The 57,671-nt window shown below is 67.7% G+C and carries 48 protein-coding genes (1 of these 48 running past the window's edge); 10 read left to right on the top strand and 38 right to left on the bottom strand.

The genetic code is table 11. From position 1 onward, the window contains the following. The 6 genes from HMPREF3113_RS05115 to HMPREF3113_RS05090 form a co-directional block, all read right to left on the bottom strand. Positions 1-275 carry the 5' portion of an alanine/glycine:cation symporter family protein gene (locus HMPREF3113_RS05115; RefSeq protein ID WP_070471204.1) on the bottom strand. Its footprint begins 1,243 nt before the window's first position, so the window shows 275 of its 1,518 coding nt (coding positions 1-275); its start codon is at positions 273-275; its stop codon lies beyond the left edge, outside the window. Between the two features lie 129 nt (positions 276-404). Next, positions 405-3,530 carry an efflux RND transporter permease subunit gene (locus tag HMPREF3113_RS05110; RefSeq protein WP_019183917.1) on the bottom strand — a complete coding sequence of 1,042 codons (3,126 nt, stop codon included), beginning with the start codon at positions 3,528-3,530 and terminating at the stop codon, positions 405-407. Beyond that, positions 3,527-4,615 (bottom strand): efflux RND transporter periplasmic adaptor subunit, encoded by a 1,089-nt coding sequence (locus HMPREF3113_RS05105; protein WP_070471401.1) that lies wholly within the window; start codon positions 4,613-4,615, stop codon positions 3,527-3,529. Before HMPREF3113_RS05105 ends, HMPREF3113_RS05110 begins: the two co-directional genes overlap by 4 nt. Before the next feature lie 248 nt (positions 4,616-4,863). Continuing rightward, positions 4,864-6,921, bottom strand: coding sequence for a TonB-dependent copper receptor (locus HMPREF3113_RS05100; RefSeq protein ID WP_070471399.1), 2,058 nt, complete (start codon positions 6,919-6,921; stop codon positions 4,864-4,866). 70 nt (positions 6,922-6,991) lie between these two features. Next, positions 6,992-7,453 (bottom strand): hypothetical protein, encoded by a 462-nt coding sequence (locus tag HMPREF3113_RS05095; RefSeq protein ID WP_237393585.1) that lies wholly within the window; start codon positions 7,451-7,453, stop codon positions 6,992-6,994. 248 nt (positions 7,454-7,701) lie between these two features. Beyond that, positions 7,702-8,685, bottom strand: a complete 984-nt coding sequence (locus HMPREF3113_RS05090) for a LysR family transcriptional regulator (RefSeq protein ID WP_019183912.1) — start codon at positions 8,683-8,685, stop codon at positions 7,702-7,704. A gap of 238 nt (positions 8,686-8,923) precedes the next feature. On the opposite strand from HMPREF3113_RS05090, the gene cysK reads away from it, so the two are divergent. Next, a complete protein-coding gene (cysK, locus tag HMPREF3113_RS05085) occupies positions 8,924-9,883 on the top strand; it encodes a cysteine synthase A (RefSeq protein ID WP_070471202.1) in 960 nt (319 codons plus the stop codon). A gap of 238 nt (positions 9,884-10,121) precedes the next feature. Further along, on the top strand, positions 10,122-10,721 hold the full coding sequence (locus tag HMPREF3113_RS05080) for an O-acetyl-ADP-ribose deacetylase (RefSeq protein ID WP_019183910.1): 600 nt from the start codon (positions 10,122-10,124) through the stop codon (positions 10,719-10,721). Here the strand turns inward: HMPREF3113_RS05080 and HMPREF3113_RS05075 are convergent. The 8 genes from HMPREF3113_RS05075 to gap all read right to left on the bottom strand — a co-directional run bounded on the left by HMPREF3113_RS05075 (position 10,612) and on the right by gap (position 22,184). Then, entirely contained in the window at positions 10,612-12,042 is a 1,431-nt protein-coding gene (locus HMPREF3113_RS05075; protein ID WP_254665242.1) for a M1 family metallopeptidase, read from the bottom strand. The genes HMPREF3113_RS05080 and HMPREF3113_RS05075 overlap by 110 nt on opposite strands. A gap of 127 nt (positions 12,043-12,169) precedes the next feature. Then, entirely contained in the window at positions 12,170-13,174 is a 1,005-nt protein-coding gene (locus HMPREF3113_RS05070; RefSeq protein ID WP_019183908.1) for a class I fructose-bisphosphate aldolase, read from the bottom strand. Between the two features lie 152 nt (positions 13,175-13,326). Then, on the bottom strand, positions 13,327-14,793 hold the full coding sequence (pyk, locus tag HMPREF3113_RS05065; RefSeq protein ID WP_070471197.1) for a pyruvate kinase: 1,467 nt from the start codon (positions 14,791-14,793) through the stop codon (positions 13,327-13,329). Between the two features lie 213 nt (positions 14,794-15,006). Further along, positions 15,007-15,648: an HAD-IA family hydrolase gene (locus HMPREF3113_RS05060; RefSeq protein ID WP_070471195.1), complete on the bottom strand. Its 642-nt coding sequence runs from the start codon at positions 15,646-15,648 to the stop codon at positions 15,007-15,009. After that, a complete protein-coding gene (locus tag HMPREF3113_RS05055; RefSeq protein WP_019183905.1) occupies positions 15,645-16,820 on the bottom strand; it encodes a phosphoglycerate kinase in 1,176 nt (391 codons plus the stop codon). The genes HMPREF3113_RS05060 and HMPREF3113_RS05055 overlap by 4 nt, the downstream gene beginning before the upstream one ends. 155 nt (positions 16,821-16,975) lie before the next feature. Beyond that, entirely contained in the window at positions 16,976-18,331 is a 1,356-nt protein-coding gene (locus tag HMPREF3113_RS05050) for a DUF3999 domain-containing protein (RefSeq protein ID WP_070471193.1), read from the bottom strand. Next, a complete protein-coding gene (locus HMPREF3113_RS05045; protein ID WP_070471190.1) occupies positions 18,328-21,003 on the bottom strand; it encodes a DUF2339 domain-containing protein in 2,676 nt (891 codons plus the stop codon). Before HMPREF3113_RS05045 ends, HMPREF3113_RS05050 begins: the two co-directional genes overlap by 4 nt. A 179-nt stretch (positions 21,004-21,182) precedes the next feature. Then, positions 21,183-22,184: a type I glyceraldehyde-3-phosphate dehydrogenase gene (gene gap, locus HMPREF3113_RS05040; RefSeq protein ID WP_046273181.1), complete on the bottom strand. Its 1,002-nt coding sequence runs from the start codon at positions 22,182-22,184 to the stop codon at positions 21,183-21,185. 200 nt (positions 22,185-22,384) lie between these two features. Here gap and HMPREF3113_RS05035 point away from each other — a divergent pair, with 200 nt between their 5' ends. Continuing rightward, positions 22,385-23,014, top strand: coding sequence for an OmpW/AlkL family protein (locus tag HMPREF3113_RS05035; RefSeq protein ID WP_070471189.1), 630 nt, complete (start codon positions 22,385-22,387; stop codon positions 23,012-23,014). 123 nt (positions 23,015-23,137) lie between these two features. On the opposite strand, the gene HMPREF3113_RS05030 is transcribed toward HMPREF3113_RS05035, so the two are convergent. Beyond that, the gene (locus HMPREF3113_RS05030; protein WP_070471187.1) at positions 23,138-23,839 is read right to left on the bottom strand and encodes an aspartate/glutamate racemase family protein; all 702 of its coding nucleotides are present in this window, start codon (positions 23,837-23,839) and stop codon (positions 23,138-23,140) included. A gap of 121 nt (positions 23,840-23,960) precedes the next feature. On the opposite strand from HMPREF3113_RS05030, the gene HMPREF3113_RS05025 reads away from it, so the two are divergent. Continuing rightward, positions 23,961-24,776: a S1/P1 nuclease gene (locus tag HMPREF3113_RS05025; RefSeq protein ID WP_070471185.1), complete on the top strand. Its 816-nt coding sequence runs from the start codon at positions 23,961-23,963 to the stop codon at positions 24,774-24,776. A gap of 10 nt (positions 24,777-24,786) precedes the next feature. Beyond that, positions 24,787-25,593 carry an MBL fold metallo-hydrolase gene (locus tag HMPREF3113_RS05020; RefSeq protein WP_070471183.1) on the top strand — a complete coding sequence of 269 codons (807 nt, stop codon included), beginning with the start codon at positions 24,787-24,789 and terminating at the stop codon, positions 25,591-25,593. A gap of 47 nt (positions 25,594-25,640) precedes the next feature. Here HMPREF3113_RS05020 and HMPREF3113_RS05015 read toward each other — a convergent pair whose 3' ends face one another. Genes HMPREF3113_RS05015 through HMPREF3113_RS05005 form a run of 3 tightly spaced genes read right to left on the bottom strand, consistent with a single transcriptional unit; the run spans position 25,641 to position 27,770 of the window. Then, entirely contained in the window at positions 25,641-26,210 is a 570-nt protein-coding gene (locus HMPREF3113_RS05015; protein ID WP_070471181.1) for an energy transducer TonB, read from the bottom strand. Beyond that, positions 26,207-27,412 carry a TonB family protein gene (locus HMPREF3113_RS05010; protein ID WP_070471179.1) on the bottom strand — a complete coding sequence of 402 codons (1,206 nt, stop codon included), beginning with the start codon at positions 27,410-27,412 and terminating at the stop codon, positions 26,207-26,209. The genes HMPREF3113_RS05015 and HMPREF3113_RS05010 overlap by 4 nt, the downstream gene beginning before the upstream one ends. Continuing rightward, positions 27,405-27,770, bottom strand: coding sequence for a BlaI/MecI/CopY family transcriptional regulator (locus tag HMPREF3113_RS05005; RefSeq protein WP_070471398.1), 366 nt, complete (start codon positions 27,768-27,770; stop codon positions 27,405-27,407). The genes HMPREF3113_RS05010 and HMPREF3113_RS05005 overlap by 8 nt, the downstream gene beginning before the upstream one ends. A 117-nt stretch (positions 27,771-27,887) precedes the next feature. On the opposite strand from HMPREF3113_RS05005, the gene HMPREF3113_RS05000 reads away from it, so the two are divergent. Beyond that, the gene (locus HMPREF3113_RS05000) at positions 27,888-28,445 is read left to right on the top strand and encodes a flavin reductase family protein (RefSeq protein ID WP_046274000.1); all 558 of its coding nucleotides are present in this window, start codon (positions 27,888-27,890) and stop codon (positions 28,443-28,445) included. 31 nt (positions 28,446-28,476) lie between these two features. Next, complete coding sequence (locus HMPREF3113_RS04995; protein ID WP_070471177.1) at positions 28,477-30,429, top strand: acetyl-CoA hydrolase/transferase C-terminal domain-containing protein; 1,953 nt, start codon at positions 28,477-28,479, stop codon at positions 30,427-30,429. Between the two features lie 198 nt (positions 30,430-30,627). Here HMPREF3113_RS04995 and tkt read toward each other — a convergent pair whose 3' ends face one another. The 13 genes from tkt to HMPREF3113_RS04930 all read right to left on the bottom strand — a co-directional run bounded on the left by tkt (position 30,628) and on the right by HMPREF3113_RS04930 (position 46,301). Then, a complete protein-coding gene (tkt, locus tag HMPREF3113_RS04990) occupies positions 30,628-32,637 on the bottom strand; it encodes a transketolase (protein ID WP_070471175.1) in 2,010 nt (669 codons plus the stop codon). A 151-nt stretch (positions 32,638-32,788) separates the two neighbouring features. Next, positions 32,789-34,132, bottom strand: a complete 1,344-nt coding sequence (locus HMPREF3113_RS04985) for a dicarboxylate/amino acid:cation symporter (RefSeq protein ID WP_019183891.1) — start codon at positions 34,130-34,132, stop codon at positions 32,789-32,791. A 67-nt stretch (positions 34,133-34,199) separates the two neighbouring features. Next, positions 34,200-35,903 carry a BatD family protein gene (locus HMPREF3113_RS04980; RefSeq protein ID WP_070471171.1) on the bottom strand — a complete coding sequence of 568 codons (1,704 nt, stop codon included), beginning with the start codon at positions 35,901-35,903 and terminating at the stop codon, positions 34,200-34,202. Next, positions 35,900-37,651: a VWA domain-containing protein gene (locus HMPREF3113_RS04975; protein WP_070471169.1), complete on the bottom strand. Its 1,752-nt coding sequence runs from the start codon at positions 37,649-37,651 to the stop codon at positions 35,900-35,902. Before HMPREF3113_RS04975 ends, HMPREF3113_RS04980 begins: the two co-directional genes overlap by 4 nt. Continuing rightward, positions 37,648-38,655: a vWA domain-containing protein gene (locus tag HMPREF3113_RS04970; protein WP_070471165.1), complete on the bottom strand. Its 1,008-nt coding sequence runs from the start codon at positions 38,653-38,655 to the stop codon at positions 37,648-37,650. The genes HMPREF3113_RS04975 and HMPREF3113_RS04970 overlap by 4 nt, the downstream gene beginning before the upstream one ends. Continuing rightward, the gene (locus tag HMPREF3113_RS04965) at positions 38,652-39,113 is read right to left on the bottom strand and encodes a DUF4381 domain-containing protein (RefSeq protein ID WP_019183887.1); all 462 of its coding nucleotides are present in this window, start codon (positions 39,111-39,113) and stop codon (positions 38,652-38,654) included. Before HMPREF3113_RS04965 ends, HMPREF3113_RS04970 begins: the two co-directional genes overlap by 4 nt. After that, positions 39,110-40,033 carry a DUF58 domain-containing protein gene (locus HMPREF3113_RS04960; protein WP_070471163.1) on the bottom strand — a complete coding sequence of 308 codons (924 nt, stop codon included), beginning with the start codon at positions 40,031-40,033 and terminating at the stop codon, positions 39,110-39,112. Before HMPREF3113_RS04960 ends, HMPREF3113_RS04965 begins: the two co-directional genes overlap by 4 nt. 5 nt (positions 40,034-40,038) lie before the next feature. Continuing rightward, positions 40,039-41,061 (bottom strand): AAA family ATPase, encoded by a 1,023-nt coding sequence (locus HMPREF3113_RS04955; protein WP_070471396.1) that lies wholly within the window; start codon positions 41,059-41,061, stop codon positions 40,039-40,041. Positions 41,062-41,199: 138 nt separating this feature from the next. Beyond that, positions 41,200-43,188, bottom strand: a complete 1,989-nt coding sequence (locus HMPREF3113_RS04950) for a type IV pilus secretin PilQ (RefSeq protein ID WP_026069885.1) — start codon at positions 43,186-43,188, stop codon at positions 41,200-41,202. Between the two features lie 20 nt (positions 43,189-43,208). After that, entirely contained in the window at positions 43,209-43,745 is a 537-nt protein-coding gene (locus HMPREF3113_RS04945; RefSeq protein WP_019183883.1) for a pilus assembly protein PilP, read from the bottom strand. Beyond that, positions 43,742-44,416 carry a type IV pilus inner membrane component PilO gene (locus HMPREF3113_RS04940; RefSeq protein WP_070471161.1) on the bottom strand — a complete coding sequence of 225 codons (675 nt, stop codon included), beginning with the start codon at positions 44,414-44,416 and terminating at the stop codon, positions 43,742-43,744. The genes HMPREF3113_RS04945 and HMPREF3113_RS04940 overlap by 4 nt, the downstream gene beginning before the upstream one ends. Then, positions 44,413-45,243, bottom strand: a complete 831-nt coding sequence (locus HMPREF3113_RS04935) for a PilN domain-containing protein (protein ID WP_070471158.1) — start codon at positions 45,241-45,243, stop codon at positions 44,413-44,415. Before HMPREF3113_RS04935 ends, HMPREF3113_RS04940 begins: the two co-directional genes overlap by 4 nt. Next, positions 45,243-46,301 (bottom strand): pilus assembly protein PilM, encoded by a 1,059-nt coding sequence (locus tag HMPREF3113_RS04930; protein WP_019183880.1) that lies wholly within the window; start codon positions 46,299-46,301, stop codon positions 45,243-45,245. The genes HMPREF3113_RS04935 and HMPREF3113_RS04930 overlap by 1 nt, the downstream gene beginning before the upstream one ends. A gap of 223 nt (positions 46,302-46,524) precedes the next feature. Between HMPREF3113_RS04930 and HMPREF3113_RS04925 the strand changes: the two genes are divergently transcribed. Together HMPREF3113_RS04925 and HMPREF3113_RS04920 are read left to right on the top strand one after the other, a co-directional pair. After that, positions 46,525-48,954, top strand: a complete 2,430-nt coding sequence (locus HMPREF3113_RS04925) for a penicillin-binding protein 1A (protein ID WP_070471156.1) — start codon at positions 46,525-46,527, stop codon at positions 48,952-48,954. 184 nt (positions 48,955-49,138) lie between these two features. Continuing rightward, entirely contained in the window at positions 49,139-49,786 is a 648-nt protein-coding gene (locus tag HMPREF3113_RS04920) for a hypothetical protein (protein ID WP_070471153.1), read from the top strand. Between the two features lie 18 nt (positions 49,787-49,804). Here HMPREF3113_RS04920 and HMPREF3113_RS04915 read toward each other — a convergent pair whose 3' ends face one another. Next, a complete protein-coding gene (locus HMPREF3113_RS04915; protein WP_070471151.1) occupies positions 49,805-50,569 on the bottom strand; it encodes an alpha/beta fold hydrolase in 765 nt (254 codons plus the stop codon). Between the two features lie 96 nt (positions 50,570-50,665). On the opposite strand from HMPREF3113_RS04915, the gene HMPREF3113_RS04910 reads away from it, so the two are divergent. Beyond that, positions 50,666-51,442: an AraC family transcriptional regulator gene (locus HMPREF3113_RS04910; RefSeq protein WP_070471149.1), complete on the top strand. Its 777-nt coding sequence runs from the start codon at positions 50,666-50,668 to the stop codon at positions 51,440-51,442. A gap of 61 nt (positions 51,443-51,503) precedes the next feature. On the opposite strand, the gene HMPREF3113_RS04905 is transcribed toward HMPREF3113_RS04910, so the two are convergent. The 6 genes from HMPREF3113_RS04905 to HMPREF3113_RS04880 all read right to left on the bottom strand — a co-directional run bounded on the left by HMPREF3113_RS04905 (position 51,504) and on the right by HMPREF3113_RS04880 (position 57,592). Further along, entirely contained in the window at positions 51,504-51,869 is a 366-nt protein-coding gene (locus HMPREF3113_RS04905; RefSeq protein ID WP_070471146.1) for a NirD/YgiW/YdeI family stress tolerance protein, read from the bottom strand. Between the two features lie 149 nt (positions 51,870-52,018). Next, positions 52,019-53,296, bottom strand: a complete 1,278-nt coding sequence (locus HMPREF3113_RS04900; protein ID WP_070471144.1) for a citrate synthase — start codon at positions 53,294-53,296, stop codon at positions 52,019-52,021. A 316-nt stretch (positions 53,297-53,612) separates the two neighbouring features. Continuing rightward, a complete protein-coding gene (locus tag HMPREF3113_RS04895) occupies positions 53,613-53,873 on the bottom strand; it encodes a type B 50S ribosomal protein L31 (protein ID WP_019183873.1) in 261 nt (86 codons plus the stop codon). 112 nt (positions 53,874-53,985) lie between these two features. Further along, positions 53,986-54,921, bottom strand: coding sequence for a nucleoside hydrolase (locus tag HMPREF3113_RS04890; protein ID WP_019183872.1), 936 nt, complete (start codon positions 54,919-54,921; stop codon positions 53,986-53,988). Between the two features lie 165 nt (positions 54,922-55,086). Further along, positions 55,087-57,198, bottom strand: coding sequence for an ATP-dependent DNA helicase RecG (gene recG, locus HMPREF3113_RS04885; RefSeq protein ID WP_070471142.1), 2,112 nt, complete (start codon positions 57,196-57,198; stop codon positions 55,087-55,089). Position 57,199: 1 nt separating this feature from the next. Then, positions 57,200-57,592, bottom strand: coding sequence for a RidA family protein (locus HMPREF3113_RS04880; RefSeq protein ID WP_070471139.1), 393 nt, complete (start codon positions 57,590-57,592; stop codon positions 57,200-57,202). Between the last annotated feature and the right edge of the window lie 79 nt (positions 57,593-57,671).

Raw genomic sequence — 57,671 nt, 5'->3', positions numbered from 1 at the left:
AAGATCGCACCGGGGCCACCGAAGGCGATCGCGGTGGCCACACCGGCGATGTTGCCGATGCCCATGCGCCCGGCCATGGACATGGCCAGCGCCTGGAACGAGGACACGCCCGCCTCGGATTTCTCACCCTGCACGGTGAGCCGGCACATCTCCACGAACCCGCGGATCTGCATGAAACGGGTACGGGCACTGAAGTACAGGCCTGCGGCAAGACACAGGAAGATCAGGGCTTTGCTCCAGATGATCCCGTTGATGAAACTGACTACTTCTTCCACGCGCTCTCTCCAGTCGGCGGAAACAAAAGGAACGTCCCCGTCGGCTGGGACCCGGTCGATTCTCCACGATCCGCGCCGGGCTGCGTAGTGGCAATTTCGATGAATGGGCGGCAATGCCGCCCATTCCGGTCAGGCATGGCCGCCCACGGAGGGTGTTTCCGCTTCCTGGCGGGCCAGTTCGCGCGCCACGGCTTCCGGCGAACGCGTGTACGGGGCCAGCAGCGAATAGAACGCCGGCACCACGAACAGCGACAGGAACGTGGACACGGTCACGCCGAAGATCACCACCACGCCGATCGTGCCGCGGCTGGCCGAGCCCGGGCCACCGGCCACCACCAGCGGGATCGCACCGACCACGGTGGCGATGGAGGTCATCAGGATCGGACGCAGGCGGACCATGGCCGATTCGACGATGGCCTGGTGGACGTTGCGGCCTTCATCGCGCAGCTGGTTGGCGAACTCCACGATCAGGATGCCGTTCTTGGCCGCCAGGCCGACCAGCATCACGATGCCGATCTGGCTGAACAGGTTGATCGTGCCGCCGCTGACATACAGCCCCAGCAGCGCGCCGAGCACGCCCAGCGGCACGGTCAGCATGATCACCAGCGGATGGATGAAGCTCTCGAACTGCGCGGCCAGCACCAGGAACACCACCAGCAGGGCCATCGCAAAGGTCAGCAGGACGGCGCTGCCGGCGTTCTGGTACTCGCGCGATTCACCCTTCCAGCTGATCTGCGCGTGCTGCGGCAGCTCTTCACTGGCCACCTGCTGGGCCCAGGCAATGGCTTCACCCAGCGGATAACCCGGGGCCAGGCCGGCATTGATGGTGATCGAGCGCAGCCGGTTGAAGCGGTTGAGGCTGCCGGCCTCGGCCACTTCGCTGAGCGTGACCAGGTTGGACAGTGGCACCAGTTCGCCGCCACTGGCGCGCACGCGGATCGCAGCCAGATCCGACGGCGAGGCCCGGCCTTCGCGACCGGCCTGGACCAGCACGTCGTACTCCTCGCCGTTGTCGACGAAGGTGGTGACGCGGCGCGAGCCCATCATGGTTTCCAGCGCGCTGCCGATCGCGGTGACCGACACACCCAGATCGGCCGCACGCTGGCGGTCGATGTTCACGCGCATCTGCGGGCGCGTTTCCTTGTAGTCCGAATCCGTGCCGACCAGGCCGGGGTTGTCGGCCATGCGCAGCAGCATGCGGTCACGCCACTGCGCGATTTCTGCGTATTCCGGGCCACCGAGCACGATCTGGAACGGCTGCCCCTGGCTGCGGACCAGGCCGCCACCGACCTGGGTGCGCACGCGCACGCCCCGCAGATCATTGAGGTGGGTCTGCAGTTCGGCGGCCACGTCCGGGGTGGAGACATCGCGCTGGCGCCACGGCTGCAGGAACACGCTGATGCGGCCGGTATGCATTTCTTCGCTGGAGCCCCAGCCACCGGGCACGCGCGGGTTGGCACGCACGATCGGCTCGTCCTCGCCGACGAAACCGGAGACGATCTTCTCGACCTGCTGGACCTGGCCGACGGTGTAGTCGAAGCCGGCGCCTTCCGGGCCGTCGATCATGATCTGGAACGAGCCGCGGTCTTCGGCCGGGGCCAGTTCGGAGGGCAGCACCTTGAGCAGCAGCGCGCTGGCCAGCAACGAGAGGATCATCACCACGATGTAGACCCAGGTGCGGGTCACGTGCGCTTCCAGGAAGCGGCCGTACGCGCCCGACAGGCGATCCAGGTTGCGGTTGATGACACCGTGCAGGCCCTTCGGCGCCTGGCCGGTGTGCGGCTTGAGCAGCTTGGAGGCCATCATCGGGGTGAGCGTCAGCGAGACGAACGCGGACAACGCCACCGCCGCGGCCAGCGCGACGGCCAGCTCGCGGAACAGGCGGCCGGTGTTGCCTTCCAGGAAGCCGACCGGCAGGAACACCGCGACCAGCACGGCGGTGGTGGCGATCACCGCGAACGCCACCTGGGTGGTACCGCGTTTGGAGGCGACCAGCGGCGGCTCGCCCAGATCGATGCGGCGCTGGACGTTTTCCACGACCACGATGGCGTCATCCACCACGAGGCCGATACACAGCACCAGCGCGAGCAGGGTCAGCAGATTGATCGAGAAACCGAAGGCATACAGGGCGATGAAGGCGGCGATCAGACAGACCGGCACCGTGACCGCGGGAATCAAGGCGGCACGGAAACTGCCCAGGAACAGCCAGATCACCGCCAGCACCAGCAGCATCGCTTCGACCAGCGTGGCGTAGACGCGATCGACAGCCGCCTCGATGAAGGTGGTGTTGTCGAAGGCGACGAAGATGCGCGTACCTTCCGGCAGCGTGCTGCTGATCCGGTCGGCTTCGGCGCGCGCTTCGCGGGCGACATCCAGCGCGTTGGCGGTGGAGGTCTTGACGATGCCCAGGCCGATATTCGGCTCGCCGTTGCTTCGGTAGTAGGCGCGGCGCTCGGAGGAGGCCAGTTCGATCTTGGCCACATCGCCCATGCGCACCACGTAGCCGTCGGCGCCCTTGCCGAGCGGGATGCCGGCGAAGTCTTCGGGTTTGACGTAGTTGCGCTCCACGCGCAGGGTGAAATCGCGGTCGGTGGATTCGATGCGGCCGGCGGGCAGCTCGACGTTCTCGTTGCGCAGCGCGGTTTCCACATCGCCCACGGTCAAGCCACGCGCGGCGAGCTGGTCGCGGTCCAGCCAGATCCGCATCGCATAGCGCTGGCGGCCACCGATGCGCACCTGGGCCACGCCATCCAGGCTGGAGAAGCGATCGACGATGTAGCGGTCGGCGTAATCGCTCAGCTCCAGCGTATCCATCGAGGTCGAGCTCATGTTGAGCCAGATGATGGGATCGGCGTCGCTCTCGACCTTGGCGATTTCCGGCGGCCGGGCCTCTTCGGGCATGCGGTCGGCGACACGGCTGACCGCATCGCGCACGTCGTTGGCGGCCGCTTCGATATCGCGGTTGGAGGTGAATTCGATGCTGACCTGCGAGCGCCCGTTGGAGCTGCGCGCGTTGATGGTATCGATGCCTTCGATGCCGGCCAGGGCATCTTCCAGCACCTGGGTGATGCGGCTTTCGATGACCGCCGCCGAGGCACCCGTGTAATCGACCGATACCGAGACGATCGGCGGATCGATCGCCGGCAGTTCGCGCAGGGTCAGGCGGGTGAACGACATGAAGCCCAGCACCACCAGCAGCAGGCTCATCACCACGGCGAAGACCGGCCGCTGGATGGAAATATCGGAAAGCTTCATCCGGCGGTGTCCGGTTCAGCCGTGGCAGCGGCGGCCGGCGTGGCCGGTGCAGCCTCTTCGGCCTGGATCTTCAGGCCCGGGCGCAGCTTGCCGGTGCCGTCCACGACGATGCGGTCACCGGCGGCGAGGCCATCGCGGATTTCGACCACGCCGCTGCGGCGCGCGCCGGCGGTGATGTCCACGCGCTCCACCACCTGGTCCGGTTTGACCCGGAACACATACGAATCGCGCCCGACCTGCACCACGGCGATTTCAGGAATCACCAGCGCCTGGCGCTCGGGGCGGAACATGCGCACATCCAGCAGCATGCCCGGGCGCAGGGCGTGGTCGGCGTTGATGAAATCGGCGCGCACGGTCACCGCACGCGTGCCCGGATCCACGCGGGTATCGATGGTGGCGACCTGGCCTTCAAAGTTGCGGCCCGGGTAGGCCACGCTGGTCGCGTTGACCTTGTCGCCGGTGCTCAGCGAGGCCAGCTCGGCTTCGGGCACCTGGAAGTCCACGTGCATGCGCTCGATGTCGTCCAGCGTGGTGATCGCGGTGCTGGGCGTGACCAGCGAACCGGCGCTGACCTGGCGGATGCCGAGCACGCCGGCGAACGGCGCGCGCACGCGGCGATCACCGATATCCGACTGCATCTCACGCACGCGTGCATCGGCGGCATCGCGGATGGCGCGCTGCGTATCCAGGGTGGAGCTGGCCACCAGCTGCTGGGCGGCGAGTTCGCGCTGGCGCTTGTACAGCTGGTCCGCTTCCAGGAAGGTGGCCTGGGCCTGCAGCAGCGCGGCTTCCTGGGCCTGCCCGCGCAGGGTCACCAGCGGCGTACCGGCACTGACCTGCTGCCCGCTTTCGAAGTGCACCGTCTCGATGATTTCGCTGACCTTGGCGGTGACCGTGACCGATTCGCGCGCCTTGGCCGTGCCCAGTGCCTGCAGGGTGTCGCTCCATGCCGAGGTCTGCACCACCTGGGTGGTGACCGGTACGGCGTCTGCCTGCCGGCGAGCGGCCTCGTCTTTGCTGCCACACCCAGCCAACGCGACCAGGGTGATGCCAGCGGCGAAGCGCGCTGCGATGCGTCCCAACATGTAATCCATTCCCGGTTGTTTCTCGACCGCCGAGTGTATAGAGGGGTCGAGCCGGGGCATATGTGCCAAGCGTTTACCGGCCTCTTCACATCCGCTGGTGACAGGCGAAAGCCTTTTCGTGCTGGGGCCTGCACCGGATGTATCGCCATGTATCGACGCATGTCGAAATGCGCGGGCGGCGCCGGGTGGTCGCGCCCGGCAGCGGCAGAGGCCGGGCGGGAGGCTTGGCCCCCGCCCGGCCGTGAGGCTCAGTAACGATAGTTCACTTTCAGCCAGGCGGTGCGGCCGGGCTCGTTGATGCGCACCGGGTCGGCCGGGAAGCCGAAATCGGCGCTGCCGGCCAGGTTCAGGTGCTCGCTGTAGGTGCGGTCGAACAGGTTGTCCACGCCGGCACTGACCAGCAGCGCCGCGTTGACCCGGTAGCTGGCGTTCAAGGCCAGGGTGGCGAAGCCGGCGCTGGGACTCAGATCGCGGGCGACCACGTTGCCCTGCCCGGCTGCCACCCGCCCCTGGCGGGACACGGCACGCGCCAAGGCCCCCACGCTCCAGCGCTCGCCTTCCCAGGCCGTGCTGAACCGGGCTTCCAGCGGCGGCATCTGCGGCAGCGCGCCGCCGTCGCTGCGGTTCTCGCCCCAGGCGTAGGCCAGTGTGCCGCCGAGCTTCCACTGCCGGGCCAGCTGCCATTCCGCACCCGCCTCGGCACCGGCGATGCGCGCGTCGACGTTGGTGGCCTGGCTGGTGCTGCCCATCATGCCGCCGTCGCGGTAGGTGAACAGGATGTAGTCCTGGAGGCGCCCGGCATACGCCGAGACCCAGGCGTTGAGGCGATCGGTGCGGTACTGCAGGCCCAGATCGAGCTGGTTGGTCTTCTCCGGCTGCACACCGGTGAAGGCATTGATCGCGCCCACCGGGCCGAGATCCGGCGAGAACAGTTCCCAGTAGTCGGGCATGCGCTCGCTATGGCCGATCCCGGCGTACCAGGTCAACGCGGGCGCGATGTCGCGCTCGAACCGGACGAAGCCGCTGCCCAGGTTCTCGCGACGGGTCTGCCCGGCGGTCGCATTGGGCATCGCCATCATGCCGGCGGTGGCGCGCTCGTCCTTCACTTCGGCGCGGTCGATGCGCAGGCCACCAACCCAGCGTTGCGCGGTGCCCTCGCCCAGGGTGATCTCGGTGAACGCCCCGAGGTTCTCCAAGCGTGCGTCGGTACGCCACGGCTGCTGGCGGTACACGTTGCGACCCATCGCGTTGCGGCTGCGATGACGGCTGTCCTGCGCATCCACGCCGGCCACGATGGCGATGTCCTGCCAGCGCCATTCCGAAGCGATACGGCCACCGGTGGTGCGGCGATCAACGTTGGAGGCCATCGGCATCGGCATGCTGCTGGCCGGGTTCGGCGTGCGCAGCGTGTAGTTGTCCATCACGTGGTCGGCGTCGTTGTAGTACAGGTTGGCCTGCAGCTTGTCCCACGCACCGGGCAGGTTGTCCTTCTCGAAGCGGGCGGCGTAGCTGGTGCGCTTGAACGCGGCGCCGTCCATGCCGCGGCCGGCGTAGCGCGCGATCGCATCGCCGGTGCCGGCCGACAGCTCCAGCACGGTATCGGCGTCGGGCGTCCAGCCGACCGCGACATCGCTGTTCCACTTGCGCCACCTGGAGGGCACCACATCGCCGTTGCCGTCCTTGTAGTCATCCGATTCGGAGCGGTTGCCGTTGACGCGCACATAGCCCGGCGATGCGCCGGCGGTGAGATCGAGCACCTGGTCGTTGCGGTTGCGCGAGCCGACCAGCGCACTGGCGTTGATGTCCATGCCCGGTTGATCGAAACGTGGCGTGTCGCGTTCGAAGCGCACTGTCCCGGCCGAGGCACCGGCGCCCCAGCGCACGCTCTGCGGCCCCTTGATGATGGTCAGCCGGTCGAAGGTTTCCGGGGCGATGTAGGACAGCGGGTTGTCCATCCGCGAGGGACACGCGCCGATCAGGTTGCCCTCGTTACTGACGATGTTCAGGCGCGAGCCGAACATGCCGCGCAGCACCGGATCGCCGTTGGTGCCGCCGTTGCGGACCGCGGCGAAGCCGGGAACCGTCTTCAGGTAATCGGCGCCATCGCTGGCCGGCACCGGCTGCCGCGGCAGGCGCGGATCGGTGACCCAGTGCAGCGGTGAGGACGGTGCGGTGGCGGTGACCACCAGCGTATCGAGGGTGCGGGCATCGTCATTGGCCGCATGCAGCGGCAGCGCGACCAGGGCCAGCGAGAGAGAAACAGACAGGCGCGTCAGTGCGCCCGCGCTGCGGGAAGAAACCGTCATGGTGGAACTCCAGAAAAACACGCAGGCACGCGCCGCCATCACGGCGACACGGGCAGGAAGGGCGGTGGTTTCAGGAGAGTGCGGGCGGGCCGCGCGCGGCGTGGGCCGGCCAGCGCAGGCTGCGAGGCGTGGGGACTGCGCGCAGCACGCGCGGTGCGATCACCGGCATCGCCGGCAACAGCAGGATCAGCACCGCCAGCCACGGCATCAGCCGCGAGGCCATCATGCAGTACTCGCAGGCGTCGCCATGCCCGGCATGCTCGCTCATCGGTGGCGACGATGCGGGGGTGTCGTGGGCGCTTGGCAGGGCGTGCGTCGGCATGGGCTGCATCGCCATGTCATGGCGCGCCATGTCGTGCTGCTGCATGTCGTGGTGGTGCACGTCGCGCTGCGCGATGTCGTGCTGCATGCCGTGCCCCGCGTGCGCATCCGGCGGCGCAGGCAGCGCGTGGGTCATGCCGGTCGGCATCAGCATCACCGGCGCCCCGGCATGCGCCTGCTGCCAGCGGCTGAGCAGCGGCGCCAGCGCCATCAGCAGCGTCGCCACGAAGGCAAGCTGCAGAAAGACGGCATACGGGCGACGGCGGACGTTCACCCCGTCATGGTAGCGCCCGACCGTGCGCCGGGCAGCCCGAAACCCTGCGACCAACCGTCGCAGTGGCCTTCTCGAAGCACCCCACCGAACCCCTCAACCCTCTGGAGAAAAGCCCCCTTCTGTTGAAGGGGGCGCGCCAACGGCGCGGGGTAGAGGGGGAATGCGCGGGCAGACCATCACCGTCGTCAGACGGTGATGGTCTGCGTCAGCGATTCCCAGGTGGGCGGCAGCGGCCAGTTGGCCTCCTGGTTGCCGTCGATCACCCGGCGCAGGTCGCGGGTGTCAATCTGCGGGGCCAGCACGTGCACCAGTTCCAGCGCGTAGTCGCGCAGTACGCGGTCGCGCGGCAGCACTGCCCAGGCGATGCACTCGTCGATCGGGGCCGGGGCCGGCCAGGCGCGCAGGTCTTCATCGCTGGCGTTGACCGCCATTTCCGCGAGCAGGCCCACGCCCAGCCCGGTACGCACATAGGTCTTGATCAGGTCCGCATCGAGCGCAGTCAGCGCGATATCCGGGGTCAGCCCGGCGCTGGCGAAGGCGCGCTGGAGCGAGGAGCTCCCGCGGGTGGAGGATTCGTAGCTGATCAGTGGATGGCTGGCGAGCGCCTGCAGATCCGGCGCGGCACCTGGGCGGTCCAGCGCGTGCCCACGTGGCACCAGCACCAGCCGGCGCCAGCGGTACAGCGGAATGGCCAGACCGGCAGTGGGCTCACCACCGGCGGTGCTGATGATGGCGATGTCCGCATCGCCCTGGCTGAGCAGGTCCAGCGCATCGCTTTCGGCGGCCTGCTGCAGGTGCACGCTGACCTGCGGGTAGGCCTGCTTGATCCGCGCCACCGCCGGCGGCAGCACGAAGCGCGCCTGGGTATGGGTGGTGGTGAGCACCAGCTGGCCCTGGCTCTCGCGGCGCTGGTTGGCCGCATAGGTCCGGATATTGTTCGCTTCGCCGAGGACGGCGCGGGCGCGGCCGATCACTTCCACCCCGGCCGGGGTCACCGCTTCCAGGCTGCGGCCCTTGCGTACGAACAGCAGAAAGCCCAGTTCATCCTCCAGCTGCTTGAGCTGCTTGGACAGGCCGGGCTGGGTGGCGTGCACGCGGGACGCCGCCAGCGTGATGTTCAGCTCGGCGTCGGCGATGGCGACCAGATAGCGAAGTTGGGTCAGCGTCATGGGCGGGCGATACGGCGCATGGAGAGGGGGCCATCCGACTGTAGGGCAAATGCCGTCACCAGCTTATAACCAAACGTTGTTTAAGAAGGTAATCAGGTCATTTCGCGCGGTCATATGCCGGCGGTACGGTCTGACCGACCCCGGCCCGGCCGCAAGCGGGCGCCCTGCGCCACCACCGGCCCGAGCCTCCCCTGCCGCTCGGCCTCCCGGGCGGCAACGACTTTTCCGGAGCATCCCCATGGCCCTGTACGACTCCATCCTGGACACCATCGGCAACACCCCGGTGGTGCGCCTGCACCGTCTCGCCCCCGAGCACGTCACCCTGTATGCCAAGGTCGAGTCGTTCAACCCCGGCGGCTCGGTCAAGGACCGGCTGGCGCTGGCGATCATTCTCGACGCCGAGGCCAAGGGCCTGCTCAAGCCGGGCGACACCATCGTGGAGGCGACCTCGGGCAACACCGGCGTGGCCCTGGCCATGGTGGCCGCCGCGCGTGGCTACAAGTTCGTGGCCACCATGGTGGAGACCTTCTCCATCGAGCGCCGCAAGCTGATGCGCGCCTATGGCGCCAAGGTGATCCTGACCCCGGCCGCCGAGCGCGGCTCGGGCATGGTGCGCCGGGCGAAGGAACTGGCCGAGGAACATGGCTGGTTCCTGGCCAGCCAGTTCGCCAACCCGGCCAACCCGGCCTATCACCGCAACACGACCGCCCCGGAAATCCTGCGCGATTTCGCCGGCAAGCGGCTGGACTACTTCGTGACCGGCTGGGGCACCGGTGGCACCCTGACCGGGGTCGGCGAGGTGCTCAAGGTCGCCCGCCCGGAAACCCGCATCGTCGCCACAGAGCCCGAAGGCGCCGCCCTGCTCAAGGGCGATGAGTGGAAGCCGCACAAGATCCAGGGCTGGACCCCGGACTTCGTGCCGGAGGTGCTCAACCGTGGCGTCTACGACGAACTGCTGACCATCAACGATGCACGGGCGATCGAGACCTCGCGCCGGCTGGCGGCCGAGGAAGGCATTTTCGTGGGCATTTCGGCCGGCGCCACCGTTGCCAGCGCGCTGGACATCGCGGCCAAGGCCGCGCCGGGGTCGGTGATCCTGGCGATGCTGCCCGACACCGGCGAGCGCTACTTCTCCACCCCGCTGTTTGCCGATATCAATGAAGGCTCCGACGACGACTGGCTGGCCGGTCTGCCCTGATCCCGCCGTTGGTCCGGAAGAACGCAACGCCCGCCCTGACCGGCGGGCGTTTTGCATGCGGCGCTTCATCTGCGGTGAAGCGATCCGGCGGCATCGTGTGAAGGTCAGCCAGCGCTCGGGCGGGTCGCACTGCCTGAGACGATGATGACGCAGCCTAGATGTCCTGCCGGGTACCGTGCAGGTCAGGCACGTCATTCCGTTGTATGGACCCGGTAACAGTGAGTAAGGAGCGGTACGCATGAAGATCGAAGTGTGGCAGGGCGACATCACGACCCTGGCGGTGGATGCGATCGTCAATGCGGCCAACGAATCCCTGCTGGGCGGCGGCGGCGTGGACGGCGCGATCCATCGCGCGGCCGGCCCGCAGTTGCTCGACGCCTGCCGTGCCCTGCCGGAGATCCGCCCGGGCATGCGCTGCCCGACCGGCGAGGTCCGCCAGACACCGGCCTTCAATCTGCCGGCAAAGCATGTGTTCCACACCGTCGGCCCGGTCTGGCAGGACGGCCTGCGCGATGAGCCGGCACTGCTGGCCAACTGTTATTGGAAGTCGCTGCAGCTGGCCGAGAAGCTGGACGTGGAATCGATCGCGTTCCCGGCCATCAGCTGCGGGGTGTTCGGCTATCCGCTGCACCAGGCTGCGCACATCGCCGCCACCGAGACCCTGACCTGGCAGCGCTCGCACCGCCAGCCGCGCCGGATCATCCTGGTGGCCTACAACGCGGCGACGTTCAAGGCGTACCAGTCGGCGCTGGCTGCACTGGGGCAGCCGGTGGAACCCTCGACCTCGGCGATCTTCGCGCCGCTGGCGTTGGGGCTGCCGCCGGCGGCGGCGCACTGACACCTTCGCCCACGCCATAGACCCACTGGGCGAAGAACGGCTGCAATGAGCGGCCGGCCGCTGCTTCCATCGCCCGCTGGAAATCGACGGTCACCACCGAGCGTCCATCGTTGGCCTGCGTGTAGTCACGGATGCCGCGCCAGAACGCGGCCTCGCCCATTTCCACGCGCAGCAGGTGCAGGACGTAGGCGCCCTTCTGGTACACGACCGCGCGGTCATCGCCGCTCGGCGCGCTCCAGTCGGCATACACCAACGCGTGATCCGCCCCCTTGGCACGCAGCGCCTCCAGCCGCGTGCGCCAGATCGTCACCTGCGCCTGGTAGGCCGCCTCTCCCTGCGCGTGCTGGAGGTAGGCGGCGGTCATGAAGTTGGCCATGCCCTCGTTGAGCCAGAAATGCTCCCAGCCGGCGCAGGTCACCCGGTTGCCCCACCACTGATGCGCGGCTTCGTGCGCCATCAAGGCGGTCTGGGTGGGATCCTCCAGCAGTTGCTGGCCATAGCGCTCGGACATCAGCGACAACCCGGCCATCTCCTGTCCGATCGTGCGGGCCACCAGCGCCTGCTGGTAGTCACCGCGATACGGCAGGCCGGCGCGGTCGGCGAAGAAGTCGAGCATCTCGCCCGTAGCGGTGAACACGCGCTGCAGCTGCTCGGGCGACCGCTGCATGGACAGGAACCGCAAGCCGGTCGCGCCATGGCGCTGCGTCGCTTCCTGATAGCGGCCGGCCGTGAAGCCATAGACATACCCCGGCATCGGCGTCTTGAGCTGCCAGCGATGTTCGATGCGCCCATCGGGAAGGGAGCGCAGCGGCAGCGTGCGGCCGGTGCCGGCAGCCAGCAGGCCCGCCGGCAGGGTCACGGACAGGTCCAGCGTTGCGCGCTCGTCGGGGGCATCCACCGAGGGCATCCACTGGCTGGTCGAGAAAATCGTGTAGACCTCATCGCGCTCGGGCGCGAATTCCAGGCCATACGGCGGTTCGCCGTGATAGCGGATCGTCACGCTGGCGGTGGCTCCCCGCGCGAGTGGTTCGGCCAGCGTGATCCGCACCTTCGCCGCGTGCTGCTCGAAGGCCAGCGCGCGATCCCCCTGCATCACGGCCGTCACTTTGAGCGAACCGCTGTCCAGGGTCACTGCGCGCAGTTCCTGCTCGGCTCTGAACCGCAGCGTCTGCTGCCCGGTGACGCGCTTGTTGGCGATGTCGGGCACCAGCGCGACGTCGTAATGCAGTACATCAAAGCCGCGCGGCGCCACTGCGTACGCTGGTGCGCTCCCCAGCAGCCATGGCACTACGCACAGCGAGACACAGAGACGTACGACCATGGGATCCATCCACGCGAAGATGGATCCCATCGTGCCAGAGCACGCGTGCATGTGCGCACCACTGTCCCGCCCAAACAAAAACGCCGGCACAAGGCCGGCGTTTTCGTTGACGGTGGTCAGGCGTGAATCAGCCGTTCCACTTGCCCAGGGCGGCCTGGCCGTTTTCCTTGGCGCGATCGTAGATCGTCTGCTGCGCCTTGGCGACGTTGGCCTTGGTGTCCTTGGCCCACAGCTTCAGCGCGGCCTGCTGCATCGCGCGGCCGTAGGAGAAGCTCAGCGGCCACGGCAGGTTGCCCATCTGGTTCATGGCGTTCAGATGCGCGGTGGACTGCTCATCGCTCTGGCCACCCGACAGGAACACCACGCCCGGCAGGATCGCCGGCACGGTGCTCTTGAGGCACATCACGGTCGACTCGGCCACTTCCTCGACGTCGGCCTGCTCTTCGCAGCCCTTGCCGGAGATGACCATCGAGGCCTTCAGGATGGTGCCTTCCAGCAGCACGTTCTGCTGGTACAGCGCGTCGAACAGCGAACGCAGGGTGGCTTCGGTGACTTCGTAGCAGGTCTCGATGTCGTGGTCGCCGTCCATGATCACTTCCGGCTCGACCATCGGCACCAGGCCACATTCCTGGCACAGCGCGGCGTAACGGGCCAGCGCGTGGGCGTTGGACTCGATGCAGGTGCCCGACGGGATGCTTTCGCCGATGTTGATGACCGCACGCCACTTGGCGAAGCGCGCACCCAGCTTGTAGTACTCCTGCAGGCGCTCACGCAGGCCGTCCAGGCCTTCGGTGACCAGCTCGCCCGGGCAGCCGGCCAGGGCATGGGCGCCCTTGTCGACCTTGATGCCTGGAATGATGCCCTGGGCCGCCATGTACTTGGCGAACGGGACGCCGTCCTTGGTGGACTGACGGATGGTCTCGTCGTACAGGATCGCGCCGGAGATGTGCTCGTTCAGCTTGGGCGTGGTGAGCAGCAGTTCGCGGTAGGCGCGACGGTTCTCCTCGGTGTTCTCCAGGCCGACGCTGGCGAAGCGCTTGCCGATGGTGCCGGTGGATTCGTCGATCGCGATGATGCCCTTGCCCGGGGCGACCATGGCCTGTGCGGTTTCAGCCAGCTGTTCGATGCTCATGTACTTCCTGTGGCGGGTGCGGGAAAACGCCAATTATAGACCCCGCCTCCCGTGAACTGACCGTCCACGGAATCTGGAAACGATTCCATTTGAAACGACGAACCCGCGCGGCCGTAAAGCCACGCGGGTCCGGGTGTTGCGCGGGGGGGCGGTTAAAGCTCGCCCAGCCCGCTGGCACGGCCGTCTTCGCCCACTTCCAGCAGGCGCAGCGTGTTGGTGGCGCCATGGGTTTCCATGTGTTCGCCACTGGTGAAGACCACGCGGTCGCCGCCCTGCAGCTGGTTCGCTTCGAACAGCAGGCGGATGCTGCCACGTGCGGCTTCGCGCGGGGTCAGGCCGCGGCTGTCGAAGTTGATCGGGAACACATCGCGCATCAGCGCCATCTGGCGGCGCGCGCCGTCATGGCGGGTCACCGCGAACACCGGGGCCGAGGCACGGAAGCGCGACAGGTAACGCGCGGTGCCACCGGATTCGGTCATCGCCACGATCGCGCGCACGCCCACGTGCTGGGACAGGAACATGGTGGCCATGGCGATCGCCTGGTCGGCGCGTTCCAGGTTGCGCGGCGAGGCGCCGAAGTCCGTCTCGGTCTGGAACTGGCGTTCGGCACCCAGGCAGATGCGGGCCATCGCTTCGACCGCCTTGACCGGGTACATGCCGGCGGCGGTTTCGGCCGACAGCATCACCGCATCGGTACCGTCGATGACCGAGTTGGCCACGTCCAGCACTTCGGCGCGGGTCGGGATCGGGCTTTCCACCATCGACTGCAGCATCTGGGTGGCGGTGATCACCACCTTGTTCTGCGCCAGCGAGGCCTTGATGATCTTCTTCTGCAGGCCCGGGAGTTCGGCATCGCCGATTTCCACGCCCAGATCACCACGCGCCACCATCACCACGTCACTGGCGTCGACGATCTCTTCCAGGTTGTCGATCGCTTCGGTGCGCTCGATCTTGGAGACCAGCGCGGCGTAGCAGCCGTGCGACTCGGCGATCTCGCGCGCATCGTTCATGTCCTGCGCATTGCGGCAGAACGAGACGGCGATGAAGTCCACGCCGATCTTGGCCACGATGCCGATCAGTTCTTTGTCACGCTCGGTCAGCGCGCCCAGCGACAGGCCACCGCCCTGCTTGTTCAGGCCCTTGCGGTCGGACAGCACGCCATCGTTGAGCACGGTGTTGATGATGCGCTCGCCCTGCACTTCGTTGACCTGCAGCTGCATCAGGCCATCGTCGAGCAGCAGGATGTCACCGGCGGTCACGTCCTGCGGCAGGCCCAGGTAGCTCACGCCGACCTGGGTGGTGTCGCCGGCCGGCGCATTCGGCGAGGCGACCAGGTCGAAGCGGTCACCGGCCTTGAGCTTGATCTTGCCTTCGGCGAAACGCTCGATGCGGATCTTCGGGCCCGGCAGGTCGGCCAGGATGCCCACTTCCACGCCCACGCGGGCGGCCGCGGCACGCACATCGGCGGCGCGCTTGGCCTGGCCGGACGGGTCACCGTGGCTGAAGTTGAGGCGAACCACGTTCACGCCGGCGCGGAAGAGATCCTCCAGCACGCCCGGCGGGTCGGTGGCCGGTCCGAGGGTGGCGAGGATCTTGGTGCGACGCTGACGCTCAATCATGGTTAATGGGCTCCCGTTAAAGGAGCGAAATTAGCACACCCTTCACGTCCCATGAATACGTTTACAGCATTGGCGCAGTTGGGTTTCGCTGTTGTCCTGCAGACAGCGCGAGACGACCGGGCGGACAGCGCATTGGCTGCCCGCCGGCCAGCGCCAGCCCCGGCGGGGCTTTGCGCAGGACATGCGGCGGCGTACGGGACGCCGCCGGGTGCCTCAATCGATCAGCGTGAGCAGCTCATCGGGGGCCTGCGCCAGGTGCTCCGCACCGGCCGCCGTGAGTTCTTCGGCACCGCCAAAGCCCCACAACACGCCGATATTGCGCAAGCCGTGATGACGCGCGCCTTCGATATCCATGCGCCGGTCGCCGATCATCCAGCACTGGGCCGGGGTCAACGACAGCCGGTGCAGGGCCTCGGCGACCAGCTGCGGCTTCTCGCTGCGGCTGCCGTCCGGGGTGGCCCCGATCACGTCCTCGAAGCAGTCGCCGAACGGCAGGTGCTCGACGATGCGCCGCGCGTGCGGCTCGTTCTTGGCGGTGACGATCGCCAGCCGGTGGCCGCGATCCTTCAACGCCTGCACGACCTGGCCGATCCGCGGGTAGACCTCATGCTCGCGCCAGCCGACCACGTCGAAGCGCTCGCGGTAGTACGTCACCGCCTGCTCGACCTGGGCCGGGTCAGTGAACAACGGCGCGAAGCTGGTCCGCAGCGACGGCCCGATCCAGCGCCGCAGCTCGGCCTGCGGCGGGACCGGCTGGCCCATCTGCGTGAGCGCATGCGCCACGCACTGGGTGATCCCGACGGCCGAATCGATCAGCGTGCCGTCGAGGTCGAAGAACAGCACATCGCGGCTCACGAGCCGCGGGCCTCCAGCGCGGCGACGGCCGGCAGGGTCTTGCCTTCCAGGAACTCCAGGAAGGCGCCGCCACCAGTGGAGATGTAGCTCACCTCGCCCGCGATGTCGTACTTGTCCACTGCGGCCAGGGTGTCGCCACCGCCCGCGATCGAGAACGCCGGCGAGGCGGCGATGGCACGGGCCAGCGCTTCGGTGCCATGGCTGAAGGCCTCGAACTCGAACACGCCGACCGGGCCGTTCCAGACCACGGTGCCCGCCTTGGCGATCAGGCCCGCATAGTGCTGGGCGGTATCCGGGCCGATATCCAGGATCAGGTCATCCTCGGCCACGTCGGCGACGGCCTTCACCGTGGCTTCGGCGTCGGGCAGGAACTGCTTGGCCACGACCACGTCGGTCGGCAGCGGGATGTCAGCGCCACGCGCCTTGGCATCGGCCACGATCTTCTTCGCGGTGTCCAGCAGGTCCGGCTCATACAGCGACTTGCCGACGGAATGACCGGCGGCCGCGATGAAGGTGTTGGCGATGCCGCCGCCGACGATCAGCTGGTCGACCTTGCCGACCAGGCTGGAGAGCAGCTCCAGCTTGGTGCTGACCTTGCTGCCGGCCACGATCGCCAGCAGCGGCTGGGCCGGGGCAAGCAGCGCCTTGGCCAGCGCGTCCAGTTCGGCCATCAGCAGCGGGCCGCCGGCAGCGACCGGAGCGAAGCGGATCACGCCATGGGTGGAGGCCTGTGCACGGTGCGCGGTGCCGAAGGCATCCATCACGAACACATCGCAGAGCGCGGCGTACTTCTTCGCCAGCGCTTCATCGTCCTTGCCTTCGCCCACATTCATCCGGCAGTTTTCCAGCAGCACGATCGAGCCCGGCGCGACCTGCACGCCGTCCACCCAATCGCGCACCAGCGGCACCTCGACACCCAGCAGCTGCGACAGGCGCAGCGCCACCGGCGCCAGGGATTCGGCCTCGCTCCACACGCCTTCCTTGGGACGCCCCAGGTGCGAGGTCACCATCACGGCAGCGCCCTTCTCCAGGGCCAGCTTCAGCGTCGGCAGCGAGGCGGTGATGCGCTGCTCGGAGGTGATCTGGCCGTTGTCGATCGGCACGTTCAGATCCTGGCGGATCAGCACGCGCTTGCCGGAGAGATCGAGGTCGGTCATGCGAACAATGGACATAAGCAACTCTTTGGCTCTGAAGAAGGAAAGGCGCCGCGCGGCGCAGACCGTCATTGTCCCGGCTGGCGCGGTGCATCGCAAATCCAGTGAGAAAGGCGCAGTGGCGAGTGTTGGTCGTCGCGCGCGGACAGGCCGTACCGACCAACGATCGGTACCTACCCGTTCCGGTGTGGCTGGCGCAGCAGGCTGAGCGCGAACCCGCCGACGATCAGCACGCCGATCACCAGCAGGGCCCACAGCAGCCACTGCTTCCAGTCGCGCTGCGCTGCCAGCGCAGCATCGCCGGCGAGCACTTCCGGTGCGCCGTGCACGGTGGCCTGTGCCGGCTGCCACTGCGCGCCATGCTGTTGGCGCAGTTGGGCGATCACGGTGGCGACCGGCGCGTCCTGGCGCTCGGCGCGCACGCTGCCGGCGGCCACCGCATACGGCGGCTCGCCCTGGCTGAGGAACACCAGCGTTTCAGGCTGGTAACCGAGCTTGAGCGTTGGCGCCGGCATCGACTGCGGCTGGCCCGCGATCAGTTTCCAGTAACGATCGCGCGTGCTGCGCGTCAGCGGCTGGGTCTGGGATTGGCGGCGGTCGGCGGCGTCCTGCAGCTGATAAGCCACCCACGGGCCTGCGCGCACCTGCCATGGCTCGTCGGCGTCATCGCGGCTCAACAGCGTCCACTGCACCACGCTGTTGTCGGCGGTGGCGATGTCGGCCTGCGCGATCGGGAAGCGCCCATCGAGTTGATATTCAAACTCGCCCGGCTTGCCGGCGGTGCCGCTCAACGATTGCCAGCGCCAGGCGATCGCCTGCGCGGTCGGCACCAGCTCGGCCTGCACGGTGGACAGCGCCGGCAACGCATCCGCGCCGATCGGCAGGATCCGGAAATACCTGGCCTGGCGCGCGATCTCGATGCGGCGCTGCTGCAGGCGGCGGCCTTCGTGCTGCAGGTCGACCAGCGGCACATCGTCGGCGATGCGCAGCCAGTCGCGCAGGTCGTTGCTCATTTCCACCCGCACGCGCGCCTGCAGGGGCACCTGGGTCTGCCAATCCAGGCGCAGTGCCTGCACCCCGGTCTTGAGCGCACTGGCATCGATCAGCCAGCCCGCCGGTTGCCCGGCCGCCCCACCCCGCCCCAGGCGCGCTTCCACCCGGCGCACGCTGCCATCGGTGTTGCGCTCGGTGAGCAACTGCAGGTCATCGCCGGAGGTGCCCGCCATGGGGGGCAGCGGGAACCAGGACAGCGTCTGCCATTGCGGTGCCTGGGCCAGCGGCTGGTCGGCCGCGAGCAACGCCGAGGGCAGTGCCTGACCTTGTGCATTGAACACCTGCACATCGGCCAGGCGTGGCGACACCGCGGTGCGGTACACCCCGTCATCCAGGGTCAACCGATATGCACCAGCCTGGGGTTGCGCGAGCTGCAGCGGCCATTGCTGGCGGTACGCCTGGCGGTCATCGGCGGTCTGCGCCAGCGCCGGCAGTGCGAATGCGGCAAGGAGGATCAGCGGGCGGAAGGTCTTCAAGGGTGCGGCTCCACGGCAGGGTCCGGCGCGCGGGGCGGCGCCGGTGCCAGATAACCCACGACCGTGCACAGCAGGCCGTAGGCGATGAAGGAAGAAATGCCGAGCAGGTTGCCCAGGTGCTGCCGGTCGATCAGCACCAGCTTGGCCAGCACGACGCCCATCAGCACCGCACCGACCAGCCACAGCGCGCGCTGCCCGCGGCGCGAGCCCCATACCCAGCTGATCACGCCGAGCACGCTCCACACCACGGTCAGGCTGGTCTGGGCCAGGGTGGAGGACCACAGGCGTTCGTTCCACGGCACCCCGCCCCAGTGATGCACGGCATGCAGGGTGATGCTGGTCAGCGCGACGAAGCCGGCAATGGCCAGCAGCGGAATGCGGAGGGCGCGCAGGCCGTCGGGCGCGTGCGCGGACCACAGCCAGCGCGCGGCCAGCACCAGCACCGCCAGCTGCGCCAGCTCCACCGGGTTGAGCAGCGGCAGCCACGGCAACGGCGCGGCGCCGGCCGGAACCAGCAACAGGCCGGCCCAGCTCACGCCCAGCACGGCGAACAAGGTGATCTGCAGCGGCGTACGCATCGGGTCGAAGCGCTCGCCCAGCGGCACCGTCAGCCAGCGCCAGCGCAACAACGCGACCGCCGTGACCAGCAGCCACGGCAACAGCATCAGGGCCAGGCCCCAGCCCCGCGCCAGCGCGAAGCGATCGGCCAGCCACAGGCTGGCCAGCGACACCACCGACGGCCACAGCAGCCACCACAGGAACTGCGCCGCCAGCGAGGTGCGGTCGTCGCCCCCGCGCAGGCACCAGAGGCTGCGCACGCCCAGCAGCGCGAACACCGCCCAGGCCAGCGCGCCATAGCCGGCGAACGGTTGGTCATGTACATCGGCCTGCCACAGCGCCAACGGGAAGGCGGCCAGCACCATCGCCAGCGTGGTCAGCACCAGCGCACGCGCCGGCCAGCGGCGATGCATCTCGGCGGCCAGCCAACCGGTCACGGCTGCGGCGATCAGCAGCGCATCGGGCTCGGTGCGGTGGGTGACGAAGCGCAGGATCTCGTGACTGAGGCTGCCCAGCCACCACAGCAGGCCCCACAGGTAGTACACGATGGCCGGCGCATCGCGCTGCGCGCGGCGGTAGCTGAAGGCCGCCGCAAAACCGGCCAGCGCCAGCAGCAAGCCACTCATGAAGGTCGGGTTGGCGATGGCGGTGGCATCCAGGTGCCAGTAGTCCGCGCCCACGACGAAGCCGAACGCGGCCCCCAGGGTCAGCACTGCCCCGCTGACCTGTGGCAGCCAGCGTTGCTGGCGCAGGCCCAGCCAGGCCAGCGCGGCACCTTCCAGTGCGAACACACTGGCGGTGGCGCGTGCAGACAGCGCCAGCGGCACCGCCAACGTGGCGAAGCCGACCGCGAGTACCGCATGCGACTGGCCGAGCGCAGCGTAGCGCTCACGCTTGATCAACGCCCACGCCAGGCCTGCATACAACGCAGCCAGTGCCAGCGAACACAACGCCAGCAGCAGGCGGTCGTCATGCAGCAGGCCGGCCTGTAGCGAGAAGGCGATCAGCGGCGTGCCGAACACCAGGCTGCCATCGATCAGGTCGCGCTTTTCCGCACTCTGCCGGCGCGCATAGAGGATCGGGATCAGCAGATAGAAGGCGAAGAACAGCAGCAGGAACGGCTCGGTGCTGGCGAACTTGTCGGCGCTGTACTGGAGCACGCCCCAGGCCGTCCCGATGCCGAAGGTGAAGGCGAAACCGAGCAGGTTCAGGGCGCGCCACGGGCGCCACCAGGCAATCGCCAGGATCGCTGCATTGAGCACGGCGTAATACGAGAACAGCGCGACATGGTTGCCGCTGCCGGTGGACAGCCAGATCGGCGCCATGAAGCCGGCCAGGATGCCGAGCACGGCCAGCGTGCGCGAGTTCTGCACCACCGCCAGCACGCCCATGCCGGCGATCAGCAACACGCTGAGCACGAAAGCGGGCGCGGCAGGCATCAGGTCATAGCGTTTGAACGCGGCGAAAATGGTCAGCAACAGGATGCCGATCGCCCCGCCCTGCAATGCCAGCGCGAACATGCGCCGGGTATCGCGCTGCACCCAGCCGAATACCAGCCCGGCCAGCGCCGCCACGGCGATGGCGGCCAGGCGCAGCTCGATCGGTGCATTCAACCAGCCCTGGTCGCTGGCGTACTTGAGCAGTGCGGCCACGCCGGCCAGCAGCACCAGCATGCCGATCTTGACCGGCACATTGCCTTCGGTGAACCACTGTTTGAGGGTGCCGACGAGCCGCTCGCCGATGCCGGGGCCCTGCGGTTCGGGCGGGGCGACCGGCTGCGCGGGCGGGGGCGGCAATGGCGGCGGTTGCGCCACGTCGATCACCGGTTCGATCCTCGGCTCCAGCGCCTCGGCGGCCGTCGTGGAGACAGGCGCAGAGGTGGCCCTCGCGGCGCCGACGGTGTCGACCGATGCCAGGTCGGTCCAGTGCAGCGACCTTTCCCGCTCCGCCGGCGCCGGCGCCGGCGCCGGTGAAGCCTCCCAGGCGGACCCGGCGGCGCGCTGCTCCAGCGCGGCGACGCGTCGGCGCAGCCCGGCGATCATCACCAGCGCCACGATCAGCAGCAGCGGGATCGCCAGCAGTACCAGCACCAGCAGGACAATCAGAGCTTCCATTCCAGGCCATCCTCAAGAGGTCGCCACGGCTGTACCCGGTAGGCACAGTGCCGGCGGCACGCGGGCCATGCTAATGGATCGGCGGCAGGCGCGGGATCAACGCCCCGCAGCGCCTGCCTGAAACGACAGACCCCGGCACGGGGCCGGGGTCTGTTGAATGACGCAGGGGACGCGCTGGCTTACGCCGCGACGACCTTGACCATTTCCAGGCACTTGTTGGAGTAGCCCCACTCGTTGTCGTACCAGGACACCAGCTTGACGAAGGTGCCGTCCAGCGCGATGCCGGCATCGGCATCGAACACCGAGGTGTGGGTCTCACCGCGGAAGTCGGTCGCCACGACCTTGTCTTCGGTGTAGCCCAGGATGCCCTTCAACGCGCCTTCGCTCTGTGCCTTCACTTCAGCGCAGATCTCGGCGTAGGTGGCTTCCTTCTCCAGCTCCACGGTCAGATCGACCACCGACACGTCCGAGGTCGGCACGCGGAAGCTCATGCCGGTCAGCTTCTTGTTCAATTCCGGGATCACCACGCCGACGGCCTTGGCCGCACCGGTGGAGGACGGAATGATGTTTTCCAGGATGCCACGGCCACCGCGCCAGTCCTTGTTGGACGGGCCATCGACGGTCTTCTGGGTGGCGGTCGCGGCGTGCACGGTGGTCATCAGGCCACGCTTGATGCCCCACTTGTCGTTGATGACCTTGGCCAGCGGGGCCAGGCAGTTGGTGGTGCACGAGGCGTTGGAGACGATCGCCTGGCCGGCGTAGGTCTTGTCGTTCACGCCGAACACGAACATCGGGGTGTCGTCCTTCGACGGTGCCGACAGGATGACCTTCTTGGCACCCGCGTCGATGTGCTTCTGCGCGGTTTCCTTGGTCAGGAACAGGCCGGTGGATTCGATGACGACGTCCACGCCGACCTCGTCCCACTTCAGGTTGGCCGGATCGCGCTCCTGGGTCAGGCGGATCTTCTTGCCGTTGACCAGCAGGTCGTTGCCGGAGACTGCCACGTCAGCCTTGAAGCGGCCATGCACGGAGTCGTACTTCAGCATGTACGCCAGGTAATCCGGCTCCAGCAGATCGTTGATGGCGACGATTTCGATGTCATTGCCGAAGTTCAGCACGGCCGAACGCAGCACGTTGCGCCCGATGCGACCGAAACCGTTGATGCCAACCTTGATTGCCATGTTCACAAGCTCCTGCAGCCGCGACGGTGCGGCGCCGATGGAAAGGGGTGTTCATTCTAGCAGGGCCGGACCCGGGCAGGCCCGCGCAAGCCGAACGGGAACCGGTTACAACGGCAAATACCCGGATTGATCCGGATCAAGGCGCGCAACCGCGCGGGCGGCAAAACTGGCCCCATTCCAACCCGCCACGAGACCGTCTCATGCGCAAGACCTCCCCCCTCCTGCTCACCAGCCTGGCCGCCGCCCTGGCGCTGGCCGCCGCCCCGGCCATGGCCCAGTCCAAGGGCGACTGGACGATCGGTGCCGGCGTGCACCAGGTCGCCCCGAAGTCCAACAACGGTTCGCTGGCCGGCGGCACCCTGAAGGTCGATGTCGACAACGACATCAAGCCGACCATCACCGGTGAGTACTTCATCGCCGACAACCTCGGCATCGAGATCCTGGCCGCGCTGCCGTTCAAGCACGACATCAACATCGCCGGCCTGGGCAACGTGGGCAGCACCAAGCACCTGCCGCCGGTGGTGTCGCTGCAGTATCACTTCAACAGCGCGGGCAAGGTCTCCCCGTTCCTGGGTGCCGGCATCAACTACACGACGTTTTTCAGCGAGAAGACCGGCGGCGCGCTGGCCGGCAGCAAGCTGAAGATGGAGGACTCCTGGGGCCTGGCCGCCCATGCCGGCCTGGATTTCGCGATCAATGACAAGGGCTCGCTGCGCGTCGATGTGCGCTGGATGGACATCGACAGCAAGGTCAAGCTCGATGGCGAAAAGATCGGCACCGTCAACATCGACCCGCTCGCCTACGGCGTGTCGTACGTGTTCAAGTTCTGATCGGCGGATCAGGACACAACCAGGCAACACCCTCGCAGCAAGACAGTTTCCCCGGCTTCGGCCGGGGTTTTTTTTGGACAGGCGCGGCGGTCCGGGGGGCGCTGCGGGGCGTGACGCTCGCGGTTACGCTGCGGAAAGCAGATGCCGCGCCGCGGCCTGCGCATGCAGCGTGGTCGTATCGAACACCGGCACGGTTGCATCCTGCGCGCCGACCAGCAGCATGATCTCCGTGCAGCCCAGGATGATGCCCTGCGCGCCGCGATCCACCAGCCGCTGCATGACCGCGCGATACCTCTCGCGCGATGCCGGCAGCACCTGCCCCTGCACCAGCTCCTCATAGATGATCCGGTGCACCGCCGCGCGGTCCTCGGGCTCCGGGACCAGTACCTCCAGTCCATGCGCGTGCGTGAGCCGACCCTTGTAGAAATCGTGTTCCATCGTGAACGCGGTGCCGAGCAGGCCAATGCGCCGCAACCCGGCGCCCTTGATCGCTTCGGCCGTCGGGTCGGCGATGTGCAGCAGCGGAATCGCGATCGCCGCCTGCACCGCATCCGCCATGCGGTGCATGGTGTTGGTGCAGATCACGATGGCGGTGGCTCCGGCGCCCTGCAGGCGTTGGGCCGCATCGATCATCCGCTGCGTGGCACTGTCCCAGTCGCCGGCATGCTGCAGCGCCTCGATCTCGGCGAAATCGAACGACCACAGCAGGATCCGCCCGGAATGCAGCCCGCCCAGCGTGTCGCGCACCTGCTCGTTGATCAGGCGGTAATAGTGGGCCGAGCTTTCCCAGCTCATGCCGCCGATCAGGCCAACGATGTGGGCCATGGGGTCGCTCCTGCGTCCGCCCGATGCCGGGCACCCGCCGAGCCTAGCCGAACCCGAGCGGCACTGCAGCCGGCCAGATCGCGGCAAGCCCGCGCGCGGCCAGCCCGCTAGAATGCCGCGGATGAAAATGCCTTCCCTGCTCCCGGCCACCGCGCTCGCGCTGGCCCTCACCCTTGTTTCCACCGATGCCCTGGCCTGGGGCGCGCAAGGCCACCGCCTGGTGGCGCGGATCGCCGAGGCCCGGCTGACCCCGCAGACCCAGGCCGAGGTGGACCGTCTGCTCGCCGCCGAGCCGGATCCGACACTGCACGGCATCGCCCCGTGGGCCGATCAGCTGCGCGCCAAGGACCCCGGCCTGGGCAAGCGCTCGGCCGGCTGGCACTACGTCAACATCGGCGAAGACGATTGCCACTACGAAGTGCAGAAGCACTGCAGGAACGGCAATTGCGTGGTCGAGGCGCTGAAAGCACAGACCGCGATCCTCGGCGACCGCAGCAAGTCCGATGCCGAACGCGCGCAGGCACTGAAGTTCGTGGTGCACTTCGCCGGTGACATCCACCAGCCGATGCATGCCGGCTACGGCCATGACAAGGGCGGCAACGATTTCCAGGTGCAGTTCAACAACCGCGGTACCAACCTGCATTCACTGTGGGACAGCGGCATGCTGAATGAGCAGACGCTGGACGACGACCAGTACCTCAAGCGCCTGCTGGCCCTGCCCAAGCCGGTGTTCGCAACGCGCTCCAACATCGATGCCGATGCCGTGCAGTGGGCCGAGGCCAGTTGCCGGATCGCGATTGCACCTGGCGTTTACCCGGACAAGCGTACGCTGGCCCCGAGATATGCGGCGACCTATCGCCCGGTCGCCGAGCGCGAGCTGCGCCTGGCCGGTGAACGCCTGGCGGTGCTGCTCAACGACACCTTGGGCAAACGCTGAGGCCATCACCATGTCACTGCACGTCGCCAGTTTCTTCCATCCGGACAGCCACACGTTCAGCTACGTGGTGCATGACCCGGCGACGTTGCAGGCGGCGGTGATCGATCCCGTGCTGGATTACGACCCGGAGACCGATGCATTCGGTGCCGGGCCGCTTCAGCCGCTGCTGGCCCACGTAAGCGGGCACCGCCTGCAGGTGCGCTGGCTGCTGGACACCCATGCCCACGCCGACCACGTCAGCGCCGGGCGCTGGCTGAAGCGCCATTGGCCGGACGCGACTCTGGCCATGGGCGCGGGCATCGTGCAGGTGCAGCGCACCTTCGCACCCCGTTACGCGCTGGAGGTACCGACCGACGGCTCGCAGTTCGATCATCTGTTCGCCGATGGCGAACGCTTCACGCTCGGTGATATCGACGCCGAGGTGATTGCGGTGCCCGGCCATACCAGTGACAGCGTGGCGTATCGGATCGGCGATGCGCTGTTCACCGGTGATTCGCTGTTCATGCCTGACGGCGGCACCGCCCGCTGCGACTTTCCGGGCGGTGACGCGGCGCAGCTGTACCGCTCGATCCAGCGGCTGCTGGCCTTGCCGGACGCGACGCGCGTGTTCATCTGCCACGACTACGGCCCCGGTGGCCGCGAGGTCGCCAACGAGACCACCATCGGCGCGCAGCGCGCGCACAACATCCACCTGCATGACGGCATCAGCGAAGCCGAGTTCGTGGCCACCCGCCAGGCCCGGGATGCCACGCTGGCCGAACCGACACTGATGCACCCCTCGGTGAAAGCCAACATCCAGGGCGGCCCGCCGAGGTAGTGCCGGCCGCTGGCCGGCTCCCCTGCAACGGGTGGCCCCCGTTTTCCTCAGCGGCCTTGCCCGCGCACCACGTGCTGCCCTTTCACGATCTCGAACGTGAAGCCGTACAGCAGGCTCACCGGTACCGGTTCGGTGCGCTCGGCGCCCTCGCAGTTGCCTCGATCCGTGGGTACGCGCTGCGGAGGGAAATGACAGACGGCCGCGGGGACAAAGCGCCATATCGCCACCGCTTCCTGGGCAGCCTGCACGAGGGGCGCGTTCTCCGGGGCATTGCCGGCGGCGCAATCGCTGCGATCGATCACGGGCAGACTGCGTTCGACCTTGCCTTCCGCATCGATCACCAGCTGCAGGCACACTGTCGTCGGTGCCAGCGCGCGGCGCGGGTCGCGATCACCGACCGCCGGGTCCGGCCCCGCATTGAGCTGCGGCATCCGGTAGCCCTCGCTCGGCCCCAGCTGATACGTCTCCACCTTCCCGCTCCCCTGAGCGCCGACGTTCGGATCCAGACGCTGGTGAGCCACGTTCTCGGCACGCGTGTCCACCGTGGTCGGCGAGGGGTGACTGGCACAGCCGGCCACCAGCATCGCCAGGACCACGGCGAGTGACCCCCGCTTCACAGCGTCGGGTCCGACGCATCCAGTTCGAATGTCATCGGAATCTTCAACGCCGAGGCAACGGCGTGTCCATTCTGGCGCGCCGGTTCGAACGTCCATTGCTTGGCCGCAGCGATCGAGGCCTCGTCGAACACGCCGGCCGGGGTCGAACTGAGTACCCTTACATCGCCGGGCTTTCCAGCCGCATCCACCTCCACGCGCAGCACCACCTTGCCGGAAATGCCCTGATCAAACGCGGCTTTGGGATACCTGGGCGGCGTCAGGTCACGGGCCTGCGCGCCCACATCGCTCGTTGCCGCGTTGGCCTTCGCCGGCTCGTCGCCGGCGCCGCTCTGGCTGGCCCAGGCCACCGTGCAGAGCCCGACACACAGCCCGACCACCAGCACCTGCCCGGTCATCCACGGCAATGCCTTCCGCTTGTGTTCCTTCAACATGGCAATACGCTCCTTCAACATCGGTTGGCTGCGCCAGTGGCAGGCCATCGGGGCAACCGGGTGGACCAACTGCGCCTTCAGCAGCGCAGTGGCGTAGAGCCGGCGCAGGGCCGGATGCGGATCGACCGTGCGCGCGTCGCAGGCCAGTTCCTGATCGCGCAGGAAGCGGCGCGCCGCCCACGGCAGCAAGGGGTGGAACCAGAACACACAGCGCAGCACGGCAAGCGCGGCGTTTGCCCAGGGATCGCCATGGCGGCGATGGCTGTGCTCATGGCGCAGGATCAGCTCCTGCTCGGCCGGGCTGAATCGCTGCTCGAAGTCCGGGCTCACCACGATGCGCGGCTGCCACAGGCCGACCAGCGCCGGCAGGCCGGGATCGCCACTGGCCTGCCAGCTGCCATCCATGCGCGGCTGGAGCACGCCCAGTGCGTGCTCGAAGCGGCGCTGCGCGCGCCAGCTGACGCAGGCCACCGCTACCGCGCCCAGCAACCACACCGTCAACAGCAGTAGCGGCCACTGCGAGGCGTCGGTGGGCACGGCCGGCGCGCGCAGGGCCGAAGCCATGACCATGACCGGGTCCGTTTCAGTCATCGGCAGCCGTGGCAGTGGCAGGTAGGGCGCGACCAGCATCAACGGCAGCAACCACCAGCTGCGGTAGGCCAGCGCTGCGCCTCCGAGGCGCAGCAGCAGCGGCCTGGCCGCGGCCAGCACCAGCGTCGCCAGCGACAGCCACACGCTGGCCTGCAGCAGTCCATCAAGCAGCTCAGTCATGGCCCAGCTCCAGGATCAGCTGCTTCAGCTCGGCGATGTCCTGCGCGCTCAGCTCCCCGCGCTGGCTGAAGTGCGCCACCAGCGGCGCGACGCGACCGTCGAAGACCCGGTCCAGGAAGCCCTCGCTCTGCTCGGCCACCCAGGCCTGGCGCTGCAGCACCGGCGAGTACAGATAGCGACGCCCATCGCGGCTGGCGCTGATCGCGCCCTTGGTCAGCAGCCGGTTGAGCAGGGTCTTGATGGTGGGCTCGGCCCAGTCGCGGCTGGCCAGCGCGGTCACCACCTCGTCAGCGCCCAGCGGATGGCTGCGCCACAACACCTCCATCACCACCGCTTCGGCTTCACTGATCTGGCTCATCATTTACACCCGTAATCGACAGATCGATTACGCCCGTAATCAACCTGGGTGTCAACCCTTCGACAGCCGGTTCATGCAGCCGCTGCCAGCATCTGCGCACGCCCCACGGAGCCCTCGATGAGACGCTACCGAAAATTCGACTACCCGGTCGACGATGTGCGCCGCTTCCTGGAGCCGGGCCCGATCGTGCTGATCAGCTCGGCCTGGAAAGGCCAGCGCAACATCATGACCCTGGGCTGGCACATGGTGCTGGAGTTCACGCCCTCACGGCTGGCAACGATGATCTCCAGCGGCAACCACAGCTTCGAGCTGATCCGCCGCAGTGGCGAATGCGTCATCAATGTGCCCACCGCCGAGATGCTCGATACGGTGGTGGGCATCGGCAACAGCAGCGGCGCGGAGATCGACAAGTTCGACCACTTCGGCCTGGAGGCGGTGGCCGCCACGGAGGTCGCCGCCCCCTTGATCGCCCAGTGCCACGCCAGCTTCGAGTGCCGGCTGGCAGACCGCAGCCAGATCAAACGGCATGGCCTGTTCATCTGGGAGGTCGTCAAAGCGCACGTCGCGCGCTCCCCGAAAGTACCGCGCACGGTGCATTACCGCGGCGATGGCCAGTTCATGCTTTCCGGCGATGAAGTCTCGCGTCGCCGTCTGTTCAAACCGGAAATGCTGTAATGACCCGCATGATTTCGCAGGATAGCGCCGCATGACCGAACACCTGACCGACCTGGACGCCGCCGTCGAGTGGCTGCTGCAGCGGGTCGATGGCCCCCTGCGCATTGGCGCCCCGCTCGCACTGGGCAAGCCGCACCGGCTGCTCAACGCGCTGTATGCCCGTGTTGAACACGATGCCTCGCGGCCGCTGCAGCTGTATACCGCGCTGTCGCTGAATCCGCCGCGTGGCGGTGCCGGGCTGGAAGCGCGCTTCATGACGCCCTTCGCCGAGCGTCATTTCGGTGCGGAGTTCCCGCGCCTGGCCTACGCCGATGCCATGGTGCGCGACCAGCTGCCGGCGCATGTGCAGGTGGAAGAGTTCTACATGCAGTCCGGGGCGCTGCTCAATTCCTCGCAGGCGCAGCGCAGCTACACCAGCCTCAACTACACCCATGCCGCCGATGCGGTGGCGCAGCGCGCGCCGCATGCGATCGTGCAGAAAGTGGCGATGCGCGCGAACGACCGGCGCCTGTCGCTGTCGTGCAACAACGACATCACCCAGGACACGCTGGATGCGATGGTCGCGCGCGGGCTGCCACGCCCGTTGATGATCGCCGAGATCGATCCGCAGCTGCCCTACCTGGCCGGTTCGGCCACGGTGGATGTGTCGTTCTTCGATCTGGTGATCACGCCACCGGGGCCCTACCCGGACCTGTTCGGCCTGCCGCGCCAACCGGTGAGCGATGCCGACTATGCGATCGGCCTGTACGCCAGCACGCTGGTGCGCGATGGCGGCACGCTGCAGATCGGCATCGGTACGCTGGCCGATGCGCTCAGCCATGCGCTGGTGCTGCGGCATACCGACAACGCCCGCTACCGGCAGATCCTGCAGGCGCTCGATCCCGGCCTGGCCAGCAACCCCACCGTCCTTGAGTGCGGTGGCCTGGAGCCGTTCGAGATCGGCCTGTACGGTTGCAGTGAGATGCTCAACGAGGGCTTCCGCCGGCTGGTCCAGACCGGGGTGATCCGGCGCAAGGTGCATGACGATCTGGCGCTGCTGCAGCGGATCGAGAACGGCACCGCGTGGACCACCGACTACGCCACGCTCGAAGCCGAGGGCGAGTATCTGCACGGCGCGTTCTACCTGGGCTCGCCGGAGTTCTACCAATGGCTGCGCGACCTGCCCGAGGAGGAGCGCAGCGCGATCGGCATGCGCCGCATCAGTGAGATCAACCAGCTCTACGGCGGCGATGAAACGCTGGAGCGGATGCAACGCCGCGATGCGCGCTTCTTCAACTCCTGCATGATGGCCACCGCGCTCGGTGCGGCCGTTTCCGATGCGCTGGAAGACGGCCGTGTGGTCTCCGGCGTCGGCGGCCAGTACAACTTCGTGGCGATGGCGCATGCCCTGCCCGGCGCCCGCAGCGCGCTGATCTTCCGTGCCACCCGCGAGGACAAGGGCACGCTGCAGTCCAACGTGCGCTGGAACTACGGGCACACCACGATTCCGCGGCATCTGCGCGACCTCTACATCAATGAGTACGGCATCGCCGACCTGCGCAACATGACCGACGAAGACTGCGTGATCGCGATGGCCACGATCACCGATGCGCAGTTCCAGGCCGCCTTGCTGGACAAAGCGAAAGCCTCGAAAAAGCTGGCCGCCGGGTTCACTGCGCCCGACGATGGGCGGCGCAACACCGCGGCCGAGGTCAGCGCAGCACTGGCGCCATTCCGCCAGTCCGGCCTGCTGCCGGACTATCCGCTGGGCAGTGATTTCACCGAAGTCGAGCAGCATCTGGTCAAGGCGCTGGGCTGGCTCAAGCAGAACACGCAGACACCGATGGCCAAGCTGCGCACGGTGCTGGCTGCGCTGACGCAACCAGCCGGCGATGGCGACCAGGCCTATCTGCAGCGGATGGGGCTGGAAGCACCGAAGACGTTCGGCGAACGCATCGAGGCGCGGTTGGTGCGCTTGGGATTGGCGCGCACGGCAGCCGGGTGATGTAGATCCACGCCATGCGTGGATGCGTGGGGATCACGCGTCAGCCGTGGTCGAGGGTTGCGCCAACAGCATCCACGCATGGCGGGGATCTACCCTCGATCAAGGATGGCGTGGTGATTGCCCTTCAACAAACGAAAAGGCCGGGGAATCTCCCCGGCCTTTCGCGTTGCAGCTACCGGGCAGCGCCCGGCACCGCCATCAGTTCGCCAGCTGCGCCTTGGCCGCGGCCACGACGTGCTCGGCGGTGATCCCGAAGTGCTTGTACAGCGCTTCGGCCGGGGCCGAGGCACCGAAGGTGTCGATACCCACCACCGCACCGTCCAGGCCCACGTACTGGCGCCAGAAACCGGTGACGCCGGCTTCCACGGCCACGCGGTTGCGCACGGCATTGGGCAGCACGGACTCGCGGTAGGCGGCGTCCTGGCGCTCGAACACGTCGGTGGACGGCATCGACACCACGCGGGTCTTGATGCCGGCGGCATCCAGTTCCGCCTTGGCGGTCACGGCCAGGCCCACTTCCGAACCGGTGCCGATCAGGATCACGTCCGGCACGCCGCCTTCGGCGTCGGCCAGCACGTAGCCACCGCGCGCGATCTGGGCGACCTGTTCGGTGCTGCGCGGCTGGTGCGGCAGATTCTGGCGGCTGAAGACCAGGCAGCTCGGACCATCCTTGCGGGTGATCGCCGACTTCCAGCTGACCGCCGACTCGACCGCATCGCACGGGCGCCACACATCGTTGTTGGGGATGTAGCGCAGCGAGGCCAGGTGCTCCACCGGCTGGTGAGTCGGGCCGTCTTCGCCGAGGCCGATCGAATCGTGCGTGTACACGTGGATCGCGTGGGCCGGGATCAGCGCGCTCATGCGCACGCCGTTGCGGGCGTAATCGCTGAACACCAGGAAGGTGGCGTCGAACGGAATGAACCCGCCATGCAGGGCCAGGCCGTTGGCGATCGCGGTCATGCCGAACTCGCGCACGCCGTAGTAGACGTAGTTGGCGTTCGGGTCATCGGTGGCGACCGACTTGCTCGCCTTCCACAGGGTCAGGTTGGAGTGCGCCAGATCGGCCGAACCGCCCACCAGCTCCGGCAGCAGCGGCGCGAACGCTTCGATCGCCAGCTGCGAGGCCTTGCGCGAGGCGATGGTCTGGCCGTCGGCCTGGACCCGGGCGATGTAGGCATCGGCCTTGGCGATGAAATCGGCCGGCAGCTCGCCGTGCGAACGACGGATCAGCTCATCGGCTTCGGCCGGGTACTGCGCGGCGTACTTGTCGAACTGCTGCTCCCACTCGGCCTGGCGCAGGGTGCCGGTACCGCCGGCACGCCAGCCGGCGTAGATCTCTTCCGGGATCTCGAACGGGCCGTACGGCCAGCCCAGCTGCTTGCGGGTCGCTTCCAGCTCGTCCTTGCCCAGCGGGGCGCCGTGGCTGGATTCCTTGCCGGCCTTGCCCGGCGAACCAAAACCAATCGTGGTGCGGCAGCAGATCAGGGTCGGCTTGTCGAACTGCGACAGCGCGCTGTCGATGGCGGACTTGATGCTCTCCGGGTCGTGGCCATCGACGCCGCGCACCACGTTCCAGCCATAGGCCTCGAAACGCTCGGGGGTGTTGTCGGTGAACCAGCCATCGGTGTTGCCGTCGATGGAGATGTGGTTGTCGTCCCAGAAGCAGAGCAGCTTGGACAGGCCCCAGGTGCCGGCCAGCGAGGCGGCTTCATGCGAGATGCCTTCCATCAGGCAGCCGTCGCCCAGGAACACCCAGGTGCGGTGGTCGACGATCTCGTGTTCGGGGCGGTTGTAGCGCTGAGCCAGCAGCTTCTCGGCCAGGGCGAAGCCCACGGCGTTGGCCAGACCCTGACCCAGCGGACCGGTGGTCGTCTCCACGCCGGGGGTTTCATGGTGCTCGGGGTGGCCGGCGGTCTTGCTGCCCAGCTGGCGGAACTGCTTGAGCTGCTCGATCGGCAGGTCGTAGCCGCTCAGGTGCAGCAGCGCGTACTGCAGCATCGAGCCGTGGCCGTTGGACAGCACGAAGCGGTCGCGGTTGAACCACTTGGGATTCTTGGGGTTGTGACGGAGATAGTCGTTCCAGAGCACTTCGGCGATGTCGGCCATGCCCATCGGCATGCCGGGATGACCGGACTTGGCGGTTTCGACCGCATCAGCGGCAAGGAAGCGGATGGCGTTGGCCAACTGGCGGCGGGTAGGCTGCGTCATGGTTCTGTCGGAGTCGGGAGGCTCCCGCGGAGCTGCGGGCAGCCCATTGTCCCACAGGTGATCGGCGGGGTCAGGCCGAAGACAGGCCAGGCCCTTAACGACGACGCCCCGCACTGGGCGGGGCGTCAGGGCAGCTCGGGCCTGTGCAGGCTCAGTCGCGCGGGGCCGGCGCGGGGGCCGGGGCCACCGTGGCCACGACCGGGCCATCGTCCACCTCGCCCTTGGCCACCAGGGTGGTCAGGGCCAGATCGCCGGTGACGTTCAGCGCGGTACGGCACATGTCCAGGAAGTGGTTCACGCCCAGGATCAGGCCGATGCCCAGCGGGTTCACGCCGACCATGGCGCAGATCATGGCCACCACCGGCAGCGAGCCGGAGGGCACGCCGGCGGTGCCGATGCCGCCCAGGATGCAGACCGCCATCACCATGAACTGCTGGCCGATGCTCAGGTCCACGCCGAAGAACTGCGCCAGGAAGATCACCGTCACGCCCTCGAACAGCGCGGTGCCGTTCTGGTTGGCGGTGGCGCCCACGGTCAGCACGAAGCGCGAGACCTTCTGCGGCAGGCCCATCTGGTCGGCCACGCGCAGCGCGGTCGGCAGGGTGGCATTGCTGGACGCGGTCGAGAAGGCCATCACGGTGGCCTCCTGGGTGTCGCGGAAGAACGCCAGCGGCGAGCGGCCGGACAGCCATACCGCGACGCCGTAGGTCACCACCATGTGCAGGCCCAGCGCCAGCACCACCACGCCTACGTAGGCGCCCAGGCGGATGATCAGCTCGAAGCCGAACAGCGCGGCCAGGTTGAACATGAAGCAGGCCACCGCGTACGGGGCCAGGCGGATGACCAGGTTGATCAGGGTCATCGAGATTTCGAAGATGCCTTCGATGGCGCGACGCAGCGGGGCGACCTTTGCCTCGTCGGTCAGCACCATGCCGATGCCGAACATCAGCGCGAAGAACATCAGCGAGAGGATGGCGCCATTGCTGGAGGCCGCCTCGACCACGTTGCTCGGCACGATCGACAGCAGCATGTCCATGCCCTTGGGCGTGCCATGGATGCCAGCGACGATTTCCTTGCTGCGCTCGGCATTCTCGGTGAGCATCTGCGCGGCCACGACCGGGTCCACGCCCGCGCCGGGCTTGAGCACGTTGACCAGCACCAGGCCGATGCCCACGGCGATGCCGGAGAGCAGGATGGTGTAGGCCAGCGTCTTCCAGCCGATGCGGCCGAGGGCGCGGATGTCGCCCATCTCCGACACGCCCATGATCAGCGCCGAGAAGATCAGCGGCACGATCAGCATGAAGATCAGATTGAGGAACAGGCCCGAGGCCGGCGTGGTGACGTAGTCCATCACCCATTTGGCTGCGGCCTGCAGGCCGTCGATGCTGCCACCGAGCGCATGGACGGTCAGCCCGAGGACCAGGCCGATGATGAAGCCAATGCCCATTTTCCAGTGCAAAGGCAGTTTCTGCCGGGTCGTTGCGGCCTCAGTCATGGAGCGGCGTTCCTCGAAAAAATGAAATCAGCTTAGCAAAGGCGGCCGCCCTGACCGACACGCCTTTTTATGAATGCGCAGATGGGTACAGCGGTGCCAGGCCATTGTTCTGCGTGGCCGCAGGGGGCCGCCAGTGCGGTCCGTCATGGAAGGCGCGCCGCAGATCCTGTCGGGCCTGGCCGACATCGCCGCCCTGCCCGCCCCAGCGGACCTGCTGCATATGGACCAGCGCCGCCCGCTGCTGTGCGTCGTCGAGGCGCTCGAGCACCTGCTCGAACGTCTGCACACCGCCCATTCCCGCCAGCACCGCGATGATCTCGTCCCATCCGCCGGCTTCCATCGCCCGGCGCAGGTCGGCGCGGGTGTACGGACTCCCCGACGCGGTGATGGATACGCCCCCCTTGGTGCCCCGCACGACCGCCGGGCGCCGCCGTCGGCACCAGCCCCAGGCCAGGGTCAACAGCCACAGCACGGCCAGGCCGGCCGACAGGGCGATCCAGCCCCAGGGACGTGGCGCGGCCTGCGCAGGCGCCAACTGCAGATCGGTGGACGCCGTGGCCGGCTCACCCGGCAGGGCCGAGGTGGTGTCCACCGGCAGGGGTGCTGCGGCACTGCCGCCGACGCCGGCGGCGATATCCAGCTGCAGGTCCGGCAGGCTCGCGTTGCGCGGCTGACCGGCCGCCACGTCCCACCACGCCATGCGCAGCCCCGGCACCGTCAGCGCACCGGCCTGGCGCGGCACGATCGCGAAGCGCCGGGTCAGCGTGAGCTGCGGCGTGCTGCCGTTGAAGGTTTCATCGAACTGCGGCGGCTCGGCGAAGACCTGCGCACCTGGCCCGACATCGGGCACCGGCAGCTCCGGGAACTGCGCCTTGGTCGCGCCCTCGGCCACGGCTTCGACCACGATGGTGGCCGCTTCTCCGGCACGGCCGGTGGTGGGCGCGGCGGTGTAGCGCAGGCGCAGCCCATGCAGCGGCAGCCACGGCTGCGGGGCAGACGCGGGCTGCGCCTGGACCTGCAGCGTGCGCTCGGCCGATGCGGCGCGCAGGCGGCCATCGCCACCGAACATGTCGTTGAAAAAGCCGCCCGCGCTGCGCCCGTTGAACTGGGCCGCTGGCAGCACCAGCGCTCCGCTGCGCTCGGGGATCAGCAGGAAACGACGTTCCACCACGTTGTAGCGGCGGCCATTGACCTCGCGCACCAGGGTGCGGTCTTCGCCCACCCGCTGCAGCGATGCACCGGCCGGCGTATCGAGCACCAGTTCACCACTGAGCAGTTGCGCGGCGTAGAACAGGCGCACCACCACGCCGACACTCTGCTGCACGTACGGCGTCGGATCATCGACCTCGGTTTCCAGGAACACGGCGGCGTTGCCCGTGGCCGCGGCGGGGGCCGATGCGCTGCTGGCACCGACCTGCAGCGTCAGCGGCTGCGTACGGCTACTGCCAACCTGCAGGGCGGGAACCTGCAGCGTGCCGCTCCGCTTCGGGCTGAGCGCCACCGCATACAACGCGCGCGAGGTCATCGCGCCATTGCTCCACTGCACCTGGCGGCTGCTGGTCTGGCTGCTGAGATCGAAGTCGGTCCGCAGCGGTGCATAGTCCGGCGCACCCCCACCAGCATCGGATTCAATGTTGAGCGTGACGGTGTCGCTGTCGGTGATCTGGTCACGATCAAGCCATGCCCGGGTCTGTGCCTGCGCGGCCAGGCTCGCGCACAGCAGCAGGACCAGTCCGGCGCGCAACCAGCGCTGTATCGTGGAGTGTGTCATCGCCCTTCCCGTTTCCTGCGTTCGTTTTCCAGCTGGAACTTGGCCCGCAGCAGGCTGCCCGGATCATCCGGTACGCGCCGCATCCAGGCCTCGACTGCCTGCTGCTGCTCACGCTGCTGCGGGGTGCCGCTGACCTGGCCCTGGGCCTTGTCGTTGCCGTCGTTGTTCCCTTGGCGCTGCATCGCCTGCTGCATGCGCTCGCGCTGGGCGGCGTCGGCCTCGGCCTGCGCCTGGCTGTCGGCGGCCTGCGGTGACTTCTCGCCCTGGGAGCGGCCATCCTTCGGATCACCGGACGAGGTCGGCGGGGACTGCCCCGGCTCGCCCTTGTCCTGCGGCGGCGAACCGTCACCCTCCTTGCCCTGTCCCTGCCCCTGATTCCTGCCGGCGTCGGGCTTTTCGGGCGGGTTCTTTCCGTCCTTCTGATCGTTGTTCTGGTCGTTGTTCTGCGGCGGCTTGCGCTTCCGGGCGGCGTCGACCGCGGCGCGGTTGGCCACCGCATCGGCCATGCCGGGATGCTTTTTCAACGCGCGGTCATAGGCCTCGATCGCCGCGTCGTACTGCCCCTGGCGCGCCAATGCGTTGCCGAGGTTGTACCAGCCGGCGTCGGTGTCGATGCCCTCGAACTGCTGCTGGGCGGCCTTGAAGTCGCCCTTGCGGTACGCATCCACGCCGCTGGACAAGCGTTGCTGATCGACCTGGTCGGCGCGTTGCCACCACGTTCCTTCGGCGGCGTGCGCCGTCGTGGGCAGCGCCATCGGCACTGCCGCCATCATCACCAGCACCGCCAGTGCGCCGCGACGCCGGAACGCAAACAGGGCCAGCACCATCAGCGGCGGCAGCAGCCAGAAACCTTCATCGCGCCAGGTGCGGCCCTGCCCTTCGCGGCTGTCATCGGCACTGACCCGCGGGATCAACACGTCCAGCGCGGCCAGATCCTTGTCGTCGGAGGCGATGCGGGCATAGCGACCGCCGCCGCGGCTGGCGACGCCGCGCAGGGTGCCCTCTTCCAGCCGCGCGGGCACGATCTGGCCTTCGCCATTGCGGTAGGCCGCGCCCTGCGGCGTACCCAGGCCGAGCACGGAGACCACGAAACCCTGCGCGCGTGCCGAGGCCGCCGCCTGTTCTGCATCGGCATCGGCGCGATCGGTCAGCAGCAGAATGTCGCCACCGCGTGCGCCGGATTGCTGCAGCAGCTTCACCGCCGTTTCCAGCGCACGGTCCGCGCGCTGGCCATCGCGTGGCATCACGTCCGGTGCCAAGGCATCCAGGTACAGGGCGACATTGGCCATGTCGTCGGTCAGCGGCGCCACCGTGTAGGCGTCATCGGCGTACACCAGCAGGGCGACTTCACCGCCCTGGCGTTCGCGCAGCAGTGTGGCCAGTTTGGCGCGTGCCTGGAGCAGGCGCGACGGTGGCAGATCGGTCGCGGTCACCCGAGAAGAGAGATCCAGCGCAACCACCAGCGGCGACGGCGTCTGCCACAACGGTTGGGCGACCTGCCGCCACGAGGGACCGGCCAGGGCCACGATCGCGATCACCGTACCGGACAGCAACAGCACCAACCCACCCCAGGCGCGACGGTCGCGGCCGACCAGCAGGTGGCGCAGCAGGTGCGCATCCACGGTCTGCCGCCACACGTTGGCCCGGCGCCGGCGCAACCACCAGATCGCCACCAGCAGCGGCAGCGCGAGCAGCGCCCACAGGGCCTCGGGGCGCATGAAATGCAGGGCGTTCCAGCTCGCGCTCATATCCAGCGCCTCGGCAGCAGCCAGGCCAGGCCGGCCAGCAGCAACGCCAATGCCAGCGGCGGCGCGTAGCGCTCGATCCGCGGCCGCACCGCCGTGCCCGTCGATTTGACCGGTTCCAGCCGCTCCAGCTCGGCATAGATGCCGGCCAGCTCATCGGTATTGCGCGCGCGGAACGAGCGGCCACCGGTGAGCTCGGCAATCCTGTTCAAGGTCGCCTCGTCCACCGGGTCGTCGCCCGGCGCGATCTGCACGCCGAACAGACTGATGCCGCCATCGCCGCCGAAGGCCACGGTGTACACGCGCACGCCTTCGGCCTGGGCGAGTTCGGCCGCGCGCAGCGGTTCGAGGACGCCGGCATTGCTGACGCCGTCGGTGAGCAGGATCAGCACGCGCTGGCCCTGGGGTTGTTCACGCAGGCGTTTGACCGCCAGCGCGATCGCATCGCCGATCGCCGTCTCGCGCCCGGCCAGGCCGACCACGCTGTCGCGCAGCTGGTCACGCACGCTGGTGAGGTCGGCGGTCAACGGCGTGAGCGTGTAGGCGCGCTCGCCGAAGATCAGCAGGCCGACACGATCGCCGACGCGGCGGTCCAGGAAGTCGGCGAGCACCGCCTTGGCCGCGGTCAGCCGCTCGACCACCTGGTTGCCGAGCATCATGTCCGCCTCGCTCATGCTGCCGGACACATCCACTGCCAGCATCATCTGCCGGCCCTGCTGTGGCGGCGTCACTGCATCGCCGAGCTGCTGCGGCCGCGCGGCGGCCACGCACAGGCAGGCCCAGGCCAGCCACAGCAATGCACGCCCCAGCCGTGGCCCCGCACCGCCCGGGGCAGCACCGAGCGACTGCAGCTGGTCGGCGGCATAGGGCACCCGCAGCGCGGCGCCCGCGCCGGGGCGCGACGGCCACCAGCGCATGAGGATCGGCAACGGCATCGCCAGCAGCATCCAAGGCCAGGCCAGGCTGTCGACCCAGCTCAACCACGTCGGCAGCGTGATCGCGATCATCGGCGCCGCTCCGTAAGCAGCGACAGATAACGGCGGCGCGCGAGCACGCGCAGCCGCTGCACCGCCTCGGCATCCACGCTTGGCCGATAGCCACCGTCCAGCAGCAGTGCGCCGTCGCCGTCGGAGAAGGCGCGGCTGTTGTTCTCATCCAGGAACGCCAGCCACGCCGGCCCCTGCAGACGCTCCGCGCCTGGCTGGTACCGGCGCGCCGCACGGCGCAGCAGGGAAGCGATCGCAGCAACCTGCAGTACCGGCGAGCCGGCCTGGTCGACCTCGGCATCGAACAGCTCCAGCCACCGCTGGCGCGCGCGCCGCGCACGCCACTGCCAGACCCAGATCGCGGCCACCACCAGCACGAGCGCGGCGAACACCAGCCACCAGCCCGGTGCGGGCGGCCACCATGGCGGTGACGGCGGCAGCTGCACATCGCGCAGCGGCAGCGACGCGGCCGCGCTCATGCCACCACCGCGGTCGGCAGCGGGCTCAACCAGCTGTCGCTGGCGTCATCGGTAGAGACTACGTGCACCTGGATCCGGCGAGCGGACAAGGTGGTCTGCAATGCATCCAGGGGCGCGACGAATCGTTCGCGCCAGTGCTCGCGCACCGCCGCATTGCCCAGATCAAGCAGGACGCGACGTCCTTGGGAGAGGAAGGGCAGCGCATCGGCGGGAGGTGCCCGTTCCAGCGGATCGACCAGCAGCATCACCACCACTTCGTGGTGCATGGCCAGCGCAGCCCAGCGGGCACTGGTGATGGTGGAGGCGCGCGCCGGATCGGCCAGCACGACCACGCGTGCACCCGGACGCAGCAACCGTGCCGCCTGCTCCAGCGCGCGATCCAGCCCGGCATCTTCGGCAGGCGGTTCGGCGTACCAGCGGGTCAAGGCATCCAGCACGCGCAGCACCCCGCGGGTGCCACCGGCCGGTGCGATAGGCGGCTCCTGGGTACTGCCCCGCACGGCGGCGAGGCGATCGCCCTGGCGCTGCGCCAGCCATGCCGCGACCGCGCCGACGCGTGCGGCCTGCACGGATTTGAAGCGGACCCGGGTGCCGAAATACAGCACCGGATCGGTGTCGGCGACCAGCAAAGTCAAACGTTCGCGCTCGGCCTGGAACAGCTTGGTGTGGGCCCGCCCGGTGCGCGCGGTGACCCGCCAGTCGATATGCCGCGCATCGTCCCCCGGCACGTAGTCGCGGGACTCGGCGTACTCCATGCCCCGGCCCCGCGCCGGTGACGGCGCACTGCCGGCATGACCGAGGCGGCCACGGCGTGCCGGCGGTGCGCGATGCGCACTGCGGCGCAGCGCCACCAGCTCGGCCAGGCTCGGCCGCAGGCCATCACCCTCCAGCGGCGTGGCCGTATGCACGGGGGTCTCCATCGCGCTCAGGGCGCCGGCACGCGGGCCAGCAGCTCGGCGACCAGGCGCTCACCATCCCAGCCTTCGGCGGTGGCTTCGTAGCTGGGCAGCACGCGGTGGCGCAGTACGTCCGGCGCCACGTTGCGCACATCTTCCGGGGTGACGAAGTCACGCCCGGCCAGCCAGGCGCGCGCACGCGCACAGCGTTCCAGCGCGATAGAGCCACGCGGGCTGGCGCCCCAGGCGATGCGCCGGGCCAGTGCCGGGTCGTAGCGGGCGGCATCGCGCGAGGCCAGCACGATCTCGATCAGGTAGCGCTCCAGCGCCGGCGCCACGTGCAGCGACAGCACCGCCTTGCGCGCGGCGAACACATCGCTCAGCGGCATGCGGGCCGGCGCGGCGGCCGGCGTGGACAGCGCCTCGCGGGCGCGCTCGCGGGCCAGGCGCAGGATTTCGGTCTCCGCATCCGAATCGGGATAGCCGATCCGCACATGCATCAGGAAGCGGTCCAGCTGGGCTTCGGGCAGCGGGAAGGTGCCTTCCTGCTCGATCGGGTTCTGCGTGGCCATCACCAGGAACAGCGAGGGCAGCGGATAGGTATGCCGGCCCACGGTGACCTGGCGCTCGCCCATGGCTTCGAGCAGCGCGGACTGCACCTTGGCCGGGGCGCGGTTGATTTCGTCGGCAAGCAGGATGGGATGGAAGATCGGGCCGGGCACGAACTCGAACCGCCCTTCCTGCGGGCGCCAGATTTCGGTGCCGGTCAGGTCGGCCGGCAGCAGGTCCGGGGTGAACTGCACGCGCGAGAAATCCGCATCCAGCCGGGCGGCCAGAGCACGGATCGCGGTGGTCTTGGCCAGGCCCGGAGCGCCTTCGACCAGCAGGTGGCCATCCGCCAGCAGTGCGGTCAGCAGGCGCTCGACGAGCGCGCTCTGGCCGACGATTTCGGACGACAGACCATCGCGCAGCGCGCGGAAGGCATCGTGCAGGCGGTCGTGCTCCACCGGAGCGGGCGTGGGGGTATCGGGCATGGGGGGCGGCAGATTCATGGCATCCATGTGACCTCCACGGTGGGCAGAGGTTCCATCGCCATGATGGCAGGACAGCGCCGGTTACGACATCAAGATTGGCTGAACGCAGAAAGGGCCGCGCGCGGCGGCCCTTTCCTCACTGCATGAGGGTGCGTATCAATTCACGGCCGGGGTGGTCCGGGACACGCGCAGCACCTTGGGGGTCACGAACACCAGCAGTTCGGCCTTGTCCTTGTTGCGGCTGCGCTTCTTGAACAGATTGCCCAGGAACGGCACGTCACCCAGGAACGGTACCTTGTTGACGCTGTTGCGGTCGGTGAACTCATACACGCCACCGATCACCACGGTCTGGCCATCATCGACCAGCACGGCGGTGTTCACTTCCCGGCGGTTGATGGTCGGCACGGTGCCGTAGCCATCCAGGACGATGTAGCTGTCCACTTCATCCTTCTTGACCGCCATGTTCAGGAACACGCGGTTGTCGTTGGTGATGGTCGGGGTGACCTTCAACTCCAGCACCACTTCCTTGAACTGCACGTTGGCCTGGGCCACACCGCCGGCACCGCCACCGCTGATGGTGACGTAGCCGATTTCCTTACCCTGCTTGATCACCGCTTCGCGCTGGTTGGTGGTCACCACGCGCGGGTTGGAGATCACTTCGCCGCGGGATTCTTCCTGCATGGCCGACAGTTCGACGTCCAGCAGATAACCGGCATTGAGGATCGACAGCGCCAGCGAGCCGGGGCTCTTGAGCGCGTCCACCGGCAGGTTCCAGTTCAACCCGCTGTTGATGGTGGACGGCGCACGGACCGGGATCGCGCCGGTGCGGCCTCCGGCCACCCACTCGTTGATGGCCTTCTGGTATTCGAAGTCCTTGGCCGCACGGTCGTTGATGTTCTTGCCGTTCTGCCCGAGGTCGCCGCTGAAGTACACGTTGTCGCGGCTGCCGCTGATGCCGAACTTCGCGCCGAGCTCGCGTGCGAAGGTGTCGGTGGCGATCACGATCCGGCTTTCGATCAGCACCTGATCGACCGGACGGTCGATCACGTTGATCAGCTCGCGCATCCGCGCGATCTTCTTCGGGATGTCGCTGATCATCAGCGTATTGGTGCGCTCGTCGGCCACGATCCGGCCACGCGAGGACAGGAAGCCACTTTCTTCCTGCGAATTGCTGCCACTGCCACTGCCGCCGCTGCCGCTGTTGCCGCCGCCGATACCCTTGGCCTCGGTCAGCGCTTTGAAGATCACCGCAGCGTTGTGGTAGTTGATCTGGATGTAATCGGTGACCAGGTCCTCGCGATTCTCGATCGCGATGCGCGCGTCTTCCTTGTCCTGCTCGAACTTGGCCAGCTCCGGCTGCGGTGCAACCCAGATCACGCCGCCATCGCGGCGCTTGTCCAGGCCCTTGGCGCGCAGCACGATGTCCAGCGCCTGGTCCCACGGCACGTTGATCAGGCGCAGGGTCACGTTGCCCTGCACGCTGTCGGAGGCGACCACGTTGAGGTTGGATTCCTCGGCCACCAGCTGCAGCACGGTGCGTACCGGCACGTCCTGGAAGTTGAAGGTCACCGGCTTGCCGCTGTAGCCGCGCTGGGCGACGGACGCCGCCGCCTGGCTGACCGTGGCGGCATTGACCGCACCGGTTGCCGGGGCCGCCTGGCGCGGGCTGATCTCCACCACGTACTCGTTGCCGCTCTGGTAGGCCAGCGATTCGAACGCGGTGTTGGTGTTGAGCACCAGCTGGGTGCCGCCGCCATACGGCTTGGCGTCGATGCGCTGCACCGGGGTGGCGAAGTCGGTCACGTTGATCGGCTTCTGCAGGCTTTCAGGCAGGCGCGCATTACCCACGTCGATGACGACGCTGTTGCCCTGGCTGCGCAGATCCGGGCTGGCGCCCTGACCGTCAAACTGCAGGATCAGCCGGCCGGCGCCATCGTCGCCGCGCTTGAAGTCGATCTTGGACACCGACAGCGAGGCCGGCGCAGTCGCCGGCGCGGTGGTGGCCGCCGGTTTGGGCACGGCGCCGCTGGGCGTGGCCGCCATCAGCGTGCCGTTGGCCACCATGAGCGCGACTCCCAGCGCGCACAGGTGGATCAGCTTCTGCCGCCGGACCGGACGCAGCCGCAGGGCGTTGGAAAAGGTCATCGTGCTATCCCCATAATCATTCATTGATCTTCAAGCGCGAGCGTTGCCGGCCGTTCCAGCCAGCCACCCGCGCCATCCGGCACCAGTTCAATCAGCTCAATCCGGTCCTCGAAGACCCCGGTCACCCGCCCGTCGCTCTGCCCCAGATAGACGCCCGGACGCACCCGATAGGTGACCTTGTCCGGTGCCATCACCAGCACGACGAGTCCGCCCCCACGGCCGATCGAACCCACCATGTCCAGGCTGTCCAGCGGGAAATCTTCCAGCGGCTCCTTGCGGCGGTTCGGATCCGGACGCAGCCCCGATCCCCCTTGCGGATTGGTCCAGGCGTCGGTGAACGGGTCGCGCATCCCCTGCGCGGAATACTCAAACGTCTCGAACTGCTGCATCACCGGCAACGGTTCCAGCGGCGGTGCCGGGCGTGCACGCACGTCGGCCACCCACTTTTCCAGGTTCGGTGCATCGCCGGGCGTGCTGGTCACGCCGCGGGCGCAGCCGGCCAGCAGCACCACGCCCAACAGGCCGCATACCCGTGCGGTCGGGTTCAAGCGGCTCATTTCCGGCCTCCCTTGGCGGCCTTTTCCTGCTCGGCAGCGGCTTTCTCCTGGGCTTCCATCTCCACGTCATCCAGGTAACGGTAGGTCTTGACCGTTCCGGACAACTCCAGCGCACCGCTGCGGGCGGTGATGCCGGTCTTGGGATCCTTGGGCTTCAGGTTGATGTCGTGCATGGTCAGGATGACCACGCGCGGCAGCGAGGCCACGCCACTGACGAAGGCACCGAACTGGTGGTAACTGCCCACCATGCGCAGGGCGATCGGCTTTTCTACGTAGAACTCCTTGGGCTGCTCGGCACCGGGCTGGAACAGCTCGTTGGCCAGCCCGCTGGAGAGCGCCGTCTGCGAGATGTCGATGATCAGATCCGGCATTTCGGTCTTGCTGGGCAACTGGCGCAGCATCTGCTGCAGCACCTGCTCCATCTGGGTCAGCTGCTGCTTGAGCGGCTCCAGATTGACGGCACGGCCCTGCTCTTTCTCGAACTCGGTGCGCAGCTCGGCTTCCTTGTTGACCAGGGCCGAGAGTTCGTCGCGCTTGCCGCTGATCAGCAGGAACCAGCCCATGACCACGATGAACAGGGCGAGGACGACGCAGAACACAACCTTCGCCTGCTGCGGCCAGTTGCCGATGTTGTTGAAATCCAGCTCTTTGAGGTTGATTTTCTGGCTCATTGCTGGCTCCCCTCCGGCGCATTGGCAGGCGCCGGCGGAGGTGCGGGCGGCGTGGTCGGAACAATGCGGCTACCGGCCGGCTTGGCCGGTGCGGCGGCGTCCGAAGCGGCCGACCCTGCCGGTGCGGCGGCCGGATCCTGCGATGGCGCGGCCGGGGCGGCGGACAGCGGGGCGACCGGGGCAACCGGCGCGGCGGCGGCGGTGGTATCGACCACAGAACCATCCGCGGACAGGGCGGCATCGCTCTGTGCGGGCAAGTTCACCTTGACCACGAACATGTACGGCAGGGACTTGATGTCCAGCAGCTGCCCGGGGGCGGTGGAGGTCTTCTCCTTGTCCGGCGCCTTGGCCTCGATGATCGACAGCTCCGGGTTGGTCATCCAGCCCGAGCTTTCCAGGTTGCGCATGTAGGCACTGACGCGCGCATTGGACTGCGTGCGCCCTTCCAGGGTCAGCACGTCGCCTTCCTGCTTGAGCGTGGTCAGCACCACCCCGTCCGGAATGGTCCGCACCAGCGCATCGAACAGATGCACCATCTGCGAGCGCTTGGCCTGCAGTTCCTCGATCACGCCCTTGCGTGCCAGCAGGCGGTCCTTCTGGCGGTCCAGGCGCTCGATTTCCTTGTTCTGCTCCTTGACCTTGTCGATCTCGGCCTGCAGGAAGGTGTTGCGATCCACCTGCCCGCTGACCTGGCGGTCGTAATAGAACCAGATCAACAGCGACAGCAGCAGACCGCCGATGGCGGCGGCACCGAGCATCGCGTAGAAGTCGCGCTGGCGTTGCTTGCGCCGCTCGGCGCGCCAGGGCAATAAATTGATGCGCGCCATCAGTCAAAGCTCCTCAGGGCCAGACCGGTGGCGATCATCAGCGCCGGGGCGTCCTGGGCCAGGGCGTGTGCCTGCACCTTCGGGCCCAGGGTCATCTGTGCCAGCGGGTTGGCCACCACAGTGGCCACGCCCAGCTGCTCTTCCACCATGTCCGGCAGGCCGGTCAGGGCCGCGCAGCCGCCGGCGAGCACGATGTGGTCGACCCGGTTGAACTCGCTGCCTGCATAGAAGAACTGCAGCAGGCGACTGATCTGCTGGACCGTGGCTTCCTTGAACGGCTCGAGCACTTCCATCTCGTAGCTTTCCGGCAGCCCGCCCTGGCGCTTGGCCAGGCCGGCCTCTTCGTAGGTCAGCCCGTAACGGCGCATCACTTCGTCGGTCAGCTGCTTGCCGCCGAACACCTGTTCGCGGCTGTACAGGCTGCGGCCGCCACGCAGGACATTCAGGGTGGTCATGGTGGCGCCGATGTCCACCAGCGCGACCACGCCATCACTGGCCACCGGCAGCTCGCTGGCGACCAGGGCAAAGGCGTTCTCGACCGCGAAGGCCTCCACGTCCATGACCCGCGCCACCAGCCCGCCCAGCTCCAGTGCCGACTGGCGCAGCTCGACGTTCTCTGAACGCGAGGCGGCCAGCAGCACCTGGACCATTTCCGGGTTATTCGGAATCGCACCCAGCACTTCGAAGTCGAGGTTCACTTCCTCGATCGGGTACGGGATGTAGTTGACCGCCTCGAGCTCGACCTGGGCTTCCATGTCGTTCTCATCCAGGTCGGCGGGCATCGGGATCAGCTTGGTGATCACGGCCGACCCGGCCACGGCTGCCGCCGCATGGCGTGCCTTGGTTCCGGAGCGGTTCACGGCACGTCGAATGGCCTCCCCGACCGCTTCGACCTCCACGATGTTCTTTTCCACGACCGCATTCGGCGGGAGTGGTTCCACGGCGTAATGTTCCACGCGGAAACGATTGCCGCTGCGGGATAACTGCAACAGCTTTACTGCAGTCGAGCTGATATCGACGCCGATAAGAGGCGACTGGCTTTTTGGGATAAGCCCCACGGTTTCTCCCCTGCCGATGGGCACTTGGACGCAGAACCTGCGACCGCGCATTAATAACGTTTTTTTTGCAAATCGCAACCGTCAAGCTGTAAAACGGGCATCACTGCTCGTTTCACGCGTCCCCAGACGGTGATCGACTGCTCTCCCCGGGAACACCCCCAGCCGTTCCCTTGCGTAATCTATACTCTGCGACCACGAAATTCGCAATCGGAATCTGTCACTGATGACACGTCTTCGCCGTTGGCTGCGCTGGATGCTGGTCGCGTTCCTGGTCCTGGCATTGATCGGCGCCGCGGTTGCCGGCGGCCTTTACTACGCCGTCTCCTCCAAGCTCCCGGACGTGCAGACCCTGCGCGACGTCGAGATGCAGGAGCCCATGTACGTCTATGCCAGCGATGGCAAGCTGATGGCGGTGTTCGGCGAGACCCGGCGCACCCCCATCACCATGAAGGACGTCCCCGAGCGCCTCAAGCAGGCCTTCCTGGCCACCGAGGACGCGCGCTTCTACGAGCACGGCGGCGTGGACTACAAGGGCATCGGCCGCGCGGTGTGGCTGCTGGCCACCACCAACGACAAGCGCGTGCCCGGTGGTTCGACCATCACCCAGCAGGTCGCCCGCCAGTTCTTCCTGAGCTCGGAGTACAGCTACACCCGCAAGCTGGCCGAGATCCTGCTGGCGCGGAAGATCGAGAGCGAGCTGAGCAAGGACGAGATCTTCGAGCTGTATCTCAACAAGAGCTTCTTCGGCAACCGCGCCTACGGCGTGGCCGCCGCGGCCGAGTTCTACTACGGCAAGAAGCTGGGCGAGCTGGACCTGGACGAAATGGCCTCGCTGGCCGGCATCCCCAAGTTCCCCTCCAGCGGCAACCCGCTCAGCAACCCCGAGCGCGCCCGCGAGCGCCGCGACTTCTATGTGCTGCAGCGCATGGCCAACCTGGGCTTCATCTCCCAGGCCGAGGCCGACGCGGCCAAGGCCGTGCCGATGCACGCCACCGCGCATGAGCCGCCGCTGCAGGTGGAGGCCCCGTACGTGGCCGAGCTGGTCCGCCAGGAAATGATCGCCCGCTTCGGCGGCGACGTGGTCAACAAGGGTTACCACGTGACCACCACGATCAACGCCGAACTGCAGACCGCAGCCAACCTCTCGGTGCGCGACGGCCTGCTGGCCTACGACCACCGCCACGGTTGGCACGGGGTGGAGCAGCACGTGGAGGTCCCGGCCGACGCCGACGCCGCCGCGCTGGCCACCAAGCTGTCCGGCATTCCGGCGCAGACCGGCCTGCTGCCGGCGATCGTCGCCACCACCGCGGCCGATGGCAGCGCCACCGTGGTGCTGGGCAACCGCAGCGAAGTGGTGCTGCCGGCCAACGCCGCGCGCTGGACCAACAAGACTCCGGCCAAACTGGTCACCCGGGGCGACATCGTGCGCGTGCGCGCCGGCGAGAAAGAAGGCGAGTGGCTGCTCGACCAGATCCCGCGCGGCCAGGCTGCGCTGGTCTCGCTGGATGCCGAAAACGGCGCACTGAAAGCGTTGGTCGGTGGCTTCAGCTTCTCGGGCAACAAGTTCAACCGCGCCACCCAGGCGCGCCGCCAGCCGGGCTCGAGCTTCAAGCCCTTCATCTACGCGGCGGCCTTCGACAAGGGCTTCAACCCGGCCTCGATCGTGCTCGACGCCCCGGTCGTGTTCCGCGACCGCCGCGGCAAGACCTGGTCGCCGCAGAACGATGGCGGCGGCTTCCGTGGCCCGATGCGCCTGCGTGAAGCGCTGGTGCAGTCGCGCAACCTGGTCTCGGTGCGCCTGCTCGACGGCATGGGCGTGGATTACGCGCGCAAGTACATCAGCGAATTCGGCTTCGCCGAGGCCGAGCTGCCGCCGAACCTGTCGATGTCGCTGGGCACCGCGTCGCTGACCCCGCTCTCGGTGGCCCGCGGTTACGCGGTGTTCGCCAACGGCGGCTCGCGGGTCGATACCTGGCTGATCGATCGGGTCACCGACCGTGATGGCGTGGAAGTGTTCAAGGAAAACCCGGCTGTTGCCTGCCGCGATTGCGCCGGCAACAGCGGCGTGCCGGTCAGCCAGGTGGTGGACGGCTTCAACTTCGGCTCCGCGCCGGCGGCAAACACCGCACCGGCCAAGCCCCAGCAGGCGACCGCCGCTGCCGAGGCACCGGGCCCGGTGCCGGTCAACCCGGATGCCAAGGTCGCGCCGCGCGCGATCGATGCGCGTACCGCGTACCAGCTGAACTCGATGATGCGCGACGTGGTCCAGCGCGGCACCGGCACCGCGGCCAAGGTGCTCGGCCGCGAGGACGTGGGCGGCAAGACCGGCTCGACCAACGATCACCGCGATGCCTGGTTCTCCGGTTTCGGTGGCCCGTACGCGACCACCGTGTGGGTCGGCCGCGACGACTTCCGCTCGCTCGGCTACCGCGAATACGGCGGCCGCGCCGCCCTGCCGATCTGGATCGAGTACATGCGCGTGGCGCTCAAGGACACGCCGATCGCACAGAACGAGCCGCCGTCGGGCATGGTCCAGGCCACGCTCAACGGCGCCACCGAGTGGGTCAAGGTCGAAGACATGGAGAAGCTGGAGGAGTACGACTTCAACAGCCACACCCCGCAGGCCGACGACGCCGCGTTCGATATCTTCTGACTGCGTGCGCCGGGTACGCCCGGCGCCCCCCTCCTGCGTATCGTCCGCCCCATCGCCCGGTAGCCACCCCATGGGTGGCTGCACGCAATCCCTGATCGCAGGCACAGCCACGCATGGCGTGGCTCTACCCGCCTGTCACATCGCCGGTGTACATTGCCGTGCAGGTCGCCAAGGAGTACCGGTCATGCATCGAGCCCGTCAGCATGCAGCCACGCAGACCCGTGAGCGCCGCCACCAGTTGGCGCATGAGGCCGCCCGCCTGATGGCCGAGGGCGGCATCCGCGATTACCACCAGGCCAAGCTCAAGGCCGCGACACGGCTCGGCATCCATGACGATGCCTCCCTGCCCCGCAACACCGAGATCGAAGACGCCCTGCGTGAGTACCAGCGCCTGTTTGCCGGTGCCGACCACGGTGCGCAGCTGCGCCAGCGCCGCGAGGCCGCCCTGCGCGCGATGGAGTTCCTCAAGGCGTTCTCGCCGCGCCTGTGCGGCCCGGTGCTCGATGGCACCGCCGATGCCAACAGTCCCGTGCAGCTGCAGGTGCACAGCGACGATGCCGATGCCGTGCAGCGCTATCTCGATGAGCACGGCATTCCGGCCGAACCACGGACGCGCCGGCTGCGGCTGGACCGCGAGCGCAGCCTGGATGCGCCGGTCTGGGTGTTCAGCGCCGAAGACCTGACCTTCGACATCGCCGTGCTGCCGTATGACGGCCTGCGCCAGCCGCCGCTCTCGGCGATCGACGAGAAGCCGATGCGGCGCGCGTCGGCCACGCAGCTGCGTGAGCTGCTGGCGGACGGCGAGATCGAGGGTTATCTGGGCGGTCGCTGAAACGACGCCCGGCCTCCTTCAGGCCTCGGCGAACTTGACCAGAAAGCGCTCGATCGCCGCGACCAGGGCCAGCGGCGTTTCGTTCATCGGGTAGTGACCCGCATTCTCCAGCACCTCCAGGGTCGCCTGCCGATAGCGGTGCAGGTAGGTCCTGTCCATGAGGGCCGCGTTGAACACGGGATCATGCTCGCCGATCAGCACCTTCACCGGATGTCGGCCGATGATCTCCATGCTGAAGTCCGTGTCCGCCCAGGCCGGGAAGTACGCCGCGAACGCCTCGGGTGCCGCGCGCTCCATGGAGTACTGCGCCTTCCAGTCCAGCCACGCGGCGGGCAACCGCCCACCGGTGCTGCGGTCGATGATGCCCCGGCGGATGCTCACGCTGCCCCCGGCCGCTTCAAGCAATTGCCGCGTGGGTGGATCGTAGGCAATGCCACCGCACGGCACGGGCGCCACGGCGACCAGCGCGCGCACGCGGTCCGGGGCGAGGACCGCGATCCGCTCGATGGCCATGCCGCCCATCGAGTGCCCAACCAGGCTGAAGGTCTCGATGCCGAGCGCGTCTGCCAAGGTCAGTGCATCGCTGGCGATCTCATCGATGGTGTAATTGCCACGCACATCGCGCATCCCGCCGTAGCCGCGGCAGTCCATGAACACATAGGTGAACTGCTCACCGGACAGCCACGGCTCGATCGGTTCGAATGCGTGCGCGTCGCCAAACCAGCCGTGCAGAACCAGGACAGGATGCGCGCCGGTGCCGACGCGATGAAAGGTATTGGGCATGGCTGCACCGTGCGGGCGTGAGGTTGGGCCGCGATGTTAGGGCGACGGCGCGTGGCCCGCCGTCGATATCAGGCCGATGGCGATAGAATCCGGGCCATGCGCAATACCCTGCTCGATCCCTTTGAAGATCTACCTCGCGCCGTGGTGGTCACCGCCAACGACTACGCCGCCGGATCCGTCTTCCCCGATCACGCGCACCGGCGCGGTCAGTTCGCGTTTGCCTCGCGCGGCACCATCAGCCTCACCACACCCGAGGGACGCTGGCTGGTACCACCGCAGCGTGCCTGCTGGGTGCCCGCAGGCGTCGCCCACGCCATGGCGATGCGTGGCCCGGTCACGATGCTCAATGTGTTCGTGGCAGCGGACGAAGTGGCGGCGGTCCGGTTGCCTGCGCGCTGCGGCGTGTATGCCGTATCGGCGCTGCTGCGGCACCTGATGGACGATGCGGTCGACCTGCCGGCGATGTACGACCTGGACGGTCGCGGCGGTCGGCTGATGCAGCTGCTGGTCGCGGAGATCGCCGCGATGCCACGCCTGTCACTGCATGCACCGCTGCCCCGCGACCCGCGCCTTGTGCGCACCTGCCAGCAGCTGTTCGATGCGCCCTCGATCGCCGCCTCGCTCGATGAGGTCGCCGCCGAGGCGGGCATGAGCCGGCGCACGTTCACCCGCCAGTTCCGCGCGGACACCGGGGTGGGCTTTGCCGAATGGCGCCAGCAGGTGTGCCTGCTCGCCGCGATCGAACGCCTGGGTGCCGGGCAGCCGGTCACGCGGATCGCACTGGATCTGGGATACGCCAGCCCAAGCGCGTTTTCGTCGGCGTTCCGCCGCGTGCTGGGGGAATCGCCCAGCCGTTACGCGGAAGCACGCTGACGATCACCATGCGCTGAAGGCCAAACGCCCGCAATGCGGGGCATCCGAAGGTGCAGGAGAATCAGCGCGTGCCGATGATCCGCACATGCTCCACATCGATATCGGTGGGCTTGAAGCGATGCGTATCGACTTCTCCCTGCAGCTCCACCACGGTCGTCGCGCTGACGGGCTGCCGGTCGGGCAGATCCTTGTCATCGATCTCGACGTCGATCTCGCCGGTGGCATCCTTGAAGCGATAGCGTTCGTGGCCGATCTTGGCGATCAGCGTGCCCTGCAGTACGACGGGCTGGTCATCGCGCTGGTCGCGTGCTTCGGCGACGGTGGTGACCGCGCTGGTTGCGCCAGGGCCGGTGTACTGGGCATGTGCGCCGGCGCTGACCACGCTCAGCGGTGCGGCGATGAGGACTACGGCGATCAGACGATTCATGAGGGACTCCATGGGCGTGAGGGTGACCGCCAAGGTTGTACCTCGATCGAAGTGAGGCCCATGCAAGAAGTACGAAAAGAGGTGACCGGCGGCGCCCAAAAAAAACGCCCCGCAGTGCGGGGCGTTTTCATCACAACCTGCCGGGGCGATCAGCCCTGGTAGTCGCGCACGTCGCTGCCGGTGTAGACCTGGCGCGGACGGCCGATCTTCATTTCCGGATCGACCTGCTGTTCCAGCCAATGGGCCACCCAGCCGGAGGTACGGCCGAGGGCGAACATGACGGTGAACATTTCGGTCGGGATCTGCAGCGCCTTGTAGATGATGCCGCTGTAGAAATCGACGTTCGGGTACAGCTTGCGGGCGACGAAGTAGTCATCCTGCAGCGCGGCCTGCTCCAGCTTGACGGCAACGTCCAGCAGCGGATCCTGCACGCCCAGCTGTTCCAGCACCTTGCCGGTCATCACACCGATGACCTTGGCGCGCGGGTCGAAGTTCTTGTACACGCGGTGGCCAAAGCCCATCAGGCGGAAGCCGGAGGTCTTGTCCTTGGCCTTGAGCACGGCGGACTCGACGTTGTCGGCCGAACCGATCTCTTCGAGCATCTTCAGCACGGCTTCGTTGGCACCGCCGTGGGCCGGACCCCACAGCGCGGTGACGCCAGCGGCGACCGACGCATACGGGTTTGCACCGGTCGAACCGACCAGGCGCACGGTCGAGGTCGAGGCGTTCTGCTCGTGATCGGCGTGCAGGATGAACAGCAGATCCAGCGCCTTGACCACGTCCTGGTTCAGCTCGTACTGGCCATCGGCCGACTCGAAGGTCTGCTTCAGGAAGCGGCTGACGTAATCCAGCGAGGTGTCCGGCTTGTTGGCCGGCAGGCCCTTGCCGTGGCGGTAGATCAGGGCCGACAGGGTCGGCACCTTGGCGATCAGGCGCACGGCGGCGTGGCGACGCTGTTCGGCGTCGGACAGATCCAGCGAGGCGTGGTAGATGCCCGACAGCTGCGCGATGGCGGCGGTCAGGATGGCCATCGGATGGGCATCCTTGGCGAAGCTGCCGATCAGCGTGTTGATCGACGGATCCACATCGGCCTCGGCGGCCAGCTCGTCGGTGAAGGCCTTCAGCTGCTCGGCGCTCGGACGCTCGCCGTTGATCAGCAGGTAGGCCACTTCGACGTAGCTCGACTTTTCCGAGAGCTGCTCGATGGGATAGCCGCGATACAGCAGCACGCCCTTGTCACCGTCGATGTAGGTGATGGCGGACTTGCAGCTGGCGGTGGCGGTGAAGCCGGAGTCGTACGTGAAGAGACCGGTTTCCTTGGTCAGCTTCGAGATATCGACGCAATCGTTGCCGAGCGTGGGTTTGATGACTGGCAGAACAACCGACTTGTCGCCGGCGTTGAGCGTGACCTGATCAAGATCGGACACTGTGTGCGCTCCTCGAGGGAAGGCGCCCGCCCAAGCGCATGGGTCAGGCACGTGAAGGAAGTCCACGATCGTTATCGTGGATCCCGCCATTATCGCACAGCAACATTTTCGACGCCCTAGGACGGAAGTCGTAGACGCAGGTTCCGGGTCGCGGCAAAGGCGCTGTTGCAGTCGTCCCAAGGCATGGCGCCCGATCACGGACACAGCGTTCCGTCGGCGGGGCGCACGGGCCTCACCTGGCGTTCAGCAATCCGGAAACAACAAAAAACAACGGCCGCCAAGGCGACCGTTGTTTTCATGCAGCTGCGTTGACAGCTCAGGCCGCGGTCGGCGCCGGCTTGCCGAAACGCTTCTGGAACTTGTCGATACGGCCGCTGGTGTCGATCACCTTGTGCTTGCCCGTGTAGAACGGATGCGAAGCCGAGGAGATTTCAACCTTGACGAGCGGGTACTCGTTGCCGTCTTCCCACTTGATCGTGTCCTTGGTGGACATGGTCGAACGGGTCAGGATCTTGAAATCAGAGGTAACGTCGTGGAAAACCACGTCGCGGTAAGCAGGATGAATATCGGCCTTCATGGGCGCGCACCGTAATAAGGGCTGGTGGTCAAGAGCGGCATTATAGTCCCGGCCGCCGCAAAGGGCAAGCCGGGTCCATCAACCGTGCGAAAGGTCCGCCGCAGCGGCGTCGTCAGACGCCGAGTGCCGCCCTCACCTGGGCCTCGAAGCGACCCTGGTCGTAGGCCATCAGCAGCTGGGTGTTGTCAGGCTGCCCGGTCTGGCGGTTCCAGTCGACAATGGTAGCACCCCGGCTGTGCACGCCGGCCAGTTCCACGTTCAGGGGACGCGATTCGACCCGCAGGGCACCCTCGGGCTGCAGTGCCCAGGCCATGGCCAGGGCATCGGCGGCGAACCAGCGCTCGCCACGGCTGTCTTCGGACCACAGGCGGGTCTGGCGCGAGATCAACTCGTAGAAGCGGGCCTTGTCGGTATCGGCCGCCAGCCACTTCTCGACATCCGCATGCAGCAGGCCGTGGGCGACCGTGGCTTCCCAATCGGCCACTTCGATGTGCGGGAAGCCGGTGAACACCACGTGCGCCGCTTCGGGATCGAAGGCGATGTTGAACTCGGCCGCCGGGGTGATGTTGCCGTGGCAGGTTACCGCCCCGCCCATCACCAGGAAGCGCTTCACGCGCTGCGGCAGGGTCGGGTCGAGTTTCAGGGCCAGGGCCAGGTTGGTCAGCGGGCCGAGCGCGACCAGGAACAGTTCACCGGCGTATTCGTGCGACAGGCGCAGGATCGCCAGCGCGGCATGCTCGGCCTCGGCCTGGCGCTTGGCCGCTGGCAGGTTCACATCGCCAAAGCCGTCGGCGCCATGCACGTGGGCGGCATCAACGGAGGGGTGCAGCAGCGGATCGGCGGTACCGGCGTAGACCGGCACATCGTCGCGGCCAGCCACTTCGCACAGTTTCAGGGCATTGCGGACCGTGTGGTCCAGGCCAACGTTGCCGGCGGCGATGGTCAGGCCCACGATATCGTGGCGCTCATCGGCGAAGGCCATCAACAGGGCCAGGGCATCATCGACACCCGGGTCGGTGTCGATCAACAGCGGAATCTTCTTGCTCATCGTTGCCGTCTTGATAATCGGCAAGGGACTTTCGCACCCTGCCATGACAAATACAAGGCGGGGGTGCTCGGGCGCAGGCAGGTACCGACCGTTGGTCGGTACAGGGTTGAATGGTGCCGCGTCGATCGGCCCGCCCACGACCGGATGGGCCGTTTCGGCGCTGCTTTACGCCGATGCGTAGCGCACGGCCGTGCCAATCCAGCGCCGCACCACCTGGTCGGCCACGTCAGGCGCCTCCGCCAGCAGCCGCTCGGCCAGATCGTGCACGCCCGGCAGCAGGTCCGCATCGCGGGCCAGATCGGCCATGCGGAACCCGGCCAGGCCGGTCTGCCGCGTCCCCAGCAGTTCGCCGGGGCCACGCAGTTCCAGGTCCTTCTCCGCGATCAGGAAACCATCGTTGGTCTGCCGCATCGTCTCCAGCCGCTCGCGCGCCATGTTCGACAGCGGCGCCTGGTACAGCAGCACGCAGCGCGACACCGCCGAGCCGCGCCCTACCCGGCCGCGCAGCTGGTGCAGCTGGGCCAAGCCGAGGCGCTCGGCGTTCTCGATGATCATCAACGACGCATTGGGAACGTCCACGCCCACTTCGATCACGGTGGTGGCGACCAGCAGATCGATCTCGCCGGCCTTGAAGGCGACCATCGTGGCCAGCTTCTCGCTCGCCTTCAGCCGCCCGTGCACGAGCCCGACGCGCACGCCGGGCAGCAACGCCTGCAGCGATTCGAACGTGGCCTGGGCCGGCGTGGCATCGAGTTCTTCGTTTTCTTCGATCAGCGTGCAGACCCAGTACACCTGCTGGCCTTCGCGGCACGCCACCGCGATGCGTTCGATCAGCTCCGGGCGACGGTCGTTGTTGAGCGCCACGGTCTGCACCGGCGTGCGCCCGGGGGGTAGTTCGTCGATGGCCGACACGTCCAGATCGGCGTATTCGGACATCGCCAGCGTGCGCGGAATCGGCGTGGCCGTCATCACCAGCTGGTGCGGCACGCTGCGTCCGTCGGCGCCCTTGTCGCGCAGGGCCAGGCGTTGATGCACGCCGAAGCGGTGCTGCTCATCGACGATCGCCAGCGCCAGGTCCTTGAACACCACGCTTTCCTGCATCAGCGCGTGCGTGCCGACCACCACCTGTGCCTCGCCCGAGGCGACCTCGGCCAGCACCTTGGCGCGCGCCTTGCCGGTGACCTTGCCGGCCAGCCATGCGGTGCGCACGCCCAGCGGGGCCAGCCAGGCGCGAAGATTGTTCATGTGCTGCTCGGCCAGCAGTTCGGTCGGCGCGGCCAGCGCGACCTGCTTGCCCCGCTCCCCCGCCAGCATCGCCGCCAGGGCGGCGACCACGGTCTTGCCCGAGCCGACATCGCCCTGCACCAGCCGCAGCATCGGATGCGCCTTGGCCAGGTCCTTGCGGATCTGCTCGAACACGCGCTGCTGCGCACCGGTCAACTGGAACGGCAGGCTGTCGCGCAGCTGGGCCACCAACGCGCCCTGCCCGCGCAACGACGGCGCGTGATGGGCCTGCAGCGCCATGCGCTGACGCCGCAGGCTGAGGTGATGTGCCAGCAGTTCTTCCATCGCCAGCCGGCGTTGCGCCGGATGCCGCCCCGCGGCCAGCGCCGCCAGATCCGCATCCGGCGGTGGCCGGTGCACCGTCAGCAACGCACTGCGCAGCGAGGGCAGGCCCAGCCCGGACAACCAGCCGGCCGGCAGCAGTTCCAGCGTGGATTCTTCCGGCAACCGGTCCAGCGCCAACCCGATGAACCGGCGCATCGTCGCCGGCCCGACCCCTTCGACCGCCGGATAGACCGGGTCGAGGCTGTCGCCGAGCTCGTCATCGTCATTGCTGCCCATCACCCGGTAGCTGGGGTGGACGATCTCCAGCCCGAGATGACCGGGCTTGGCGGTGCCGTAGCAGCGGATGCGCGTGCCCATGGCGAACTGCGAGACCTGCTGGGCGCGGAAGTGGAAGAACCGCAGCACCAGCGTGCCGTAGGAATCATCTTCGATGGCGACCTTGAGCACCGGCCGACCACGGAATCCGCGCTCGACCGCACTCACCCGTCCTTCCACCTGTGCCGCCACGCCCGGCTGCAACCGGGCGATGGTGGTCAGCCGGGTCCGGTCTTCATAGCGCAGCGGCAGGTGCAGCCACAGATCCTGCAGCGAGGACAGGCCACGGGCAGCCAGCTTGGTCGCCACCGCCGGCCCGATACCGGAGAGCATCGACAACGATGCCTCCCCGGCCGCGGCCAGCGCCGGTGCAGGAGCCCGTGACCGCGCCACGTCAGGCCTGGTCGAGCACCATCACCGCATCGACTTCGAAGTTGGCCGCCTTCGGCAGGCCCGACACTTCGATGGTCGAACGCGCCGGGAACGGCGCCTTGAAGTAGTCCTGCATCACCGCATTGACCTTGGCGAACTCGCCCAGATCGGTCAGGTACAGGCCCAGCCGGACGATCTGGTCCAGCGAACCGCCGGCCTCTTCGGCCACGGCCTTCAGGTTGTCGAACGCACGACGCGCCTGCGCCTCGATGTCGCCGGCACCAACGATGTCACCGGTGGCCGGGTCCAGCGGGATCTGGCCGGAGAAGTACACGGTATTGCCGGCGCGCACGGCCTGCGAATACGGTCCGATCGCGGCCGGGGCGTTGGTGCTGGTGATGATCTGGCGGGACATGGAAGCTCCACGATTCAAAAGGGGAACGCGATTGTACCGCCGGAACGGGTAGCAACTGTGTTGCTGGAGGAGCTTCAGC

This window comes from Stenotrophomonas sp. HMSC10F06, assembly GCF_001807865.1.
Taxonomy (GTDB): Bacteria; Pseudomonadota; Gammaproteobacteria; order Xanthomonadales; family Xanthomonadaceae; genus Stenotrophomonas; species Stenotrophomonas bentonitica_A.
This window is presented reverse-complemented; position numbering and strand designations above follow the sequence as displayed.

Bases quoted from the DNA above. Each gene is read 5' to 3' on its own strand.
- HMPREF3113_RS05070 (WP_019183908.1), bottom strand. From the start codon at position 13,174: ATGAGCATCGAACAGCTGGCTGAAACCGCACAGGCCATGGTCGCCCCG.
- HMPREF3113_RS04915 (WP_070471151.1), bottom strand. From the start codon at position 50,569: ATGCCCAATACCTTTCATCGCGTCGGCACCGGCGCGCATCCTGTCCTG.
- HMPREF3113_RS05010 (WP_070471179.1), bottom strand. From the start codon at position 27,412: ATGACTGAGCTGCTTGATGGACTGCTGCAGGCCAGCGTGTGGCTGTCG.
- HMPREF3113_RS04925 (WP_070471156.1), top strand. From the start codon at position 46,525: ATGACACGTCTTCGCCGTTGGCTGCGCTGGATGCTGGTCGCGTTCCTG.
- HMPREF3113_RS04995 (WP_070471177.1), top strand. From the start codon at position 28,477: ATGACCGAACACCTGACCGACCTGGACGCCGCCGTCGAGTGGCTGCTG.
- HMPREF3113_RS05045 (WP_070471190.1), bottom strand. From the start codon at position 21,003: ATGGAAGCTCTGATTGTCCTGCTGGTGCTGGTACTGCTGGCGATCCCG.
- HMPREF3113_RS04895 (WP_019183873.1), bottom strand. From the start codon at position 53,873: ATGAAGGCCGATATTCATCCTGCTTACCGCGACGTGGTTTTCCACGAC.
- HMPREF3113_RS05080 (WP_019183910.1), top strand. From the start codon at position 10,122: ATGAAGATCGAAGTGTGGCAGGGCGACATCACGACCCTGGCGGTGGAT.
- HMPREF3113_RS05030 (WP_070471187.1), bottom strand. From the start codon at position 23,839: ATGGCCCACATCGTTGGCCTGATCGGCGGCATGAGCTGGGAAAGCTCG.
- HMPREF3113_RS04950 (WP_026069885.1), bottom strand. From the start codon at position 43,188: ATGACCTTTTCCAACGCCCTGCGGCTGCGTCCGGTCCGGCGGCAGAAG.
- cysK (WP_070471202.1), top strand. From the start codon at position 8,924: ATGGCCCTGTACGACTCCATCCTGGACACCATCGGCAACACCCCGGTG.
- HMPREF3113_RS04975 (WP_070471169.1), bottom strand. From the start codon at position 37,651: ATGAGCGCGAGCTGGAACGCCCTGCATTTCATGCGCCCCGAGGCCCTG.
- HMPREF3113_RS05090 (WP_019183912.1), bottom strand. From the start codon at position 8,685: ATGACGCTGACCCAACTTCGCTATCTGGTCGCCATCGCCGACGCCGAG.
- HMPREF3113_RS04940 (WP_070471161.1), bottom strand. From the start codon at position 44,416: ATGAGCCAGAAAATCAACCTCAAAGAGCTGGATTTCAACAACATCGGC.
- HMPREF3113_RS04960 (WP_070471163.1), bottom strand. From the start codon at position 40,033: ATGGAGACCCCCGTGCATACGGCCACGCCGCTGGAGGGTGATGGCCTG.
- HMPREF3113_RS04910 (WP_070471149.1), top strand. From the start codon at position 50,666: ATGCGCAATACCCTGCTCGATCCCTTTGAAGATCTACCTCGCGCCGTG.
- gap (WP_046273181.1), bottom strand. From the start codon at position 22,184: ATGGCAATCAAGGTTGGCATCAACGGTTTCGGTCGCATCGGGCGCAAC.
- HMPREF3113_RS05110 (WP_019183917.1), bottom strand. From the start codon at position 3,530: ATGAAGCTTTCCGATATTTCCATCCAGCGGCCGGTCTTCGCCGTGGTG.
- HMPREF3113_RS04920 (WP_070471153.1), top strand. From the start codon at position 49,139: ATGCATCGAGCCCGTCAGCATGCAGCCACGCAGACCCGTGAGCGCCGC.
- HMPREF3113_RS05025 (WP_070471185.1), top strand. From the start codon at position 23,961: ATGAAAATGCCTTCCCTGCTCCCGGCCACCGCGCTCGCGCTGGCCCTC.
- HMPREF3113_RS04970 (WP_070471165.1), bottom strand. From the start codon at position 38,655: ATGATCGCGATCACGCTGCCGACGTGGTTGAGCTGGGTCGACAGCCTG.
- HMPREF3113_RS05005 (WP_070471398.1), bottom strand. From the start codon at position 27,770: ATGAGCCAGATCAGTGAAGCCGAAGCGGTGGTGATGGAGGTGTTGTGG.
- HMPREF3113_RS04945 (WP_019183883.1), bottom strand. From the start codon at position 43,745: ATGAGCCGCTTGAACCCGACCGCACGGGTATGCGGCCTGTTGGGCGTG.
- HMPREF3113_RS04955 (WP_070471396.1), bottom strand. From the start codon at position 41,061: ATGAATCTGCCGCCCCCCATGCCCGATACCCCCACGCCCGCTCCGGTG.
- tkt (WP_070471175.1), bottom strand. From the start codon at position 32,637: ATGACGCAGCCTACCCGCCGCCAGTTGGCCAACGCCATCCGCTTCCTT.
- HMPREF3113_RS04890 (WP_019183872.1), bottom strand. From the start codon at position 54,921: ATGAGCAAGAAGATTCCGCTGTTGATCGACACCGACCCGGGTGTCGAT.
- HMPREF3113_RS05095 (WP_237393585.1), bottom strand. From the start codon at position 7,453: ATGGCGCTGGCGCCGCTGCTCAGCCGCTGGCAGCAGGCGCATGCCGGG.
- HMPREF3113_RS04980 (WP_070471171.1), bottom strand. From the start codon at position 35,903: ATGACACACTCCACGATACAGCGCTGGTTGCGCGCCGGACTGGTCCTG.
- HMPREF3113_RS05075 (WP_254665242.1), bottom strand. From the start codon at position 12,042: ATGGTCGTACGTCTCTGTGTCTCGCTGTGCGTAGTGCCATGGCTGCTG.
- HMPREF3113_RS05100 (WP_070471399.1), bottom strand. From the start codon at position 6,921: ATGACGGTTTCTTCCCGCAGCGCGGGCGCACTGACGCGCCTGTCTGTT.
- HMPREF3113_RS05035 (WP_070471189.1), top strand. From the start codon at position 22,385: ATGCGCAAGACCTCCCCCCTCCTGCTCACCAGCCTGGCCGCCGCCCTG.
- HMPREF3113_RS05055 (WP_019183905.1), bottom strand. From the start codon at position 16,820: ATGTCCATTGTTCGCATGACCGACCTCGATCTCTCCGGCAAGCGCGTG.
- HMPREF3113_RS04880 (WP_070471139.1), bottom strand. From the start codon at position 57,592: ATGTCCCGCCAGATCATCACCAGCACCAACGCCCCGGCCGCGATCGGA.
- HMPREF3113_RS04965 (WP_019183887.1), bottom strand. From the start codon at position 39,113: ATGAGCGCGGCCGCGTCGCTGCCGCTGCGCGATGTGCAGCTGCCGCCG.
- HMPREF3113_RS05000 (WP_046274000.1), top strand. From the start codon at position 27,888: ATGAGACGCTACCGAAAATTCGACTACCCGGTCGACGATGTGCGCCGC.
- HMPREF3113_RS04935 (WP_070471158.1), bottom strand. From the start codon at position 45,243: ATGGCGCGCATCAATTTATTGCCCTGGCGCGCCGAGCGGCGCAAGCAA.
- pyk (WP_070471197.1), bottom strand. From the start codon at position 14,793: ATGATTGAGCGTCAGCGTCGCACCAAGATCCTCGCCACCCTCGGACCG.
- HMPREF3113_RS05105 (WP_070471401.1), bottom strand. From the start codon at position 4,615: ATGTTGGGACGCATCGCAGCGCGCTTCGCCGCTGGCATCACCCTGGTC.
- HMPREF3113_RS04985 (WP_019183891.1), bottom strand. From the start codon at position 34,132: ATGACTGAGGCCGCAACGACCCGGCAGAAACTGCCTTTGCACTGGAAA.
- HMPREF3113_RS04905 (WP_070471146.1), bottom strand. From the start codon at position 51,869: ATGAATCGTCTGATCGCCGTAGTCCTCATCGCCGCACCGCTGAGCGTG.
- HMPREF3113_RS05020 (WP_070471183.1), top strand. From the start codon at position 24,787: ATGTCACTGCACGTCGCCAGTTTCTTCCATCCGGACAGCCACACGTTC.